The organism is Stenotrophomonas sp. 24(2023), from assembly GCF_030913365.1.
In the GTDB taxonomy this organism is placed as follows: domain Bacteria; phylum Pseudomonadota; class Gammaproteobacteria; order Xanthomonadales; family Xanthomonadaceae; genus Stenotrophomonas.
The window spans coordinates 113,835-169,665 of record NZ_CP133160.1 but is presented as its reverse complement, the minus strand read 5'-3'; the positions used below and the strand labels follow the sequence as shown (position 1 = coordinate 169,665).

Below are 55,831 nucleotides of genomic sequence, written 5' to 3'. Positions count from 1 at the left end.
CTTCAATGCCGCGCGTGCGCCCAGGCTTTCGCGGATGGCATAGCCGTCGGCGTTGATCGCCTTCTCCAGTGCATCGGTGGCAACACGCGAGGTGTCGCGCAGCCAGGCCTGCATCGTCGGGTCGGCGGCGGGACTGTCATCCAGCGCATAGGCGATCAGTCGTTCGGATAGCACCGCGTGGGGGAAATCCCGCGGTGCCGCTACCGCCATCGTGCTTTCCACCAGCGTGCTCGACCAGACATTGCGGGCGCTGCCGTTGGTCAGGTAGACAAACACCCAGTAGCCATCGGCAAGGCTGCCTTTGTACGCCAGCCGTACGCGCACGCGCGTGCCGCCGTCATGGCCGACCTGGGTGTAGCCGTCGGTGCGGGTGGTATCCCAGCCGGTTGAAAAAAAATTGCTGCCACCACCGCGCAGGGCCTGGGGTTGCCAGAGCTTCTCCAGCGTGGCCACGCGTACCAGCTTGCCGGTGGCCAGCGCCTGCAGGAAGCGGTTCATGTCGCCCACGGTGGTCTGCAGGTCGGCATGGCCCCAGCCATAGGCGGGCCACGGGTCTTCGTTGGCCGGCTGCAGTGTGCCGTCCTTGCCGATGTACGGCACCGCCGCGCGCTGCACCGGCACGCTGGCCAGTCCCCAGGACGTACTGTGCATCTTCAGCGGCCGCAGGATGCGCTCGCGTGCGATGGCGGGGTAGGGCGTGCCGTACTGCGCTTCCAGCAGCGCGGTCAGCACCAGGTAGTTGGCCTGCGTGTACTGCACGCGGCTGCCGGTGGTGAACTGCATCGGTGCTGCGCCGGCCACCTTCAGGGCGGCGGCAAGGGTGGGCGCCACGCCGGCGTAACCCTTGCTGACCCAGCGGTTGTCGATGCGCTCGTAGTACTCGCCGATGCCCGAGCTGTGGTTGAGGAAATCGCGCACGTGGATCGCCTGCCAGGCTGTCGGCAGGTCCGCCACATAGCGGCTGGCCGGTGCATCCAGATCGACCTTGCCTGCGTCCACCAGCTGCATCACCAGGGTGCTGGTCAGCAGCTTGGCCATCGACTGCGCGGCGAAAATGGTATCGACGCTCGCGCGTGCGTGCGTGGCCGGATCACGTTCGCCGCTGGCGCCCTGGTACAGCAGCGTGCCGTTGTGCGCGACCAGCACCGCCTGCCCGGCGATGCCGTAGCGATCACGGTTGGCCTGCAATTGAGCATCCAGTCGGGTGGTCAGGCCGGGCGCGGCGGCGAGTACGGTACCCGGCAGCAGGCAGAGCAGGGCGAAGGCAGGGCGGAGCAGGCGGTTCATGGCGCATCAACCCGGGGATGAGGCCGCACTATGGAAACCCCACCGTGGCCCGGTCAAGGGCCATCGGTGGGGCGGCGATGCCGGTCGCGGCGCCGGTGATGGCTCAGCGGCCGAAGGCCTTCTCCACGCCCAGCAGCACCGACTGGTCGTTGCCGCTGCTGTTGTCCAGGCGTACCTGGTACTCGGCCCGCAGCATCCAGTCGCTGGCCGTGCGCACGCCGATGCCCGCGCCGAGCAGGCCATGGCTGCGTGACTGCCCGTACAGCGTGGTGCGGTACAGCGGGCTGCCGGGCAGATCGGCGTACCCCAGCCGGGCGTCCTGTGCGCCCTGCAGGTCACGCCCGAACTCGGCGCGCAGCTGCGGCGACCACACCGCCTCGTCGTGCTTGATGGCCCAGCGTGCCAGCGCACCCACGGTGGCGGTGGACAGGGTCACGGTCTGTGCTTGGTAGGCCAGCGCGTATACCGCATCGCCCTGTTCGGTGAAGCCGTCCAGGCGCGCACGCGCCGCGTCCAGCCGCGCGTAGGGCGTGAATTCCAGCGTCTTGCCGATGAAACGGTAGCCGCTGGACAGCGAGCCGAACCACTGGGTGCCATCGCGGCTGCCGTGCACCTGCCCGCCGGTATCGGTCACATGGCGGCGCGAATCCAGCGACAGCCACTGGTAGCCCAGCAACGCATCGATGAACACGGCCTCCGACGGCCGGTAGCTGGCGTACAGCGCGGCGCTGTAGCTGTCCACCGTGCTGCGGCTGCCCTTGTTGCCGATGTCCGAGCTGTCGTGGCCGTAGCCGATGCCGCCGCCCAGCGACAAGCGGCTGCTGATCGCCCGGTCCGCGCCCAGGCTCAGCCCGGCGGTGGTGAAGTCGGTGCCGCTGTCACGCCCGCCGCTGCGTGCCGTGCCGAAGTTCAGCGCACCGCCGGTCCACAGTGACCATTCGCCGAGCAGGCCACCGGGCTGCTGCAGGCCAGCCGCTGACGGCGTGGCCGGTGATTGCGCATCGGCCTGCACCAAGTACCGCCGGCTGGCGTCCTGCAGGTCCTGCGCCATCGTGTTGCCGGGTGGCTGGCGTGCGGCATGGGCCGCGCCCAGGGTAATGCCGTTGCTGAAACCGCCGCTGCCCCCGCTGCGCAGCTGCTCCAGGCGGCGCTGGAAATTGCCGATCTGTCCCAGTGCCATGCGCCGGGCGGCATCGGCCTGCGCCGACAGGAGGCCGCGCACTTCCGCATCCTGGCTGGGATCGCTGCGCGGGGTCACCGTCACGGTGACCGTGCCGACAGCAGAGCTCGCGTAGGCATTGCTCAGCGTGTAGCCGATCAACGCCGCGCCGCCGAAGGTGGGCGCCGCCTCGAAGCTCAGCACATAGCCGTCCGGGGTGGACTGCACGCGCGCGGTGCCGGCGGCTGCGGGGGACACTGACAGCACGTTGGCCGCCGTGAACGGCCCACCGCGCGCGGCACGGCTCAGATTGACCTGTACGCTCTGGCCGGCCAGTGCGCTGGCGGCGACCGGGGCGACCACCGGGACCGGGTTGACGGTCAAGGTCACGCGGGCCGGCTGCGAGGCGCCGAACACGTTGCTCAGGGTGTAGTCGAAGCTGGCCGTCCCGCTGAAATCGGCCGCGGCGGTGTAGCGCAGCTCGGTGCCCTGCACCTGCACGCTGCCGGTGGCGGGCGGGCCGGTGATGGCCGCTGCGGTGAACGGGCCATTGCTGGCCCCGTCGGTGGCCTTGAGGGTGACCGTGGCACCGGCCAGCACGACGGCTGTCTGCGCGGTGGCCACCGGCACCGGGCCTGCGCTGACGGTCAGCGTCACCGTGGCTGGCGGTGAGGTACCGCCCGGGCCGGTCGCGGTGTACTGCAGCGTGTCGGTGCCGACGTAGTTCTGCGCTGGCGTGTAGGTGATCTGTGTCCCGGTGATCACCGCGCTGCCATGGGCGGGTGCCTGGGTGATCGCGAGCTGGGTGATCGGCCCGGTGTCATTGTGCGTCACATCGAGCGTGACACTGCCGTTGGCAGCGACGGCACCGGTATCGTCCACCGCGACCGGTACCGGCTGGGCGAGGCTGATCGTGTAGGCCTGCGAACTGGTCGCACCGAAACTGTCGGTTGCTGTCACGGTGAAGGTGGCCTGGCCTGTGGTGACCGGCGTACCGGACAGCACGCCGCTCGGCGACAGCACCAGGCCAGTGGGCAGGCTGCCGCTGGTGACGGCGTAGCTGTACGGCGCGATGCCGCCGGTCACGCCCAGGGTCGTGGTGGGGTAGGCTACACCTGCCTGGCCGGTGGGCAGGGTGGGTGGGGTGAACACGAACGGCGGAGCGATGACGGCGAGAACGTAATTCTGGGTGGCGGTCTGGCCGGCCAGATCCATCACCTCCACGGTGACCGGGTAGGTGCCGGACGCCGTGGGAAAACCGCTGATCTGCCCGGCAGGGCTCAACACCAGCCCGTTGGGCAACGCGCCGCTGCTGAGACGGAAGCTGTACGGCGGCGAGCCGTTCTGCGCGACCACGGTCTGCGAATAGGCGACCCCGCGCGTGGGGTTGGGGAGGGACGTGGTGATGATGGTTACCGCGCCGCCGGGGATGGTGATCTGGAAAGACTGCGATACCTCGGGGGCGGGGGTATAGGTGCCATCGCCCGTCTGGCGTGCGACGACCGTGCAGGTGCCGGGCGCCTTGGCACGCAGCTGGTTGGCAGAGGGGAAGTCGCAGACGTTCGTCGTCTGCGAGACCAGCAGCACCTGCAGGCCGGAGGTACTGCTGGCCGACAGCGTCGTGGTGGTGCCGAAGTTCAGTGAACCGGGATTGGTGAACGTGATGGTCTGCGTGATCTGTGGCGTGACGGCGGCCGAGGGCGCCGACGGCGGGCTGTCACCGTCGGCGTTGCGTGCGGTGACCGTGAACGTGTAGCGGGTGCCGCGGACCAGGCCGTTGACCGTGACCGGGCTGGCAGGACCGGTCGCCATCAAGCCCCCGGGGCTGGCGGTGACGGTGTAATCGAGGATCGGGTTTCCGCCCGTATTTCCCGGTGCGCTGAAGCTCACGTCCGCCGAAGCCGGCGTGGCCGCGCTGCCGGGTGCCGCGGCAGCGCTGACGCCGGTGGGTGCATCCGGCACGGCTGCCTGGCTGCTGGCCGGTGCCAAGCTGCACAGGATCAGGAACACCAGCACCAGCAACGGCGCCACGGTTGGCTGGCGGCCCAGCGCGCTCGCGCCGTTCCGTTCGAAGCATCCGAACATGTAACCCCCTGGTGCGGACCGCCGCCGCATCGGACAACGCGCCCCGTGCGTGCCGACAACATCCGCTGTGATCGATGTTTCCCCTGGCCTGCGCGGGGCAGGCCGAGTGCATCATACCCAACCCCCCGTCATATGCGAGGTTGGTCACATTATCGGGTGCGCCAGCACCGTACCGACCAACGGCAGGGCGGTGGCGCAGGGCGGTGCCGGCCAGGGCCGGCAGCGCCCGTCACCCGCTGCGGCCGGTCAGCCCAGGATGCCGGGCAGATCCAGCCCCTTTTCCTTCGCGCAGTCGATCGCGATCTGATAGCCCGCATCGGCATGGCGCATCACGCCGGTAGCCGGGTCGTTCCACAGCACACGGCCGATGCGCTTGGCGGCCGCTTCGGTGCCATCGCACACGATGACCATACCGGCATGCTGCGAGAAGCCCATGCCGACGCCGCCGCCGTGGTGCAGCGACACCCAGGTGGCGCCGCTGGCGGTGTTGAGCAGGGCATTGAGCAGCGGCCAGTCGGACACCGCATCGGAGCCGTCGGCCATCGCTTCGGTTTCGCGGTTCGGCGAGGCCACGCTGCCGCTGTCCAGATGGTCGCGGCCGATCACCACCGGCGCCTTCAGCTCGCCGTTGGCGACCATCTCGTTGAAGGCCAGGCCGAGGCGATCGCGGTCGCCCAGGCCGACCCAGCAGATGCGTGCGGGCAGGCCCTGGAACTTGATCTTCTCGGCCGCCATGTCCAGCCAGCGGTGCAGGTGCGGGTTGTCCGGAATCAGCTCCTTCACCTTGGCATCGGTCTTGGCGATGTCCTCGGGGTCGCCACTCAGCGCGGCCCAGCGGAACGGGCCGATGCCGCGGCAGAACAGCGGGCGGATGTAGGCCGGCACGAAGCCGGGGAAGTCGAAGGCGTTGTCGACGCCTTCTTCCAGCGCCATCTGCCGCAGGTTGTTGCCGTAATCCACGGTGGGCACGCCCAGTGCGTGGAAGCCGAGCATGGCGCGGATATGGTTGGCCATCGAGGCGCGCGCGGCTTTTTCCACGTCCTTCGGTGCCGAGACACGCTTGTCGTCCCACTGCTCGACGGTCCAGCCCTGCGGCAGGTAGCCATTGACCGGGTCGTGCGCCGAGGTCTGGTCGGTCAGCAGGTCCGGCTTGATGCCACGCTTGAGCAGTTCGGCCAGCACGTCGGCCACGTTGCCCAGCAGGCCCACCGACGTCGGTGTACCGGCCTTGCACGATTCATCGATCAGGCGCAGCGCTTCATCCAGGTTGTCGGTCCAGGTGTCCAGGTAGCCGGTGCGCAGGCGCATGTCGATGCTGCTCTTGCGGCATTCGACGGCCAGGCAGGAAGCGCCGGCCATCACCGCGGCCAGCGGCTGTGCGCCGCCCATGCCGCCCAGGCCACCGGTGAACAGCCACTTGCCGGTCAGGTCACCACCGAAATGCTGGCGGCCCATCTCCACGAAGGTTTCGTAGGTGCCCTGCACGATGCCCTGCGCGCCGATGTAGATCCAGCTGCCGGCGGTCATCTGGCCATACATGGCCAAGCCTTTCTTATCCAGCTCGTTGAAGTGGTCCCAGTTGGCCCAGCGCGGCACCAGGTTGGAATTGGCGATCAGCACGCGCGGTGCATCGGCATGGGTACGGAACACGCCCACCGGCTTGCCCGACTGCACCAGCAGGGTCTGGTCATCGTCCAACCGCTTCAGGGTCTCGACGATGGCATCGAAGCTTTCCCAGTCACGCGCGGCACGGCCGATGCCGCCGTACACCACCAGTTCCTGCGGCCGTTCGGCCACGTCCGGGTGCAGGTTGTTCATCAGCATGCGCAGCGGCGCTTCGGTCAGCCAGCTCTTGGCGTTGAGCGTGGTGCCGGTGGGCGCGAGGATCGTGCGGGACGGGTCGTTGCGGGTCATGCGGCACTCCGGTTCGTAGCGAATTCAAGGCAGGCGTTAAGCACCTGCGCCAGCGTGTGGCGCAGCGGTGCGGCGTGGTCGGGGTCCAGCGGGGTGGGCCAGCTGTGCTCGTCCACCTGGTCGGGCAGCGGCTCGTGCATGTAACCGCGGCAGGCCAGTTCCATCTGCAGGCTGTGCACGCCGCCGGGGATGTCACTGTAGTGGCGGGTGATCCAGCCGCCCTTGAAGCGGCCATTGCGCACCTGGCTCATGCCGCTGATCTTCAGCAGGTTTTCCACCACATCCCCCAGCGCGTTGTCGCAGGAGGTGTCCGGTGCACCGGAGGGACCGGCGGTGCCGAGGTTGAACTGCGGCAGCTCGCCGTCGAACAGGTGCGGGATATGCGAGCGGATCGAATGCGCGTCGTACACCACCACCGTGCCGTGGCGCGCCCGCAGGCGTGCGATCTGCGCGGCCAGCGCGGCGTGGTAGGGCGCGAAATAGGTGTCGCGGCGGCGTGCGATCTCCGCCGCATCCGGTTCGCGGCCCGCGTGGTACAGCGGCTGGTTGTCGAAGGTGGTCAGCGGGCACAGGCCGGTGGTGTTCTGGCCCGGGTACAGCGATGCGCCACTGGGATCGCGGTTGAGGTCGATCACCGAGCGCGAGATCGCCGAACGCACCGTGGTCGCGCCCATGCCGCGCACAAAGTCATACAGCTCGTGCACCCACCAGTCGGCGTCGCGGCGGGCCAGCCACGGCGAGTGGTAGTCGCCGATCAGGTCATGCGGCAGCTCGCTGCCGGTGTGCGGAAAGCTGACGATCAACGGGGCATCACCCTCGTGCACCGTCAGCCAGTCGGGATGGGCATTCATGCCTGCGGTTCCACGGTCGGCAACAGGTCAGTCAAGCCACGTGCCAGTGCACCGCTGCGCACCAGGTCGGTGGCCGCCACCATGTCCGGGTGGAAGTAGCGGTCTTCTTCCAGCGTCGGCACCTGTGCACGCAGGGTGGCGCGCACGGTTTCCAGCACATCGCTGGAGCGCAGCGGCGCATGGAAATCACAGCCCTGCGCGGCGGCCAGCAGTTCGATGCCGATCACGTTGGCCGCGTTCTCGGCCATCTGCAGCAGCCGGCGTGCGCCGTGCGCGGCCATCGATACGTGATCTTCCTGGTTGGCCGAGGTCGGGATCGAATCGACGCTGGCCGGGTAGGCGCGCTGCTTGTTTTCCGAGACCAGCGCCGCGGCGGTCACCTGCGGAATCATGAAGCCGGAATTCAGGCCCGGGCGCGGGGTCAGGAAGGCGGGCAGGCCGGACAGCGCCGGGTCCACCAGCATCGCCAGGCGGCGCTCGCTGATCGAACCGATCTCGCACACCGCCATTGCCAGCATGTCCGCGGCGAAGGCCACCGGCTCGGCGTGGAAGTTGCCACCGGACAGCGCTTCGCCGGTGTCGGTGAACACCAGCGGATTGTCGGACACGCCGTTGGCTTCGATTTCCAGCGTGGTCGCGGCCTGGCGCAGGATGTCCAGCGCCGCGCCCATCACCTGCGGCTGGCAGCGCAGGCAGTACGGGTCCTGCACGCGCACGTCGTTGTCGCGGTGCGATTCGCGGATCGCTGAGCCCTGCATCAGCGTGCGCAGCGTGGCGGCGGTGGCGATCTGCCCGCGCTGGCCACGGATGGCGTGGATGCGCGGGTCGAACGGGGTGTCCGAGCCCTTGGCCGCTTCCACCGACAGCGCGCCGGTCACCAGCGCGGCCTGGAACACGGTTTCGATCTCGAACAGGCCCGCCAGCGCATAGGCGGTGGAGAACTGGGTGCCATTGAGCAGGGCCAGGCCTTCTTTCGCATCCAGTTCCACCGGCTGCAGGCCGGCGCGCGCCAGCGCATCAGTGGCCGGCAGGCGTTCGTCACCGAGGAAGGCTTCGCCCACGCCCAGCATGACGCTGGCCAGGTGCGAAAGCGGGGCCAGATCGCCGGAGGCGCCGACCGAGCCCTGCGCTGGCACCACCGGCAGCACGCCCCTGACCAGCATCGCTTCCAGCAGCAGCAGCGTTTCCTCGCGCACGCCCGAGGCGCCCTGGGCCAGGCTGACCAGCTTCAGTGCCATCATCAGCCGCACTACGGCAGCGGGCATCGGCTCGCCCACGCCCGCCGCGTGCGACAGCACGATGTTCCGCTGCAGGGTGGCCAGGTCCTCGCGCTCGATGCGCACGCTGGCCAGCTTGCCGAAGCCGGTATTGATGCCGTACACCGGCGCGCCCTTGGCGACGATGGCGGCCACGGCGGCCGCGCTGGCACGCACCACCGGCAAGGCGGCCGGGTCCAGCGCAAGCGGCGCACCGCGGTAGACCTGTCGCCACTGGGCGAGGGTGACATGGCCGGGACGAAGAACCAGGGTGTTGCTCATGTGTTGCTCCAGGAAGCAGGCAGGTCGGGCTGCCCGCGCACCACGCGCGCGTGCAGCGGGTTGAATCCCATGCGATAGACCAGGTCGGCCGGCGCGTCGATGTCCCAGATCGCCAGGTCGCAGTCCAGGCCCACCGCCAGGCGGCCGATGCGGTCCGCGCGGCCGAGGGCGCGTGCGGCTTCACGGGTGAAGCCGGCGATGCACTCGTCCACGGTCAGGCGGAACAGGGTGGCGCCCATGTTCATCGCCAGCAGCGGGCTGGTCAGCGGTGAGGTACCGGGGTTGCTGTCGGTAGCCAGGGCCAGCGGCACGCCGGCCGCACGCAGCGCGGCGATCGGGGGCAGGGTGGTATCGCGGGTGAAGTAGAAGGCGCCGGGCAGCAGCACGGCCACGGTGCCGGCGGTGGCCATGGCGGCGATGCCGGCGTCATCCAGATGTTCGATGTGGTCGGCCGACAGCGCGCCGAAGCCGGCGGCCAGTTCGGCGCCGTGCTGGTTGCTCAGCTGTTCGGCGTGGATCTTCACCGCCAGCCCGTGCGCGCGTGCGGCCTCGAATACCTGCCGCGCCTGCGCCGGCGAAAACGCGATGTTCTCGCAGAACACATCCACCGCTTCGGCCAGGCCTTCGGCGGCGATGGCCGGAATCATCACCTCGCACACCTCATCGGTGTACTCCTGTGCCTGTCGGCCGGGTGGCACCGCGTGCGCACCGAGGAAGGTCGGTACCACGTTCACCTGGCACTGCCGGCCCAGCGTACGGGCGACCTGCAACTGCTTGCGCTCGTCGTCCAGGGTCAGGCCGTAGCCGGATTTGATCTCCACCGTGGTCACGCCCTCGGCGCGCATCGCCAGCAGGCGCGGGCGGCTTTCGCGTGCCAGCTGGTCCGGGCTGGCGGCACGGGTGGCGCGCACGGTGGAGACGATGCCGCCGCCGGCGCGGGCGATGTCGGCATAGCTGGCCCCCTGCAGGCGCTGCTCGAATTCGTTGGCGCGGTTGCCGGCGTAGACCAGGTGGGTGTGGCAGTCGATCAGGCCGGGCGAGATCCAGCGGCCTTCGCCGTCGATGCGGGTGGCCGGGCGCAGGTGGCCATCGCTGCCGGCCGGGCCGATGTGGACGATGCGGCCGTCGGCGGCGGCCAGCACTGCATCGCGCAGGATGCCCAGGCCATCCCCGTCCAGGGTCATCAGGTGGACGTTGGACCAGAGCGTATCGCAGTGCATGGCATCCCCATCGCGGCTGTGCTTATATGTCTATACAATAAAGCCGTCCTTTTCGGGTTGTCCAGCCATGATCGATCCGCGTTCCCCCGCCGCCTTCCACGCTGAACAGGCCCTGCTGCCGCAGGGCTGGGCGCGCGATGTGCGCCTGCAGGTCAGCCAGGGCCGGATCAGCGCCATCAGCAGTGGCCAGCCAGCGCAGGCCGGGGATGAGCGCCTGCCGATCCTGGTGCCGGGCCTGCCCAACCTGCACAGCCACGCTTTCCAGCGCGGCATGGCCGGCCTGACCGAGATCGGCGGCGGCGACGGCGACAGTTTCTGGAGCTGGCGCGAACTGATGTACCGTTTCCTGGCCCACCTGCACCCGGAAGCGGTCGAGGCCATCGCGGCCCAGGCCTACATGGAAATGCTGGAAAGCGGCTTCACCCGCGTCGGTGAATTCCACTACCTGCACCACCAGGCCGACGGCCAGCCCTACGCCGAACGGGCGGAGATGAGTGCGCGCATCGCCGCGGCGGCGGCACAGACCGGCATCGGCCTGACCCTGTTGCCGGTGTTCTACGCCCATGCCGATTTCGGTGGCGCGCCGCCCAATCCGGCACAGCGCCGGTTGATCCATGACGTGGACGGTTTCGCGCAGCTGCTCGACGGTGCGCGCCATGCACTGGCCACGCTGCCCGACGCCGTGCTGGGCTTCGCACCGCACAGCCTGCGCGCGGTGACCGGCGAAGAGCTGGCAGCGCTGCTGCCGTTGAACGCGGGCCCGGTGCACATCCATATCGCCGAGCAGGTGCGCGAGGTCGACGCCTGCGTGGCCTGGAGCGGCCAGCGCCCGGTGCAATGGCTGTACGCGCATGCGCCGGTGGATGCGCGCTGGTGCCTGGTGCATGCCACCCATATCACCGATGACGAACGTGCAAGCATCGTCGCCAGCCAGGCGGTGGCCGGGCTGTGCCCGATCACCGAAGCCAACCTCGGCGATGGCCTGTTCCCGATGCAGGCCTTCGCGCGTGAGGGCGGGCGTTTCGGCGTCGGTTCCGATTCCAACGTGCTGATCGATGCGGCCGAAGAACTGCGCCTGCTCGAGTACGGCCAGCGCTTGACCCTGCGCGGGCGCAACATGCTCGCCCCCGACGCCACCCGCAGCAGCGGGCGCTATCTCTACGAAGGGGCGGTCAACGGCGGTGCACAGGCGCTGGGCGTGGCCGCCGGCCTGCAGGTGGGCGCCAGTGCCGATCTGCTGGCGCTGGATCCGCTGCACCCGGCCCTGGTCGGCCGCAGCGGCGATGCGCTGCTTGACAGCTGGATCTTCGCTGCACGTAATGGCGCGCTGCGCGCCGTCTGGCGCCATGGCCGCCAGGTGGTGGCCGATGGCCGCCACCTGCAGCGCGATGCCATCACCGCCCGGTTCGCGCAGGCCCTGCGCGGCGTGCTGGGCTGAGTCCTTCCCTGCCGAGACCCCCGTGACCGTCCGCAAGTCCGCCACGCTCAACCAGCGCATCCGCAGCGACCTGGAAAGCCGCATCCTCAGCGGCGAATGGGCGCCGGGCTTCCGCATTCCGTTCGAGCACGAGCTGATGGAACAGTACGGCTGCTCGCGGATGACGGTGAACAAGGTGCTGACCGCGCTGGCCGAGAGCGGCATGATCGAGCGCCGTCGCCGCGCCGGTTCATTCGTGGCGCGCCAGCCACCGCACCTGGAGCAGGTGGCGCTGGAGATTCCCGACATCGCCATGGAAGTCGGTTCGCGGGGGCACCAGTACGGCTACCGCCTGCTGCGCCGCGAGCTGCGTGCTGCCGAAGCGGGCAACGCCGGTGAGGAGGAACTGGCCGGCGGCGACAGGCTGCTGGCGATGCGCTGCCTGCACCTGGCCGATGGTCGGCCGCTGGCACTGGAGCATCGCCTGATCAGCCCGGTCGGGGTGCCGGAGGTGCTGGCGGTCGATTTCGAGGTGACCGCGCCGGGCAGCTGGCTGCTGCAGAACGTGTCCTGGACCCGCGCCCAGCATCGCATCAGCGCCTGGGGCGCCGACGCCGCCAGCGCCAAGCTGCTGGCGGTGCCACAGGGCACCGCGTGCCTGGTGATCGAGCGCCTGACCTGGCGCGGCGACCAGCCGATCACCCGGGTGCGGCAGATGTTCCTGGGCGATGCGTGGGATCTGGTGGCGCGCTTCGCGCCGGGTGGACGCTGACACGGCGGAGTGTCGTGTTGCACTCTGTTGTGTCGTGTGTACGATGTGTATGGTCGTCGCATGAAAAGCGGCGACCTCATCCGGGAGCTGGAGGCAGCAGGTTGGACCTGCCGCCGGATTCGTGGCTCCCATCATGTATTCAGGCATCCGCACCTGCCCTACATCATCACGGTGCCACACCCCCGCAAGGATCTGGGTAAAGGGCTGGTGCAGGCGGTGCGGAAGCTGGCAGGACTGACGCAGGAGGTCCGATGCGATATCCAGCCTTGATTGAACCGGGCGATGAAAGCACGGCGTGGGGGGTGGTTGTGCCGGATCTGCCGGGCTGTTTTTCGGCCGGCGATACGCTCGATGAGGCCATCGAAGCGGCAGAGCAGGCCGTGCTTGGTTGGATGGATGCTGCGCTCGATGCCGGCCGGGCAATTCCACGCCCGTCATCCCCGCAACAGGTTGCAGCCGACGCCGGGCGTGAGGGGAACTGGATACTGGCGTACATCTACGTTGACCCGGCCGCGCTCGATGACACGCTGGAGCGTGTCAACATCAGCCTGCCGCGGCGGATCCTTGCCCGTCTGGATGCACAGGCCAAGGCGGCCGGTGAATCACGGTCCAGCTATATCGCGCACCTGGCCGCGCTGGGGTGAGCGGACGCGCGCGACAACACCGGCATCCGGCGGGTTCATGCCCTCACATCGTCGCGCACTGGCGCCAGCGCACGGGCTCTTCCACACCGGGGCGGGCATTGAGCTGGATGCGCACGGTACGCAGCGCGGGGTAGTGCAGCACCTGGTCGCAGATCAGCGGCCAGATGGCGTCGATGTCACCGGTGCGGTTGATGGCCAGGGTCTGCCGGGTCAGCCAGACGCCACTGGCCACGCCGGGTTGCCGGGCCAGGTCATGGGACAGCTGCCGCTGGTAGCGTTCCAGCGTGGCGGCATCGGGGTTCGGGTCGGAGCGGTCATCGCCTGCAGTGGCGGCCGGCGCGACGGCCGGTGCCGGGGCGGCCGTGAGCGGGGAGGGCGTTGCCACGGGCGCGGCCGGTGCGGTGGGCGCCACGGGGGCGGCGGCCGGCTCGGGCACCGGCGGTGCCTCCCGTTCCGCCACGGTGGTCTGGTAACCCAGGCCTGCCAGCAGGCCCAGCGTGCAGGCCCCCAGCAGGGCGATGGCGGTACGGCGCAGCGCTTCATTGCGCGCCGTGGCGCGCACGCGGCTTTCGATGTCGCCGGGCAGGTAGGGCTGCAGCAGCGGCCACAGGCGCGGACCGTCCAGCACATCCACGCCCTGCTTGAGCGCAGCAGCCAGGCCATCACGCTCCACCCGGCCTTCGGTGATCAGCAGCCCGCCCTTGGCGCCGGCCAGCCGAGCAGCGGCCCCCAGTTCGTTCACCGCTGCGGTGCCGATGCGGTAGGCCAGCCCGTGCTTGCACGACACCAGCCAGCGGTGGGGGCCATCGCTGAGCAGGAAATCACTGCTGGGCTCGCGGCTGTCGGCCTGGCCGTCGCCCACGTCGTGCAGGCCACGCTGTTCGTGCAGTGCGCGCTTGACCAGCGTGGAGAACTCGCGCCAGTGCATGCCGGCCAATGCCTGCAGGCCCAGTTGCATTTCCTTCCGGCGACGCTTGAACCACCACAGGTACACGGTGGCCAGGCCACCGGAGAGCACGGCCAGCAGCAGGGCCAGAATCCAGGAGAACATGCAGGAGGGGAGCGGGACAGCCGGAAAGGAAAGGACAGTGTAAAGGTCCCTTCCGACAATGGGATCAGGTCATTCCTGACAGGAATCGTGACGCGGCGCCCATTTCAATCGTTGCCCCGGGACGCAGGCATGAAAAACCCGCCAATCCGGAAGCCGTGAGGGGAGGGAACAAACGGCAGCAGGTGGATTGGCGGGTTCGTCCCGATTGTCACCAAAGCTTTGCTGCTTTGCAACAACCGGTGGCCGTCGGGTTCAGGGTGCAGCGCCGGGCGCCTGATGGCTGCCCGGGGTGGGCTCGCCGCTGGCAGGGCTGGCGGCGCGGTTTTCCAGGCGGGCGATGCGGCTGTTGAGCGCGTCCAGGCGCGCTTCCAGCGCGGCGAATTCGTCGGCGGTGGGCACATGCAGGCGCTTGAGCACCCCCTGGACCTGGTCGTCGAACGCCTTTTCCACTTTGGTCCAGGTGCCGCTGGCCTTTTCGCGTGCCTCGTCCAGCGACTGCTCGACGTTGTCGCGCCAGCCCGGGCCCTGGTCGGCATGGCGCTCGCGGCGGCGCTGTTCCCAGGCCTCGCCTTCCTTCACCAGCGAATCGAAGAAACGGCCCCCTTCGGCCTGTGCACGGCCCAGCGCGCCCAGCCCGGCCAGCCAGACCTGCTGCGCCGAATCGCTGAAGCGGCGCGAGAAGCGTTCGGCCTGTTCGCCGAAGGATGCCTTGTCTTCCTCATCGCGGTGGCGGTCGTCATGATCGTAGGTGTTCATGTGCTGTCCTCGGGCAGGGGAGACCTGCCTTGGAGACTACCGCGCCGCCGGTTGCAGGACCGTGATGGCCCCGCCGGGGTTCAGCCGAGCTTTTCCTTCAGCACCCGCTGGATCTCGCTTTCCACCATGCCCTTCATGGCCGACAGCAGGAAGCCCAGCTTGGCGCTCACGCGCACCGCACCGGGCAGCAGTTCGATGGCCCCATCGACGCCGCTGCCGTTGAAATCCAGCACATCGCCGCGCCAGCTGGACTTCAGGCCGAAGCGCTCGGCCAGCTTGGCGGCGACGTCCTCGATGGCCTGGCGGGCCTGCGGTTCGGGCAGGGAATGGGCGTGGCGGACATCAATGGTGGACATGCAGGTTCCTTGCGCGAGGCGGGAAATTCCAGGAGGGCGTGCATTGTGCGCATCGCGGCGGCCTGCGCCAAGCGGTGCGCGGGTTCTTCTGCACCTGCGAGCAACCTGCTAGGCTGCGCCGCGTGCAGAACCTGCTTGTCCACTTCAGCCAGCAACACCACCCCGACCAGCCCTTGAAGCCGGGGGTGCAGCGCATCGTGCGCCAGGCCAACGGCAGCGTGCGGCTGGGCGATGGCAGCCATGGCGCCCTGCTGCTGGCGCAGTTCTGCCTGGATGATCGCGGCCTGTGGCTGCAGGTGGCCAATGGCATCCGTGGCATCCACGTCAACGGCCGCCCGGTGCGGCGCATGGCCCTGCTGCGTGCCGGTGATGCGGTGTACGTGGATGGCGTGGAAATGGTGCTGCAGGGCGAGGTGGACATGCCGTCCCAGCCGCCGGCCCCGAAGGATGCCGGCGATGACCAGATGCTGCTGCGCGGCGTGGGCGGCCTGCACCATGGCCGCGGCTACACGCTGGCCCGGCCGCGGGTGATCGGGCAGGGCATCGATGCGGACATCGCCATCGACGAGCCCGGTTTCGCCAGCCAGCATGCCCGGGTGGAAGTACACGGCGAGCGCGTGCTGCTGCGTGATCTGGGCAGCAGCGAGGGCAGTCGGGTCAACGGCCTGCCGGTGCGCCACTGCTGGCTGCAGCCGGGCGACCAGCTGGTGCTGGAAGGGCAGCATCGCTTCGTGCTGGAGGTACCGCACGACCCGCGCCGGCGCCCGCTGCCGGTGGAAGAGGACGTGCAGCCACAAGCCGACGTCCCTCCGGCGCACCTGCCCCCGGCCAAGGTACGCCGCTGGCCGTGGCTGCTGGCCAGTGCCCTACTGCTGGCCGCCGTGCTGAGCCTGCTGCTGCTGTTCGGCGCGCGCTGAGGTTGGCGTAGCCGCCGACGGGCTGTGCAGCCACGCATGGCGTGGCACTGCCGGGAATGGGCGAGGTTGGGCAGCTCGGGTGCTCAGGTCCGGCAAGCGGTTGCGGATGCAACCAAATTCCCTTGCCGGACAAGGCCGCAAGGGTGGTGCGCTGCGGCATACTAGGGCTCTTGCCCCACAGGTGTGACATGACGCGCGCGTTCAACTTCAGTGCCGGCCCTGCGATGTTGCCGGAAGCGGTCCTGCGCCAGGCGCAGGAAGAAATGCTGGAATGGCACGGCGCAGGCGCCTCGATCATGGAGATGAGCCACCGTGGCCCGGAATTCATGGCCGTGGCCGCCGAGGCCGAAGCCGATCTGCGCCGCCTGCTCGATGTTCCCGATGACTATGCCGTGCTGTTCCTGCCCGGCGGGGCGACCACCCAGCAGGCCCTGTTGCCGCTGAACTTCGCCGCTCCCGGCCAGCGTGCCGACTACGTGCTCAGTGGGCACTGGGGCAAGACCGCGGTCAAGCAGGCCGGGCCTTATGTGGCTGCCCACATCGCCGCCAGCAGCGAAGCCGGCGGCTTCCGTGACATTCCTGCCCGTGCCGGCTGGCAGCTCTCGGCCGATGCCGCCTACGTGCACATCACCGCCAACGAGACCATCCACGGCGTCGAATTCCGCGATGTACCGGACGTGGGCGATGTGCCGCTGGTGGCCGATTTCAGCTCATCCATCGCCAGCGAGCCGCTGGATGTGCGCCGCTTCGGTGTCATCTATGCCGGTGCGCAGAAGAACCTCGGCCCGGTCGGCATCGGCGTGGTGATCGTCCGCCGCGACCTGCTCGAACGCAGCGGCCAGCCGCGTGCGGACATCTTCGATTACCGCTCGCATGCCGCACGCGATTCGATGCTCAACACGCCGCCCACCTGGAACTGGTACATGGCCGGGCTGGTGTTCAAGTGGATGCTGGCCGAGGGCGGGGTGGTCGAATTCGCCAAGCGCAATGCCGCCAAGGCGGCGCTGGTGTATGCGGCCATCGATGCCTCCGGTGGCTTCTACCGCAACGACGTCGCACCGTCGGTGCGCTCGCGCATGAACATTCCCTTCTTCCTGCCCTCGGCCGATCTGGATGCGCGCTTCGTCGCCGAATCCAAGGCGGCCGGGCTGCTGGCACTGAAGGGGCACAAGGCAGTCGGTGGCATCCGTGCCTCGCTGTACAACGCCATGCCGCTGGCCGGGGCCGAGGCGCTGGTCGCCTTCATGGCCGATTTCCAGCAGCGTCACGGCTGAGCATTGAACGGCGCGTCGCGTCGGGCGCGCGCCCCGCAACAAGGATTACCGATGGCAAGCAAACCCGCCAAGAAGGCGACAAAGAAGGCCGGACCGGTCAAGGCCAAGGCAACGCCGGTTCCCACCCAGGCGCCGCTGGCGCTGGCCGATGTGCGCGCCAAGATCGACCAGATCGACCGCGACATCCAGGGCCTGATCGCCGAGCGCGCGCAGTTCGCCCACCAGGTCGGCAAGGCCAAGGGCAAGCTGGCCGCCGCCGTCGACTACTACCGCCCCGAGCGCGAAGCGCAGGTGCTGCGCATGGTGGTGGACCGCAACGAGGGCCCGCTCAGCGATGAGCTGCTGGTGCATGTGTTCCGCGAGATCATGTCCGCCTGCCTGGCCCAGCAGGAACCGCTGAAGATCGGCTACCTCGGCCCGGAAGGCACCTTCAGCCAGCAGGCCGTGCTCAAGCACTTCGGCCGCTCGGCGCTGGGCCTGCCCATGGCCAGCATCGAAGAAGTGTTCCAGGAAGTGGAAGCGGGCAACGCCGATTTCGGCGTGGTGCCGGTGGAAAATTCGGGGCAGGGCACCATCCAGATCACCCTGGACATGTTCCTGACCTCCAACCTGAAGATCTGCGGTGAAGTGGAACTGCGCGTGCAGCAGTACCTGATGTCGCGCAGTGGCCGCATCGAGGACATCGAGCGCATCTACGCCCACCCGCAGTCGTTCATGCAGACCTCGGCGTGGCTGCGTGCCAACCTGCCCAAGGCCGAGAAGATTCCGGTATCCAGCAATGCCGAAGGCGCGCGCCGCGCCCGCAATGCCGACGATGCCGCCGCCATCGGTGGCGAAAGCGCCGGCCACGTGTACGGCCTGAAGAAGGTCGTCACCAAGCCGATCCAGAACGATGCCGACAACACCACCCGCTTCCTGGTGGTGGGCCGCAACATCTTCCCCACCTCCGGCCATGACCGCACCTCGGTGCTGGTGTTCATCCATGACAAGCCCGGCGCGCTGTTCGATGTGCTCAGTCCGTTTGCCCGCCATGGCATCAGCATGAACCGCATCGAGTCGCGCCCCTCGCACCACGGCAAGTGGGAATACGGCTTCTTCATCGACCTGGCCGGCCACATCGACGATGCGCCGATGCAGGCTGCGCTGGCCGAGCTGGAAGCGCATTCGGCGCAGATCAAGATTCTCGGTTCCTATCCGGTGGCCGTGCCCTGAGCCACCGCAGGCGGCGCCACGCGCGCCGCCGCCCCTGTCGTATTGCCGCCGCGTGCGGCCCCCACGGATTCCCACCATGAGCAACGCGCAGTACTGGATCGCCCGCAAGGGCCAGCCCCTGCAGGGCGCCCTGACCATTCCCGGCGACAAGTCGGTCTCGCACCGGGCGGTGATGTTCGCCGCACTGGCCGATGGCACCTCCACCATCGAAGGCTTCCTGGAAGGCGAAGACACCCGCGCCACCGCGCGCATCTTCAGCCAATTGGGCGTGCAGGTGGAAACCCCGTCGCCGTCGCGGCGCGTGGTGCACGGCGTCGGCATCGATGGCCTGCAGGCGCCGGCGGCGGAACTGGACTGTGGCAACGCCGGTACCGGCATGCGCCTGCTGGCCGGGCTGCTGGCCGGCCAGCGCTTCGACTGCACGCTGGTGGGTGATGAATCGCTGTCCAAGCGCCCGATGCGCCGCGTCACCGGCCCGCTGGCGCAGATGGGCGCGCGCATCGACACCCGTGACGACGGCACCCCGCCGCTGCACGTGCACGGCGGCCAGCCGCTGCAGGGCATCGATTTCGTGTCGCCGGTGGCCAGCGCGCAGGTGAAATCGGCCGTGCTGCTGGCCGGCCTGTACGCGCAGGGCGAAACCGCCGTCACCGAACCGCACCCGACCCGCGATTACACCGAGCGCATGCTCTCGGCCTTCGGCGTGGAGATCGACTTCTCGCCCGGCAAGGCCCGCCTGCGCGGCGGCCAGCGCCTGCGCGCCACCGATATCGTGGTGCCGGCCGACTTTTCCTCGGCGGCCTTCTTCCTCGTGGCCGCCAGCATCATTCCCGGCTCGCAGCTGCGCCTGAAGCAGGTGGGCCTGAACCCGCGCCGCACCGGCCTGCTGCAGGCACTGCGCCTGATGGGCGCGGACATCACCGAGGAAAACCCGGCGGTGCAGGGCGGTGAAGCGGTGGCCGATCTGGTGGTGCGTTACGCCCCGCTGAAGGGCGCGCAGATTCCCGAAGCGCTGGTGCCGGACATGATCGACGAGTTCCCCGCGCTGTTCGTCGCCGCTGCCGCGGCCGAGGGCAACACCGTGGTGACCGGCGCGGCCGAACTGCGGGTGAAGGAATCCGACCGCCTGGCAGCGATGGCCACCGGCCTGCGCACGCTGGGCGTGCAGGTGGATGAAACCGCCGACGGCGCCACCATCCACGGCGGTGCGGTGCTGGGCAGCGGCACCATCGAGAGCCATGGCGACCACCGCATCGCGATGGCCTTCGCCATTGCCGGCCAGCTCAGCCATGGCGAGGTGCGCATCAACGACATCGCCAATGTCGCCACCTCGTTCCCGGATTTCGACGGCCTGGCACGCGGCGCAGGCTTCAACCTGGGCTGAGGGCGCGCAGGCCCGGTGTGTTCACCGGGGCGGCAGCGCCAGGCCATGGCTGGCGACCTCGCGGCAGCCATAAAAAAGGACGGAGGCCGAAGCCTCCGTCCCGATCACGAACCCCTCGTCCGCGATCAACGCTCGGTACGGAAATCCACCGGCACGCGCACCACGCTGGCCACGCTGCGACCATCCTGCATGGCCGGCTGGAACTTCCAGTCGCGTACCGTGCTCAGTACGGCGCGGTCCAGATCGCGGCTGCGTTCGCCGGTACGCGACACGATCGCCGCCTCGGTGACATTGCCGCGCGTATCCACGTTCAGGCTGGCGACAACGCTGCCCTGCACGCCATTGCGCAGGGCAGCCGGCGGGTAGGTCGGCTTGGTGTTGCTGGCCAGCGGGCGGGCCTCGCGGCTGCGCACCGCCGGGAGGGCCTTGCGGGCGGTGCTGTTGGCCGGTGCCGCCTGGCGCGGGGTCGTACCCGATGCGGTGGTTGCCGGCGTTTCCGTTGCCGGCAGCATGCGGTCGCCGACGGGCGCCGGGGCCACGTCGTCATGGTTGGCTACGCGCAGCCAGACCAGCGCTGCGGCGAACATCGCCAGGATCAGCGCCATCCACAACCAGGGCGATGTCGACCGGCGGTTTTCCTGCGGATCGCCATCGCGCTGGTGATGGACAGTGCCGTTGATGTCATGGGCATGGGTGGCATTCATTGCGGACTCCTTGGCGTCTGTTTGACGACGCCCCGAGTCTTGCCCGTGCACGGTTGCCGGTGTGTCAGTTACGCGTCAACGCGGCGCGCGCATACCCGGCAGGGTTCAGTTTGCTGCCGGGCAGGGTTCAGCTTACTGACCGGCCTTGAAATCGAACGGCACTTCGATGCTGCCCGGCACCGGCTGGCCATTGCTGTGCGCCGGGGTGAAGCGCCACTGGCGCACCGCATCCAGCGCGGCGCGGTCCAGATCACGCGAGCCGCTGCGCTGGACCAGGGTGGTGCCGGTCGGCTGGCCGCCGGCATCCACATCCACGCGCACCACCACCGAACCGGTCTCGCCACGGCGCAGCGCAGCGGGCGGGTACTCCGGGGCCGGCGACTGGCCCGGCACCGGCATGGGACGGTCGGCGGCCACCGGCGTGCCTGGCACGGGCGCCGGGGCCGGCGCGGGTTCAGCGGCCGGCGGCGGGGCCGGCGCGGTTTCCACCAGTTTCGGTGCCTCTTCCGGCGGCGGCGCGGGCTTGGCATCGGGCATGTCACTGGAACCGGCGGCCGCCGGCAGCGGTTCGGGCAGCGGGGCCACCTCGGCCCCCTGCTGCGGGGTCTGTGCGGCCGGGTCGGCCTGCAGGAATTCGTTGTCGCGGCGCCCGGCCAGCCAGACCAGCACGAACAGCAGCACGCCCACGCCGAAGGCGATGCCGGCGATCTTCAGGCTGTTGCGCGGGATATGCAGGACGAAGGACTTGCCAGACGGAGAGCGGGACGCGGACATGGGCCAGACCAGGACGGAATGCCCCGATTCTGCCACGCCCGGAATGAACCCAGCGGCAGAAATCCGTATAACAGGCGATAATCCCCGTCCTGATCCCCAATCCACCGACACCTGCCATGCTCGATCCTGCCTTGCTCCGCCACCAGCCCGCCGACCTCGCCGAACGCCTGCGCAGCAGTCGTGGCTTCGAGCTCGACGTGTCTGCCCTGGAGTCCCTGGAGGCCGATCGCAAGCGCATCCAGGTGCGGACCCAGGAGCTGCAGAGCCTGCGCAACAGCCGCTCCAAGGCCATTGGCCAGGCCAAGGCCAAGGGCGAGGACGTCTCGGCCATCATGGCCGAAGTGGCCGCCTTCGCCGATGAACTGAAGGCCTCGGAAGTAACCCTGGACGAGCTGCGCGCGCAGATCGACGCCATCGCCATGGGCCTGCCGAACCTGCCGGCCGAGGACGTGCCGGCAGGCGCCGACGAGAACGACAATGTCGAACAGGCCCGCTGGGGCACCCCGCGTACGTTCGATTTCAAGGTGCTCGACCATGTCGAACTGGGCGCGCGCCACAAGTGGCTCGACGGCGAAACCGCCGCCAAGCTGTCCGGTTCGCGCTTCACCGTGCTGCGTGGCCCGATCGCCCGCCTGCACCGCGCGCTGGCCCAGTTCATGCTGGACCTGCACAGCGGCGAGCACGAGTACCAGGAAACCAACGTCCCGGTCATCGTCAACGCCGACAGCCTGTACGGCACCGGTCAGCTGCCCAAGTTCGAAGAGGACATGTTCATCACCCACCTGGGTGAGCAGAAGCGTTACCTGATTTCCACCTCGGAAATCTCGCTGACCAACATCGTGCGCGACGAGATCATCGACGCCGAGCGCCTGCCGCTGCGCATGACCGCCCATTCGCTGTGCTTCCGTTCCGAAGCCGGCAGCGGTGGCCGCGACGTGCGCGGCATGATCCGCCAGCACCAGTTCGAGAAGGTGGAACTGGTGTCGGTGTGCCGCCCGGAAGACAGCGACAGCGAACACCAGCGCATGACCCGCTGTGCCGAAGTGGTGCTGGAAAAGCTCGGCCTGCCGTACCGCAAGGTGCTGCTGTGCACCGGTGACATGGGCTTCTCGGCCGTGAAGACCTTTGACCTGGAAGTGTGGCTGCCCTCGCAGGACACTTACCGCGAAATCTCCTCGTGCTCCAACACCGGTGATTTCCAGGCCCGCCGCATGCAGGCCCGCTGGCGCAACCCCGCCACCGGCAAGCCGGAGCTGCTGCACACCTTGAACGGGTCGGGCGTGGCCGTGGGCCGCGCGATGATCGCGGTGATGGAGAACTACCAGAACGCCGATGGCAGCATCACCGTGCCGGACGTGCTGCGCCCGTACATGGGCGGTGTTGAAACCATCGGCTGATCGGGCCATGTAGCGCCACGCCATGCGTGGCTGCTGCAGGGTGGGTTTCATCCACGCAGGGCGTGGATCCACAACAGCACCAGGGTCCCGGTAGAGCCACGCCATGCGTGGCTGTTCCAGGATTGGTCGTGCGGTGTGGGTTTCATCCACGCACGGCGTGGATCTACAACAGCACCAGGTTCCATGTAGAGCCACGCCATGCGTGGCTGTTCCAGGATTGGTCGTGCGGTGTGGGTTTCATCCACGCAGGGCGTGGATCCACAACAGCACCCGGTTCCATGTAGAGCCACGCCATGCGTGGCTGTTCCAGGATTGGTCGTGCGGTGTGGGTTTCATCCACGCACGGCGTGGATCTACAACAGCACCAGGTTCCATGTAGAGCCACGCCATGCGTGGCTGTTCCAGGGGCGCACGCGCGATCAGGGTTTCATCCACGCACGGCGTGGATCTACAGCGCCCGCACTTTCTCCAGCGGCACCCAGCCGGCGGTGCCGCCTTCGACCGGCACGCACCATGCCCAGCCATTGAGCGTGCGTTCGCCGCGCAGCCGTTGCCCGACATCCACATCCAGTTCGCGTGCGCAGTAGTCCTCCGCGGCGAAAGCGTCACCCTGCGCCGTGCGTCCGATCACCGGTGCCGGCACGAAGCCCGGCTGCTGGCCCTCGGCCTCGCACAGGAACCAGTCCTCCCAGCCTTCCGGCCCTTCATAACGTTCGCCCACCACCAGCGCCTGCCCACGCACCAGCGTGATCGGCTGCGGGAACTCGCTGCGGTGTTCTGCGATGACTTCATAGTCCATGCGTAGTGCTCCATTTTCGGGGCTCTACTGTAGAGCCACCTCGCGCCGAACTGTAGGTCCGCGTCATGCGTGGATGAACGGTGGCACCGCGCAACAGAAAACGGCCCCGCACATGGCAGGGCCGTTGGGGTGGGCTGGCCCCGGGGGAGGGGAAAGGGCCAGCCCGGGCGGGGCGCCCGACGAGGACAGCGCCCGCCGTTGAACTCAGGCCGCCACGGCCAGCGCAGCGCTCGGCAGCGACGCCAATGCGCCGGTGATCGCGTCTTCGCGGTGCTTGGGCGAATAGGCCAGGCCTTCAGCGCGCACGAATTCGACGTTGTTGATGCCCATGAAGCCGAACACCTGGCGCAGGAAGGGTTCCTGGAAGTCCGCCGGCGAATCGGTGTAGATGCCACCACGCGAGCTGGCGATGATCACGCGCTTGCCGCCGGCCAGGCCCACCGGGCCGTTCTCGGTGTACTTGAAGGTGCGGCCGGCCACGGCGACGCGGTCGATCCAGGCCTTGAGCGTGGAGGGAATGCTGAAGTTGTACATCGGCGCGCCGATGACCACGACATCCGCCGCCAGGAACTGCTGCATCACGGCTTCAGCGTCGGTGGCTTCGGCCGCGTCGGCCTGGGCCAGCGAGGTGCTGCGCAGGTGCGGAATCGGGTTGTGGTCCAGGTCGCGGTAGCTGACATCGACGTTCTGGCCGGTCTCAACCAGATTTGCGACGATGGCCGCCGACAGCTGGCGGGAAACCGAATTTTCGCCAAGAACGCTGGCGTCGAGGTGCAGGAGCTTCATGGCAGGGGGTCCTATGTTCTGGGGGAGGCGGGTGGCCCGCCGACGGAGAGAACGATAGGTTGTTGCCAATTTGGAATAAAGGTGATTGAATGCCACGTATTGTTCTAGTTATGGAACTAGGGTATGCATGACCTCAATGACCTGTACTACTTCGCCATGGTTGTCGACCACGGCGGTTTCGCCGCCGCCGAACGCGCGCTGGGCATTCCCAAGTCGCGCCTGAGCCGGCGCATCAGCCAGCTGGAAACCGATCTCGGTGTGCGCCTGCTGCAGCGCTCCACGCGCCGCTTCGCGGTGACCAACGTGGGTACCAGCGTACACCGCCACGCGCAGACGATGCTGGCCGAAGCACAGGCCGCGCGCGAAGTGGTGGACCGCCTCAGCGCCGAACCGCGCGGCGTGGTACGCGCCAGCGTGCCGGTATCGCTGGCGCAGATGCAGTTGCCCAAGCTGCTGCCGCTGTTCCTCAACCAGTACCCGAAAGTGCGGCTGCAGCTGAACATCAGCAACCGCCGCGTGGACATCATCAATGAAGGCTACGACGTCGCCCTGCGCGTGCGCTCGCGGCTGGATGACGATGGCAGCCTGGTGATGCGCAGCTTCGGCCAGGTGCAGGAACTGCTGGTGGCCAGCCCGAAGTACCTGGACCGTGCCGGCCGCCCGAAGGACCCGGATGAACTGGCCAACCATGTCACCCTGAGCATCAGCGAAGACGAAGCGCGCCAGCGCTGGGAACTGCATGGCCCGGAAGGCGCGGTGCGCCGCGTGGACCTGCAGCCGCGTGTGGCCGGCTTCGATTTCCCGCTGCTGCAGAGCATGGTCAAGGATGGATTCGGCATCACCATGCTGCCGGAAACCGTCTGCGCCGAAGCCGTGCGCAATGGCGAACTGGAAGTGGTGCTGCCGGACTGGTCGCTGCCGCAGGGCGTGTGCCACGCCGTGTTTGCCTCGCGCCGCGGCCTGCTGCCGGCCGTGCGTGTGTTCATCGACTTCCTGGCCGAGCACCTGCCGCCGCAGCTGGAGGCCTCGCGCCTGGATTGCGGTGGTGCCTGCGAAAAAGCCAAGGAAAAGATCCGCGCAACGGCGCTGGGTGCCCTGGCGGTGGATGCGGGCTGAGGCCCGCATCCCTCATCTGCACGCACGTGTCAGCGCCGGGCCATGTCCGGCGTTGATGCCTCGAAGGCAGTGATCAACTGCGCCCGAACAACCGGCGCCAGAACCCACGCGGCTTCTCCAGCACCACCGGTTGTGCGGCAACCGGCGGCGCTTCCAGCAGCGCCATCAGCGCTGCACTGCGCGGCTTCTTCAACCGCTGTGCATACTCCAGATAGGTCGTCACGCCGCGCATGTGCAGGCGTTCGGGCAGTGGTGGCAATGGCCCGCCGCGCAGCAGGGCTTCCAGTGCCTGCGGCTTGTCCAGGCGCACCGCCTCGAACAGCGCCGTGCCCCCGCATCCCGGCTCGATATGGTTCGCGCGCAGCGGGTTTTCGTCCAGCAGCCCACGCAGCACCGGCAGGTTGTCCTCGGCCACGGCCGCCACCAACCGCGCCAGCGCATCAGCCTCGACCATCGGCAAGCTGTCCCGGTACGCCTGATCGGCGATCTCGCGGGCGTCGCGGCCATCACCGCCTTCTATGCACAGGAAATCGGTGACCAGCGCCACCGGTGCGCCGCTGGTGTCCAACGCCCAGTAGCTCGGATAGACCCCATCACCCCAGCCGCTGGTGAACACCACCAGCCCATGCGGCGATGCCTCGCCCCAGGGGCGGTAATCGATGCCGTCATCCAGCCCATCGTGGCCGATCAGGGCGTCGGACCATTCGCCTTCCTCGCTGTCCTGCTGCTGCGCGATCAGCGCCAGCAGCGCCTGCTGGGTATCGGTATCCATGAAGCAGCCGATGCCTGCATCGACGGGGTAGCCGATGAAACTGTCCTCATCCAGGCTGGTCAGGTCCTGCGTGGTCCAGCGCGCCATCTGCCAGTGCAGCGAGGTCGCGCTGAGCGACGCCCGCGGGCGCAGCCACAGCACGGCCAGGGCAGGGCGGCCGCCGTGGGCAATGATCTCCACCGGGTAGTAGCCTGGGGCCACGGTGTAGTCGGCCAGTGCCGGGGCCTCCGGCTGCACCAGCGGATCGCACACCACCAGGCGCCCGCTGCTGACCGGCAACATACCGGCCGCCACGCGGCGCAGGGCGACGGTGGCCAGCCGTGCATCGTCCAGGAAACACGCGCGCAGGTTGGCCAGATCGAGGTGGGCCATGGGGGCTCCGGTTGCGGGGATACCCCCACCGTGCCGGATGGGGACCGCAGGGGCAAGCCTGCGGGTAGGGTGGGCTTGGGGAAATGGCCTTCACATGCGAGAATGGACCGCTTACCGGGCAATCCGGGACCCGATTGGAGAGATGGCCGAGCGGTTTAAGGCACCGGTCTTGAAAACCGGCGAAGGGTCAAACCTTCCGTGGGTTCGAATCCCACTCTCTCCGCCAGACAGCGCTCAAAGCGACGGGCACCTCATCGATGCCCGTCAGACTTGGACACGCGCCTCTTGCGCAGGCGTCATTTCGGCATCAGCACCGTATCGATCACATGGATCACGCCATTGGACTGGGCAACATCGGCAATGCTGATCGCCGCTTTCCCACTCTTGGCATCCACAACCCACAGCTTGCCCTGGTGCAGTGCGACGGTGAGCGATTCACCTTGCACCGTCTTCAGCGTGGCCTTGCCGCCGTGCTTCTTCGCATCGGCCATCAGCTGGCTTGAGGTGTAGGTACCCGGCACAACGTGGTAGGTCAGGATCTTGGTCAGTTGTGCCTTGTTTTCAGGCTTGACCAGCGTATCCACGGTGCCGGCTGGCAGCTTGTTGAAGGCCGCATCGGTGGGTGCGAATACGGTGAAGGGGCCCTTGCCGTTGAGCGTATCGACCAGGCCGGCAGCCTTCACTGCTGCTACCAGGGTGGTGTGGTCCTTCGAGTTCATCGCGTTTTCCACGATGGTCTTGGTCGGGTACATCGCTGCGCCACCTACCATGACAGGGTCGGCAGCCTGTGCGATCGATGCGGTAGCGCAGAGAACAGCGAAGCTTGCGGCCATTGCCGCCCGCTGGAGGAGAACGTTCATCTTGCAGCTCCTGGGAAAGTGGCCCTCACGGTGAGGGCTATTCCGATACGCTGCCAGCGTCGAATTGGATGCAGCGCCGCTGGGCATTAGCCCAGCGGCAGGTAAACAGGCCGGCGGCCAATCAGGCCGCCGAGCCTGACAATCACGGAAGCCTCACTTTCCCCTCATCCCACCGGATGCGTAGACCGCCGCCGGAACTTCCGCGACAGCCATTCCCCCACGTCATCCACCACCGTAAACGCGGCCGGAATCACGATCAGGCTCAACAGCGTGGAGGTAATCAGGCCACCGATCACGGCAATGGCCATCGGCGCGCGGAAGCTGGAATCACCGGCAAAGCCCAGGGCAATCGGCATCATGCCCGCGCCCATCGCCAGGGTGGTCATGATGATCGGCTGGGCGCGCTTGCGGCAGGCGTCGATCAGTGCGTCGTGCTGGGTCATGCCGTGCTCGTCTTCGGCCATCACCGCGTAGTCCACCAGCAAGATGGAGTTCTTGGTGGCGATGCCGATCAGCATCAGCAGGCCGATCAGGGCCGGCAGTGACAGCATGTTCTGCGTGATCAGCAGTGCACCGAACGCACCGCCGGCACACAGCGGCACGGCGGCGAGGATGGTCACCGGCATCAGCGCATGGTTGAACAGCAGCAACAGCACCATGTAGATGCAGATCAAGCCGGCGGCCATCGCCAGCAGGAAGCCGATGAACAGTTCCACGAACACTTCGGCATCGCCGGTGTTGAGGAAGGTCACGCCGGGCGGCAGCTGCTTCACGCTGGGCAGGGCCTGCACTTCGGTCATCACATCGCCCAGCGGGCGGCCGTTGAGTTCGGCGGTCAGGGTGACGTTGCGCTGGCGCTGGTAGCGCGAGATCTGCGAGGGGCCGCTGCCTTGCTGGATGTCGGCCACGGCGGCCAGCGGCACCGGTCCGTTGCGGCCCGGTACGCGCAGCTGGCTGATCAGCGCCGGGTCGGCCAGCGTGGCTTCGGCAAAGCCCACGCGGATCGGCACCTGGCGGTCGGGCAGGTTGAGCTTGGCCAGGCGCTGTTCGTAGTCGCCGGCGGTGGCGATGCGTGCGGCTTCGGCAATGTCGGCCGTGGCCACGCCCAGATCGGCGGCGCGCGCGGCATTGGGCACGATCTGGATTTCCGGCCGCAGCAGCGAAGCGGTGGAGGTGACGCTGCCCAGCCCCTGGATGCCACGCAGGTCGCGCTCCAGCGCGGTGGAGGCTTCCTGCAGGCGCTGCGGGTCATCACCGGACAGCACCAGCTGCAGCAGGTTGCCCGGCTCGGAGCTGACATAGCTCACGCGCACGCCGGGCAGGTCGGCCAGACGCTGGCGGGCGTCGCGCTCCAGCACGCGCTGGTCGCGCTCGCGGGTGCTGGCGGTGCCCCAGTCGAGCACCAGCGTGGCCTTGCGCGGCTCGCCCACGCCGGTGGCGTTGGGGTCGCCCAGGTCCAGCACGCTGCCGACGGCGGTGTAGACCTGCTTCAGCTCGGGAATGTCCTTCAGCAGCGCACGGGCATGCTCGGCCACGGCCACGGTGTCCTGCAGGCGCGTGCCTGGCGGCAGTTCCAGGTTGAGGTTGCTGCGGCCCAGGTCCGACTGCGGGATGAAGGTGGCCGGGATCAGCGGCACCAGTGCCAGCGAAGCCACGAACAGGCCGGTGGCCAGCCACAGCGTGCGGCCACGGTGGCGCAGGGCGGCATCCACCCAGCCCAGGTACCAGCCCATCAGGCGCGATTCGGGCTTTTCCTCGCCGTGCGGCTTGAGCAGGTAGGCGGCCATCATCGGCGTCAGCAGGCGTGCCACCAGCAGCGAGAACAGCACGGCCGTGGCGGCGGTCCAGCCGAACTCGCGGAAGAATTTGCCGGCGATGCCGGGCATGAAGGCCACCGGCACGAACACCGCGGCCAGTGTCAGCGAGGTGGCGATGACCGCGTTGCCAATCTCGCCGGCCGCTTCGCGCGCCGCTTCCAGCGGCGGCTTGCCCATGCGCAGGTGGCGCACGATGTTCTCGATCTCCACGATCGCATCGTCCACCAGGATGCCCACCACCACCGACAAGGCCAGCAGGGTGATCATGTTCAGGGTGAAGCCGAACCAGTACATCACCGCGAAGGTGGGGATGATCGACAGCGGCAGCGCCAGCGCGGAAACCCAGGTCGCCCGCCAGTCACGCAGGAACAGCCACACCACCAGCAGCGCCAGGAACGCGCCCTCGTAGAGCATGGTCATCGAGGAGTCGTAGGAGCGGTGCGTTTCGTCGATGGCGGTGGTGACCAGGCGGAAATCGATGCCCGGATGGTCGGCCTTGATCTTGTCCAGCGCGGCATGCACGCCGGCTTCCACCTTCACTTCGCTGGAACCGCGGGTGCGCGACATCGAGAACGCCACCACGCCCTTGCCATCCAGCAGCGCCGCTTCGGTGGGGTCGGCGGCGGCGTCGGTCACCGTGGCCAGCGTGGACAGGCGCACCGCGCGGCCGTCGGGCAGCGCGATGGAATAGTCACGCAACGCCTGTGCGTCGGCCACCGTGCCCAGCGTGCGGATGGTCTGCTGCGCGCCTTCCACTTCGGTCTTGCCACCGGCACGCTCGACCTGGATGCGCGCCAGCTGCTGCGATACATCGCCGGCGGTGATGCCCAGGGTCAGCAGGGCATTGGGGTCCAGGTCCACCCGCACCTGGCGCTTGACGCCGCCGATGCGCGTCACCCGCGCCACGCCGGGCACGCCGTACATCGCACGCGAGACGTCACGGTCGACGAACCAGCTGGCTTCGTCGGTGGTCATGTGCGGGGCCACCAGCGCATAGGTCATCAGCGAGCCGCCGATGTCCACCTTGGAGACCACCGGTTCCTGGATGTCCTGCGGCAGATCGGTGCGGATGCGGGTGACCGCGTTGCGCGTGTCGTCCAGCGCGGTGGCCAGGTCGGCTTCCAGCTGGAACTCGATGGTGGTGGTGCTGACGCCCTCGGTGACCGAGGAAATCACCCGCTTCACGTTGTTGACCGTGGCCACCGAGTCTTCGATCTTGCGGGTCACTTCGGCTTCCAGCTGGCTGGGCGACGCGCCCGGCTGGGTGACCGTGATCGTGGTCATCGGGAAGGCGATGTCGGGGAAGCGCGCCACCGGCAGCTGGTGGAAGCCCCACAGCCCGGCCACGCACAGCACGAAGAAGATCAGCAGCGCAGGCAGGGGGCGCTTGATCGCCCAGGCGGAGAAGTTCATCGTGCGGCCGCCTTGGTCGCGGCCACCACACGCACGCGGTCACCCTCGCCGAGGAAGCCGGCGCCATCGACCACCACCTGGTCACCGGCCTTCAGGCCCTGCACGATGGCCGTGCGGCCCTGCACGGCCTGGCCGGTGCTGACGCGGTGGCGCACTGCCTGCTGCTTGTCGTTGACGGTGTACACATAGCTGTGGCCGTCGCGCTGCACGATGGCGGCGGTGGGGATGGTCAGCATCGGGCCCTCGCCGGTCACGATGCGGCCATCGACGAAGATGCCGGGCTTGAGCGGGCCCGGTTCGGGCAGGTCGGCATACAGGGTGCCGGTGCGGGTCTGCCCGTCCACGCCCGGGGTGACGGCGCGGATGCGGCCGCTGACGGTCTGGCCGCCGTAGGACAGTTCCACCGTATTGCCGACGGCCACGTCGGCCAGCTGGTTTTCCGGCAGTTCGGCACGCCATTCCAGGCGCCCATCGCGGATCAGTCGCAGCAGTTCGTTGCCGGCCGATACCACCTGGCCGGGCTGCACCAGGCGCTTGGACACCAGGCCATCGGCCGGTGCGCGCAGGTCGGCGAAATCCCGGCGCAGCTGGGCGGCATCACGCGCGGCGCGCGCGGTGGCGGTCTGTGCTTCGGCATTGATGCGGTTGGCACGCAGCTCATCCAGGCTGCTGGCGCTGATCAGCTGCTGGGCGGCCAGCTTGGCGCTGCGCTCGTAGTTCATGCGTGCCAGTTCCTGCGATGCCTGGGCCTGGCGCAGTGACGCCTCGGCCTGGGCCAGTTCGCTGTCCAGGGTGCGGTGGTCCAGCTGCAGCAGCACCTGCCCACGCTTCACCCACTGGCCCACTTCCACCGGCAGGGCAGTCACGCGCTGGCCGCTGATTTCCACGCCCAGCTGCATTTCCTCGTAGGCGCTGACCGGGCCGGACACCAGCACCGTGCGTGCCATCGTCTGCGACTGTGCCGGTGCCAGCGAGACCGGCAGGGCCGAGCTGGTTGCCGCCGCATCGGCCGGTGCCTTGTCATCCTTGCTGCCACAGGCGGCCAGCAGGGCCGTGGCCAGGATCAGGGAAAAAGTGCGGAAGAAGGGTGCACGCATGAAGGGCTTTCCGGGTCGGAACAGCAGGAAGAAAAAGGGAAACAGCGGCGAATCAGCGGTTGCGCGAGAGGTGCAGTTCGATGCCGTCGAGCATCAGGCCCAGCCCCTGCTCGAAGCGCCCGTCGAAGTCGGTTTCGCTCCAGGTATCGCGGGCCGCCCAGCACTGCGGGAAGCGGGCTTCGGCCAGCGCCATGAAGGCCTCGCCCAGCGCCTCCATGCTGCCATCACCCGGCCAGGCCTGCTCTTCGATCACAAAGCCCATCGCGTAATACACCAGGTCCATCGAGGTGGTGGCGGCAAAGCGTATCGACGCCCCAGCGCCGACCAGCGCGGTGATGCTGGCTTCGCCCACCCGCAGCACGTTTTCGGTGGCCAGGAAGGTGCCGGCATAGACCCGCGCACCATCGCGATGGGCCTTGAACGCCTGGCGGAACTCACGGGCGATCTGCAGCAGGGTCTGCCGCCACGGTTGCCCGGCCGGAATGGCCACGGCCACCTCGCTGACCATGGCGTCGGCCATGGCATCGATCAGCGCCTGCTTGCTCTTGAAGTGCCAGTACAGCGAGGGCGCGCGGATGCACAGCGAGCACGCCACCTTGCGCAGGGTCAGGCCGTCCAGGCCGTCCTCGTCGAGGATCTTGAAGGCGGCGGCCACGATGTTGTCCCGCCCGATGGATCGGCGCATTGGCAGTCTATCTAACGTTGTTAGGCGCGAAATCTAACAGTGTTAGATTGGTGGCTGCAAGGGGGAGGGGCCTTCAGTCGCATCACTTTGTGAGACAGGTGCATATCGGCGTTGTGTCCGCGGCCCCGGGGCGCGTGGAACTGTCTCTTCCCGCAGTGGCGAGCTGACCCCTCACACCACATTTGCACTTCCTGCCCCCGGCATTGCTACGGTCCCCGGGTACCCCTGAAAGGAACCTGCCCATGACCCGGATGTCCCATCTTGCCGTGTTGCCACTGTGCCTGTTGCCCGCATTGGCGCTGGCACAATCCGATCGCGAGGTGGCGGAGAACATGGTCACCCGTGCCGCCAATGTCTGCCCCGGCCACAGCACCGAACGCACCACGCCGACGGTGAAGAAGGTCCCGGTGGGCGCGCTGCGGGTGATGCTCGAGCGTGGACTGGTGATGTGCCCGGACCGTCGCCTGGATGCAGCCGCGCCGGCCGCGTTCTACGGCCGGTTGGGTGTGTTCACCTGGAATCCCGATGTGCCGGCGGCCAGTGCGGTCATCGTCGGCAGGATCGATGAGATGACCCGCAAGGATGAGTATCCGGTCCAGACCCTGGTGTGGGATGCCAAGGGCACGGCGCTCGTCCAGCAGACGGTGCCGGCCTTCGAGCCGCGACCCGGCGCGGCCGTGCTGTACAACGTGCGCTAGAACACCTCGGGCGGTGCCAATGCTGCGCAGTCCGTAACAAAAGCGGCACGGCCGCCACCGCACGCTGCGAACCAGTGGCTATCACTTCATGCCCACGCCTTCTGGTGCGGGCCATGCCGCCGCGCTTGGCATGAATGAAATCAGTACCTTATGCCGATGGCTCCGTGGGCCGTTGTGGCAGCGGCGCTGCATTGCCCGCCACACCGATTGACGCGTCGCAGCAGGGCGGCACGATGGGGTAGTCCCTTGGGGAAGCAATGGGACACCAACCTGTCGTTCTCCCAACCGCCACGCGCACCCGTGCGCGTACCTTGCTGGAGTGTCCATGCAGCTTCGCGCCATCGCACCGCGACGCGGTCGCTTGTCCTTCGCCGTTGCCAGCAGTCTGCTGGCCGGCCTCTCGCTGGCGCCCGCCGCACAGGCCCAGTCGGGCGGTACTGCGGCTGCCGTCACCCAGCTCGATCAGGTCAGCGTGCTGGGCAACCGCACCCAGGCGCGTACCGTGCTGGAATCACCGGTGCCCATCGATGTGCTCGGTGCCGAGGAGATCCGCCGCAGCGGCTATACCGATATCAGCCAGATCCTGCAGGCGCTGCTGCCTTCCTTCAATTTCCCGCACCCGACCACGCCGGATGGCAACACACACATTCGTTCGGCCACGCTGCGCGGGTTGTCGCCAGACCAGACACTGGTGCTGGTCAATGGCAAGCGCCGCCATGCCAGCGCCTGGGTCAATACCGGCGGCACGGTCGGCAAGGGGGCGGTGTCCACCGATCTCAACGCCATTCCGGTCAGTGCGATCCAGCGCGTGGAAGTACTGCGCGATGGTGCGTCGGCGCAGTACGGGTCCGATGCCATTGCCGGTGTCATCAACATCGTGCTGCGTGAGGACGATGGCTTCGAGGGGCGTATCAGCCATGGCCGTACCCGTGATGGTGGCGGTGATACCACCAGCGTGGCGCTGGATACCGGCGTGGCGTTTGCCGGGGGCGGTGGCCTGCACCTGACCTGGGACTATCGCGACCGCAAGGCCGCTGACCGCGCGCTGGCGGATACGCGCCAGCAGTATTTCGGCATTGGCCGCAACGGCGCGCCGGTTGCACCTTCGGGCACGTATGGTTCCGGTACCGGGCTGGCGCCGATTGGCGGGGCCGCCGGCGGTGCGGTGGCCGATCCGCGCGAGGCGACCATCGATCGCGATGCGCTGTGGCGCTTCGCCGATTCGGCCGACACCGTGGAAAAGACCGTGTTCGGCAATCTGCGCAAGCCGCTGCCGTGGGCCGAAGGTCTGGAGGCGTATGCCTTCGGGGGCTACGGGGTCAGCGAGGGCAGTTCCAATGCCTCGCTGCGCCGTGCCGGCCAGCCGGAAAACGTGCGCGCCATCTACCCGGATGGCTTCCTGCCCTGGGTCGATACGCGCAGCACCAATGCGTCCTTCGGCGCGGGCATCAAGGGCCTGGCCGGTGACTGGCACTGGGACCTGAGCAGCGTCTATGGCCGCAACAAGCTGGTCTACCGCACGCGCAACACGCTCAACGCCACGCTGGGCGCCGACAGCCCCACCGCGTTCTACAACGGTGCGCTGCTGGCCTCGCAGTGGACCACCAACCTGGATGCGAACAACAGCTTCGATATCGGGTGGCATGCACCGCTGCGGCTGGCGGTGGGCGCCGAGTTCCGCCGTGATACCTACGGCATCCGTGCCGGTGAACTGGCCTCGTATGTATGGGGGCCGTACCGGGTGCTTGATGGCCCGTCGGCCGGCAGCGTGCCGACCATCGGCTCGCAGGGGTTTGCCGGCATCCAGCCGGTGGACGCCGGCAACTACCACCGGCACAACGTATCGGCCTATGCCGAGGCGGAAACCGAGCTGACCGACCGCCTGCTGGTGTCGCTGGCCGGGCGCTGGGAGGACTACAGCGATTTCGGCAGCACCACCAACGGCAAGCTGGCGCTGCGTTACCAGCTGGAGGGCGGGCTGGCCCTGCGTGCCTCGGCCAGTACCGGCTTCCATGCACCGGCACTGGCCCAGCAGTACTTCAGCTCCACCAGCAGCCGCACGTTGAACAATGCAGTCACCGGCCTGCCGGAGTACGTGCTGGTGCGCACCGCGCCGGTCGGCTCGGTGGAGGCGCGTGCGCTGGGCGCGCGGCCGCTGGACCCGGAAAAGGCCACCAACCTGACTGCCGGGCTGACCTGGGGCCTGGGCGGGCTGAGTGCCTCGCTGGATGTGTACCGCATCGATATCGATGACCGCATCTTCCTGTCCAGCAACTTCGTCGATGCGGCCGGCTCCAACGCCATCCGCAATTACCTGGCGTCGCTCGGTTCGCCGGGCGTCACCAGCGTGCGCTACTTCAGCAACGCCGCCGATACCCGCACCACCGGCATCGATGTATCGGCCCGCTACCGCTGGGAACTGGCCGAGCATGGCCGCCTGACCGCAACGCTGGGCTACAACCGCAACAAGACCGAGCTGACCCGAGTGGCCAGCACGCCTGCGCAGCTGGCCGCGCTGGGGGTGCGCACGCCGCTGTTCGACATCACCGAGCGCACGCGGGTGGAAAAGGGCCAGCCCCGCGACAACCTCACTCTGGCGCTGGCCTGGGAGATCGGCCGTTGGGGCATCAACCTGGGCACGCACCGCTATGGCGAGATTGAAGGCGTGGCGGCCACCAACCAGAGTGCGGCCAACGTCGCGCTGTTCGCGCAGGGCAGCACGCGGTTCCGCACGCTGCCGACCGAGGCGGGCACGGCCGGCAATCTGGATGTGATCCAGAAGCTGCAGGCCAGCTGGGTGACCGATCTGGACATCGCGTTCCGCGCCAGCGAGGCGGTCACCGTGGTGATCGGCGCCAACAACCTGTTCAACACCTATCCCACCCGCAACATCGCCACCACGCCACAGGTGTCCGGTGCGGATACCTTCGGGGTGTTTCCGTACAGCGAACTGTCGCCCTATGGCTGGAGCGGCACCTACTACTACGCGCGTGTGGAGACCCGTTTCTGATGAAGACCTTGCCGATGACCACCGCACCTGCCACCGACACCGCGCCGCTGGACCCCGGCCGTCGCCGCTGGTTGCGTACCGGCGTGGCCGGGGCGGCCACCGTGGCGCTGGCTGCCGTCGCCGGGCGAACGTCCGCCGCCGCCCCGATTGCGCCCACTGCACCGGCCGGGCTGCTGCGGTTGGACCTCAATGAAAGCAGCTACGGCCCCTCGCCAACGGTGGCCCCGGCCGTGCAACGGGCGCTGGCCGAAGCACCACGCTATGTGGGCAATGACCAGCTGCTGGCGCTGCAACGGCAGATCGCCACACTGGAAGGCGTGGCACCGGAACAGGTGATCGTGGGCGAGGTGCTTGAAGCGCTGGGCCAGCACCTGGCGCTGCGCCAGGGCGCCGGTGGCTTCATCTATTCGGTGCCGGGCTACGGTGCGCTGGTCGATGCCGCCGCACCGTTCGGCGGCCGTGCCGTGGAAGTGCCGCTCAACGCGGCGCTGGAGAACGACCTGCCGGCGCTGCTGGCCGCGATCAGCGCCGACACGCGCGCGCTGTTCGTGGTCAATCCGCACAACCCGTCGGGCACGCTCAGTCCCGGCGCCGCGTTCGATGCATTCGTCACCGCCGCACAGGCGAAGACGCTGGTGATCGTGGACGAGGCGTATCTGGATTATCGCGACGATGCCGCCGCGCTCACGGCGGTGCGCCTGCTGCGCCAGGGCCAGAACGTGGTGGTGTTCCGCACCCTCGGCAAGATCCACGCGCTGGCGGGCCTGCAGGTGGGCTATGCGCTGGCGCCGCGTGCGCTGGCCGATGCCTTGCGTGCGCGGGGTGTGGGTGGCGCCCATGCGCAGAACCAGCTGTCGCTGGCCGCGGCCAGTGCCACGCTGGCTGACCGTACGCATGTTGCCCGCGTGCGTGCGCAGGTGGCCACCGAGCGCGAGCGCTGGCAGGCGGTGCTGGCATCACTGCAGCTGCGCTCGACCCGTGCGGCCGGCAATTTCGTGTTCTTCGACAGTGGCCACGCCCATGCGGAGGTGGCCGCCGCGCTGCTGCAGCACGGCGTGCGGGTGGCGCGCGTGTTCGCGCCCTATGCCACCTGGGTACGCATCAGCATCGGCACACCGGCCGAGAACCGGCGCGCGCAGCAAGCACTGCGCACGGTGCTGGCGGCGTTGGGGCAGGGCAGGACAGCGGGATGATGAGGCGCGCCAGCTGTCGCATTCGGGCGTGACCGCGACAGCTGGCTGGGTTGGCTAGGGGAGCAACCAGCGCAGGGTCACAGGCGGACGTTGAGCGCGTCCGCATTGGCGCCGTGCGTTGGATCACGCAACACGATGCCAAGGCGAAAAGCGCCGCAGTTCAGCACGTAATGCGGGGTTTTCCGATTGCTCACAGGCGTGGCAGGCCGGGAGCATGGCCGCGCCAGGGCACCTGTCCTGGCCGGGATTGGCGTCCTGAACTTACATACCGCACCGGGTCGGGCTTGCAGCGTCTGCTGCTGTCCCGACAATGCATCGTCTGCCCGTTCATGGCGGACGGTGTGTGGGGATCTGTGATCCGCCGGCTTCAGCGGTATGTATCCGGCACGCCAACCCGCACCGTCCGCCACCTTGCAGCTGCAGGTGGCCACAGACCTGCGAGGTTGCCGCCATGTCCGTTCTACTTCCCTGTTACCCTCGTCTGCATGCGTTGATCGGCGATGCAGTGCGCGAACTTCCCACTGCCCTGGCCGAAAAGATGGAAGACGCACTCTGCGATGCCGCCGAGAACGCGCCCACGCCTGCGTTCTTCACCGTGCTGGACGACCATGGCCGCGGCCACTGTGCCGATGGCGAGCCCTGGTCGGAACTGCGGCTGACGCCTGGCCGCGCGCTCGATCTGGCGCGTGCCACGCGCAGCCTGTCCGGTGTATCGGCGGTGCTGGCCGTGCTGCACGCCGCGCATGTGGCGCGCGAGGACGATGGCCCAGCCCTGCAGCCCAAAGCCCATGTGGTCGATGGGTTGTTCCGTGCCTGTGCGGCGCTGTCCGAACAGGCCGAGCGCTGCCTGCGCCCGTGAATCAGCCGGTCCCCAGCGCCGCGACGATGATGTCCGCCGCCTGCTGGGGGCCGTGCAGTTCGGTATCCACTCTCACAACGGGCGTTGGCAACGGGGGAAACGAGAAGCCGCCGGATTGTTCGATGGAAAGGTACAGCGCTGGATCGGCCAGTTTCTTGAACGCCTTGCGGCTTGGTTCCCCCAGTCGCGCCAGCGTGGCGTCAACCGAACAGGCCAGTTCGACAAACGCGACGGTGCCGCCATGGGCCTCCACGCGGGCAACAAGATGCTGCACAAGGCCGGGGTCAACACTGGCCTCGGGATGGAAGGTAAAGACAAACGACTGTCCGGCTGCAGCCGCTTCGTCGAAGCACAGCTGCCACAGGCCGGCACGGATGCGCTGGAAACCCGCCGTACCAAACGCGAACAGGGACAGCGCGACATCGACGGCAAGATGGTTGTGGAACAGCGGGATGCCGAGCTGGCGCGCTACCAAGGTGCCGATGGTGTGCTTGCCGGACGCGGCCGGGCCATGCAGGAACACAACGCGCATTGCCGTTCACCCGATGCGGTAATGGGCTGATACTGGGTTGTCCTGCCGTGTACTGGCAAGGGGCAGCCGCTGCCGGGCCGGTGAACCGGGGAACGCCCCCTGCGGGGCGTTCCGGGCTCTTTTGTGCAGGTAGCGTGCGTCAGGCGAACTGCAGCAGTTCGGCGACCGGCCGGCGCGGCTTCTGCGGCCAGTTCTCCGGCAGGGCCACGCCGATGGCCAGCAGCATCACCGGCACATCCTGTGTACCCAGCCCGAATTCGCGCGCCACCGCGTCGGCATCGAAGCCGATCATCGGTGCGGCGCCCAGGCCGAGGGTGCGTGCAGCGTGGATCAGCGTGGTGGCCGCGAAAGTGGCGCTGCGCACGGCCTCATCGCGCTGGCGCTGCGGCTGGTCGGCATACAGGCTGCGCGCTGCGCCTTCCCAGCCCGGCACCATCTCGGCCGGCATGAAACCGGCATCCACCGCGCCCTGCAGACGGGCGGGCAGGGTACGGTGGTCGGCCAGTTCGCCCACCATGATGAAGGTGGCGGCAGCATCGGTGATCTTCGCCTGGTCCCAGGCCACGGCACGCAGGCGTTGTTTGGCCTCCTCGCTGCGCACCGCGATGAAGCGCCAGTTCTGCAGGTTGAAGGCGCTGGGCGCGGTGCTGGCAATGCGCACCAGATCGCGCAGCTGCGCATCGTCCAGGCGCTGGTCCGGATCGAACAGGTTGGTGGTGCGGCGGCTGGCCAGGAAATCGGCAATGTTGGCAATCATGGAAATAGTCCTTGAAAGAGGCGATCAGGCGATGGTGTCGACCACGCCGCCATCCACGCGCAGCGCAGCGCCGGTGGTGGCCGAAGCCTGCGACGAGCTGGTGTAGAGGATCATGTTGGCCACTTCCTCCACCGTGGAGGCGCGGCGCAGGATGGAGGAGCCCCGGTGCTCGGCGATGAAGGCGGTGGCCACCTCTTCCAGCGACCGGCCGCTGCGCGTGACTTCCTCCTGCAGCATGTCGGCCACGCCATCGGACAGGGTCGGGCCGGGCAGCACCGCGTTGACGGTCACGCCGCTGCCGGCCAGGCGCTTGGCCAGGCCGCGCGACACCGCCAGCTGCGCGGTCTTGGTGAAGCCGTAGTGGATCATGTCCGCCGGGGTGTTCAATGCCGATTCGGATGACACGAACACGATGCGGCCGAAGCCGCGCTCGGCCATGCCCGGTGCATACGCGCGGGCCAGACGCACCCCGGACATCACATTGGTCTGGAAGAAGGTGTCCCAGGTGGCATCATCGGTGGCGAAGAAATCCTGCGGGCCGAAGATGCCCAGGTTGTTGACCAGGATGTCCACCTGCGGGAAGCGCTGGACCAGCTGCGCGCAGCCCTCGGCGCTGCCCAGGTCACCGGCATGCCCGACAGCCTGCGGGGCCGGTGCGCCCAGCCTGTCCAGCGCGGCGTCCACGCGGGCCTGGCTGCGGCCATTGAGGATGACCTGCGCCCCGGCGGCAAGGAAACCGCGTGCGGCGGCGAAGCCGATGCCGCTGGTGGAGCCGGTGATCAGTACCCGGCGCCCGGAAAAATCGATCTGCATGGTGAACCTGTGTGGGGGAAGACCCGGTCACGATCCGTCATTGCAGTCGCATTGATAATCCACCCGGATTCGCCAATACTTTTCGAGAATCTCGAAAAATAATTTCCGCTGCAGGCCAAGGCCCATGGACACCTTCGAAGCGCTTCGCCTGTTCGTCGGCATTGCCGAAGCCGGCAGCTTTTCCGCCGCGGCACGCCAGCACGCGGTGGCCCCGTCCACGGTGACCCTGGCCCTGCAGCAGCTGGAAACCCAGGCCGGCGCGCGGCTGATCACCCGCTCCACGCGCAATCTCGCCTTCACCCAGGAAGGCGAGCGCTTCCTGGCCGATGCACGGCGGTTGCTGGCGCAATGGCAGACCACGCTGGATGAGCTGGCGCAGGGGGGGGCGCTGTCGGGCCGCATCCGCATCACCGCTACCCGTGATTTCGGCCGGCGCATGCTGGCGCCGTTGCTCGACCGGTTCCTGGCGCTGCACCCCGGCGTCAGCGTGGAACTGCACCTGGGCGACGGGGTGGTCGATCTGGTCGGGCAGAACATCGATCTGGCCATCCGCAACGGGCCGCTGGAGGATTCATCGCTGCGCTCGCGGTTGCTGCTGCGCAGCCAGCGCGTGGTCTGTGCCGCGCCGGCCTATTGGGCGCAACGCGGCCTGCCCACGCATCCGGTACAGCTGGCCACGCACAACTGCCTGATCCTGCACCGGCCCGGCGTGCCGTTCGCCACCTGGCCGTTCCTGATCGACGGGGTGACCACGGCGGTGCGGGTAAGCGGTGACCGCGCCGCCAACGATGGCGGGGTGCTGCGTGCCTGGGCCGAGCAGGGCGTGGGCGTGATGATCAAGAACCGCTGGGAGATCGCCCAGGAACTGCGCGAGGGCAGGCTGCAGGTGGCACTGGACGCCTTCGCGCTGCCCTCGGTGGATCTGTTTGCGGTGTTCGCCGGCACCACGCCGTCGCGGCGGGTGTCGGCGCTGATCGATCATCTGGCCGCGCACATGGCGGTGGCCTAGGCCGCAGGTTACATCCGCACGGTCACGCCCAGCTGGAACCCACGCCCCGGCAGCGGGGCGATGTATTTCAGCGGCGAGTTGTGCGGGCGGGCGTCCTGGTCGAGCAGGTTGGAGCCGCTGAGGAACACTTCCAGCCCGCTCACATAGGCCGTGCGCAGCGGGATTTCACGGCTGATCTGTGCGTCCACCAGCGTGAACGCATCCAGCGGGATCTCCTCGCTCACGTTCCTGCCCAGGTACTTCTGTGTGGCGTAGTAGGTGCCCGACAGGCGTGCTTTCCAGGGGCCGCGTTCCCAGGCCACATTGGCACCGTAGCGGTTGGTCGGCATGTTGGGCAGGTAGAGGCCATCGTTGTGCGCGCGCAGCGCGTCGGGCGCGTCGGCGCGGTTGCGTACCAGGTCGGCAAAGGCGGAAAGCTGCAGCGTGCCGCCTCGGCCCAGCTCCAGCGCCTGGCGGGCGTCGATCTCCAGGCCCTTCACCGTGGTGTCGGTCTGCTTCCAGTATTTCAGTGGCAGGCGGTTGCCGGTCTGCAGGCCCGAGTAGCCCAGGTACAGGTAGTTTTCGTAGCGCATGCGGTAGCCGGTGGCGCTCAGCTCGAAGCCTCCCACATGGAACAGGCCGGTCAGTTCCAGGGTCCTGGCGCGCTCGGGCTTGAGGTTCTGGTTGCCTTCTTCCTGGGTCATGATGGAGTAGTGCGGGTTGCTGGCGTACAGCTCGTTGATTTCCGGTGCACGCTGCGAGGAGGAATAGCGCAGCTTGGCCCCGAACAACCGGCCCAGTTCCACCAGGCCACCGAGCGAATAGCTGTTCAGGCGGAAAGCACGGTCTTCCAGGGCGGTGTTGGCCGAATTGCGCGCGCGCTTGAAGCCGCTGTCCTGCACGTCATGGTCGATGCGTTCGTGGCGGAAGCCTGCATCGAAAGAAGCCCAGTCAACGTCCAGTGTTTCCTTCACGAACACGGCGGTACTGCCGGTGGTGACATCGGGCAGGTAGCGCTGTGGGCCGGTGCCGGTCACCTCGCGTTCCTGCCGGCTCAGGCCCAGCACGCCCGACAGCGGCCCCACCCGGCGATGCGCCAGCAGCAGCTCGGCCTGGGTGGTGTCGAACTGGAAGTCATTTGCCGTGCTGGCCCCCAGCCGCTCACCGGAGGTGTTGTGCAGCCGGGAAACGCGCAGCTCCGCGCGGTCCAGGTACGGCAGCGGATCGCGCAGCTGCGCTTCCAGTGCGTACTTTTCCTGCTTGATGACCACGCCCACCGGCAGGTCCTTGGCATAGTTGGAGCCGAAGGACAGGTTCTGCATCGAGAACCCCGGCACGCCGTAGTCGCTGTCCTTGGCATCCACGCTGATGCCCACATGGCCGCGGTCGAAGAAGTAGGTCGAGCCCAGCGCGACCTGCGCGTTCCTGAAGTAGCTGTTGCCCAGGGTGTGGTGGTAGTCAGGCGTGACATCGTTGTTGATCTTCTGCTGCACGTACGAGGGCGTGCCCGACACATACAGCGGGTTGGCCGGGTTGGTGTAGGTGCGGCGCTGCCAGACCGAGGTCGGGCTGCTGGTGTAGAACGAGAACTCGCCATCGGCCCAGTCCGGATTCTCGGTCATGAACTGGTCGATATAGGGCTGGGACGCCTTGTTGTACACCTGCTGCACGCGCGCTTCCTTCTGGCAGGCATCGGCCAGGGCGGTGTTCACCCCGCCGGCGGCCGGGAACAGCGCGCTGTTGCAGGCGCTGGCCTTGCTGTTGCCGGGGATGTCGTAGTGCGAAATGCGCTGGGTGGACACCTGCAGGTTGGTGGATACGTTGCGCTGGTTGTTGAAGTTCATGCGGAAGCCCTGCGCGTCGGCGGCGTTGAAGCCCTTGCGCAGCACCAGCTCCATCGTCTGGTCCTTGTCCTCCATCTGCCGGGACAGGATGCCCGTATCGATGGTGACGCTGCCGCCGATGGCGTTGCCGCCATAGCGCACGGTATCGGAGGACTTGTTGACGGTGACGCTGCGTACGAACAGCGGATCGAACGGCACGTTGATGTCGCCGCTCAGCGCGTTCATGCCCAGGATCGACTGCCCGTCTTCCAGGATCTGCACCCGGCTGCCGCTGAGGCTGCGGATGACCGGCGCCCCGGCATTCGGCCCGAAGGCCGTGCTCTGCACGCCGGAGACCTGTTGCAGCACATCGCCCAGCGTACGGCTCTGCACGCGGTCGTTCGGCACGGTGACGACGGTATCCACGCGCGAGGGCGCATCGGCCTGCACGCGCAGGGTGGGCAGGGTGACATCGTCGGCGGCATGGACGCTCTGGACGCTCAGCGCGATGGCCGCGGCAAGCAGGTGGTAACGCATGGGGGACCCCCTCTGAATAAACGGGGGCGAATGTTATATAGTAACAATTGGCGCGACAAGCGCCGGAAGCGGGGTGGACCGATGGCACCACCCCGCCGTGGCCTACTTGTTGCCGGTGAGGAAATCGACCACCAGCGGATTGAGCTGGGCGGCGCATTCTTCCGGCAGCCAGTGCCCGCAGCCCGGCAGCACATGGCCCTGCACGTTGCTGGCGTAGCGCTGCATCTGCTGCACCTGGAACTGTCCCATGCCACCGTGGCCGCCGCCACCGATGGCCAGGGCCGGCATCGTCAGCGGCTGCACGCGCAGGCGGATGTTCTGCTGCACCGAGGTGTTGAGGGCGCGGTAGTACTCGAACGATGCGTTCAAGGTATGCGGCTTGGCATAGGAGGCGACGTAACGGTCGAGCAGGGCATCATCGAAGACCGCCTTGTTGGTGGCGTGCTCGCGGATGAAATGGCTCAGGAACAGTTTTTCCCGGCCTTCGATCAGTCGCTCGGCCAGTTGTGGCTGCGCGGCGAAGAAACTGAAGTGCCAGACCAGTGATTCGCCTTGCGGGGTGAACGCGGGGAAGTCATATACCGTTTCATCGGGAATCGGTGCCTCCATGTACACCAGCCGGCGGATGTCGCGCGGGTGTTTCACCGCCATCGGGTAGGTGTTCCAGATGCCGATGTCATGCGCCACCAGATCGAAGGGCTGGCCCTTGCTCTGCGACAGCGCGAAACGGTGCAGGGTGGCGGCGATCTCTTCGCCGGCGTAGCCGCTGGCCGGCGGCGATGACAGGCCCAGGCCCGGCAGGTCCACCGCCACCACGCGGTGAGTGCGCGCCAGCTCGGGCATCAACTGGTGCCACTCGTACCAGGCCTGGCCGAAGCCGTGCACCAGCAGGACCAGGGGGCCGTTGCCGCCGGCCACGTAGTGCAGGCGGGTGCCGTCGATCTGCTGGTACTGCGAGGCGAAGCCGGCCGGTAGCGGGAATTCATCGGCTGCGGGTGCCGTGGCGGCGGTTGCTGTGGCAGTGGCCGCCAGCAGGGCGGCCGCGAGGAACAGGGAGGGGCGTTTCATGGTGGGTCTCGCGTTGGGGGAAAGGGACGTGGGATCAGTGCGCGGTGATCGCAGGGCCATGGCGCATGCCCGGTCGGAAGCCATGGCGGGCCCAGGCGGCCAGCAGCAGCGCCAGCACGGACAGCGCGGCCATCGCCCACGGCGCGGCATTGCCGCCGAAGCGCGCCAGCAGCACGCCGCCGGACAGGCCGCCCAGGGCGATGGCGAGGTTCCAGGAGGTGGTCACCATGGCCTGCACGACATCCACGTGGTGGCCGGCACAATCGGCGGCGGCGGTCTGCAGCAGCGTGGCGGCGCCACCAAAGCTCAGGCCCCACAGGGCAACACCGGCATAGACCAGCCAAGGCACGGTGGCGGCAGTAGCCAGCAGCAGGGAGGCCATGCCGAAACCTGCCAGGCACAGCAGCACCAGTGGTCGCAGCCAGCGGTCCACCGTGGCACCGATGATCCAGATGCCGGCCAGCGAGGTGATGCCAAAGGTCAGCAGCACGGTGTCCACGCGGGCCTGCAGCCCATGGGCGGCCAGATAGGGCGCCACGTAGGTGTAGAGCACGTTGTGGCCCAGCATCCAGACCATGATCACGGCCAGCACGGGGACAACGCCGCGCAGGCGCAGTACGGCACGCAGCGGCGCGCGTGCTTCGGCACGCTGGCCGGGCAGGTCGGGCACTGCCTTGAGGATCCACACCACCAGCAGCACCGCCAGCGCGGACATCACCGCGAATGCGGCGCGCCAGCCCAGTGCGGCGCCCATCCAGGTACCCGCCGGTGTCCCCAGTGACAGGGCCAGTGGCGTGCCGACCATGGCGATGGCCAGCGCCTTGCCCTGCAGGTGGGGGGGAACCAGCCGTCGTGCGTAGCCGGCCAGGATGCCCCACGACAGCCCTGCGGCCACACCGGCCATGAAACGTGACACCAGCGCCACGCCGTAGCTCGGCGCAACGGTGGTCAGCGTGTTGAACAGCAGGAAGCCGACCACGGCGGTCAGCAGCGTGCGCCGGCGTGGCCAGTGCTGGGTGGCCAGGGTCAGCGGCATGGCGGCCAGCAGCGAACCCAGCGCGTAAAGCGTGACGAACTGTCCGGCCATTGCCTCGGAGATCTGCAGGCCGTGGCCGATCTGTGGCAGCAGCCCGGCGGGCAGGGTTTCGGTGAGGATGGCGATGAAGCCGGTCATGGCGAAGGCCAGCAGGGCGGCGACAGGCAAGGCGTTGCCGTTCCCCTGTCGTGGGACCGGGGCAGAGGAGGGAGCAGTCATGGCAGGAGGTGTTAGTTCTATATCGAACGGTACATAAGTAAGCCATGCTTGGACAGCAGGCGCCAGCGATTTATGTACCGATCAGTAGTAAACTCTGTTCCATCGCCATACACCGCCCCCAGGTGACTGCCATGACCCGTACCGGACGCCCCCGCAGCTTCGATCGCGATACCGCGCTTGAACAGGCCATGCAGGTGTTCTGGGCGCGTGGCTACGAGGCCGCCTCGCTGGCACTGCTGAAGGACGCCATGGGCGGCATTTCATCGCCCAGCTTCTATGCGGCCTTCGGCTCGAAGGAGGCGTTGTTTGAAGAAGTGCTGCAGTGCTACCTGGCCACCCATGGGCAGGTGATGGCGCCGCTGTACCAGCCCGGGCTGGACCCGCGCGCGGCCGTGGAGCGTGCATTGCATGCCACCGCGCGCATGCAGACCGATAGTGGTCATCCGCTGGGGTGCCTGTTGAATGTAGCCGCCACCACGACCCCGGATGAGGTTGAAACCGCGCAGGCACTGTTGGCAGGTGACCGTGCCGCCACGCGCGCGGGCTTCATCGAATGCGCGCGGCGCGCGGTGTCCAACGGGCAGCTGCCTGCCACCAGCGATGCACAGGCGATCGGGGTGATGCTCGATACCTTCATGCGTGGGTTGACCGCCCAGGCCCGCGATGGGGTGCCACGGGCACAGATGGACGCCGCCATCGACGCGCTGCTTGCGCCGTGGAAAAAGACCACGCCACGGCGCGGGTCACCCGGGCCGTCGTAGTGGCGGGTGTACGGACGCAGTGGCACTGTGGTGGCGGACAGCAGACGGCAGGAGCCCATGAACAACGCCCCCCATCCCCGACGCCAGCAGCAGTTCGCGCCATACCATGCGCCCCTGCTGATGGCAAAGGCCAGAGCCCATGCAGCCACCGGCGAGGGCCTGGTGGCCTTGGTGCTGTCGGTGGCCGCCTCAGAAGCGTTCCTGCAGGACATCTACGGTTTCTACCAGCTCTGCCATGAGCACGAAGCGGCGTGCCCGAACCGGCAGCGCAGGGGAATCCTGCAGCGGCCTGCCGGGAACTGCTTCAGCCCCCTTCATGCCTATGGCGAACGCGAAAAGCGGATACGCGATTCCATCGGGGAAAACGAGCGTGGGGAGCATCTGGACAAGTACGTGGTGCTGCATGAATGCCTGGGGAGCGTCGCTGACAAGGGGCGTGCGCCTTTCCAGTCGATGAACACGGTCATCACGATCCGCAATGCGCTCGTCCATCCCAAGGGCGAACTGCTGGTACGTGACCAGCAGCACCCCGGCCTGCGTGGCTATCCCAGGTTCATTGCACAGGTGAAACAGCTCAAGCTGATCGGGCCGGATGATGAAGACAGCGGGATCAGCTGGATGCAGCGCATTGACAATGAACGCTTCGGCCGTTGGTGCGTGAAAAGCGTGGCGGCAATGCTGGCGTTGACGCTGGACTTGCTGCCGCGTGAGGGGGTGTCGCCATTGCTGGTCGAGGCGATGGGAGATCCCACGTCCTGGTCATGAGCAGGACGGTTTTCCCTGTAACGGCCCCTGCATGCGGTCGCTCAGGCCAGCGCACATCCCAGGCCGACCGCGACCAGTGCGGTGAACAGGAAGACCGGCCGGCTCAGGGCAAGGCAGGCGATGCAGGCGGCCAGCAGCCATGCCGCCAGCAATGCACAGCCGAGTACCCACAGCACCAGGCCCAGCGGCGAGGCCGCGGCAACACTGGACAGGCTCAGTACCTTCAGCAGGGCATAGGCAAGCCCGCCCCCCAGCAGGGCCGCCTGGCAGGCGAGGGGATCGAAGCGGTCGGTGGCGGGGTGCATGGGGCCGGGGCGTGCGCGGGCAGGGGATGACCGGCCTACTGTCCACATTCGGGCATGCACGCCGTGTGTTCACCGGGATCGATCCTGCCGCAGCGGCCCTTGCAGGCCCGCCGGATACAGCAAAGCCCCTGCGGACAGGGGCTTTGCCGGTACAACCCTGCATGGGGCGGCCGTCCTGGCGTCAGGCGATGGCCGCCGGCCGCGCGCGCTTTTCCACCAGCAGGGCCACGCCCCACAGCAGCAGGCCACCCAGTGCGGTGGCTGCGCCCACATAGCCGGTCACTGCCGGGCTGAAGCCGGCGCTGATGGCCATGCCGCCCAGCCACGGGCCCAGTGCATTGGCCGTGTTGAATGCCGCGTGGTTGGAGGCGGCGGCCAGGGTCTGCGCTTCGCCGGCCACGTCCATCAGGCGGGTCTGCAGCACCGCTGCCAGCGCGCCCATGGTGCCGACGGTGATGATCATCGGGCCGATGCTCCACACCGACTGTGCTGCCAGCGGGTACAGCAGCAGCATGAGGATCGACCACACCAGCACCACACCGGCGGCGCGGAAATGGAACTTGTCCACCAGCCAGCCACCGGCGATGTTGCCGATGATCGCGCCGATGCCGAACACACCCACCGCCAGCGGCATCCACGATTCGGCCACGCCGGTCACCTGCACCAGCGTGGGGGCAAGGTAGGTGAACACACAGAACATGCCGGCAAAACCGATCGCGCCGATGGCCAGCGCCAGCCACACCTGCGGGGTGTTGAAGGCACGCAGCTCGCGCATCGGCGAGGTGCGCACCTCGTCCGGGTCCGGCAGCAGGAAGCGGGCAATCATCACCACGGTGGCGATGGCCAGCAGGCTGACCAGGGCAAAGGCCGTGCGCCAGCTCAGCTGCTGGCCGAGCCAGGTGGTGAGGGGATTGCCGACCAGGATCGCCACCGACAGGCCCAGCAGCACCTTGGACATGGCCTGGCCACGCTGTCCGGCCGGGCTGATGGCCGCGGCCACCAGCATCGCCACGCCGAAGTACGCGCCGTGCGGCAGGCCCGCGACGAAGCGCGCCAGCAGCATGGTGCCGTAATTGGGTGCCAGCGCACTGGCCAGGTTGCCCACGGCATAGAAGCCCATCAGCGCCAGCAGCAGCTTGCGGCGGGCGATGCCGGCCCCCACGAAGGCCAGGATGGGCGCGCCGACCACCACGCCGATGGCGTAGGCACTGATCAGGTGGCCGACCTGCGTTTCGCTGATGGCCAGGCCGCGGCTGATTTCCAGCATCAGGCCCATGCTGGCGAATTCGCTGGTGCCGATGGCGAAACCGCCCAGTGACAGGGCAAGGATGATCCAGGTGCGCTGACGCGGCGTCAGCCGCGCGGCCAGGGGAGAATTGGGGCTCATGCGGGGGGCGCGATGGGGCGGGAAGCCGGCTATTGTACTGCTGCACCGCAGCAGCGGTCAGCGCCCGCGGCCAAGAATCAGCGTTCGGCCAGTGGTATCGACTATGCCCCGGACCTGCTCAGGCCAGCACGTACATGTCGCTCCAGACGATGAACGCCTCCGCTGTCATCTGCGCTTCCAGTTCGGCCAGCGCGGTGTCGCGTGCCTTGATGAGCGCCTTCTGATGCGGGCCCGGCGCGTCGTCACCGGTGTTGACGCTGGCGCCCGCCTGCTCGGCCTGCTGCACCCGCAGGCGGGCCGTCGCCATCAACTGCAGCACGCGCGTGGACGCCGGATCGGGCATGACCGCCGACACGTCGGCGCTGCCGAGGGCGGCCAGCGCGGCGGCGTATTTGCCACGCAGGCGTTCGGCCACCGCCGGCGGCAGCTGTAGCAGCCGGCGTGGGTGGGCGTTGTCGGCGATATCGGCCAGCTTCACTTTCAGCGCCTGCGGATGCTGGCGGATGCGGGCGTAGTACTGCTGGGCATCGGCTGCGCTGTGCCGGTTGAGCAGGGTGACGATCTCGCGGACCGGTGCCGGGAACACCTGCAGCCGCGCCGTGTACTGCGGGTAATCTTCCACGACGTCGTGCAGCCAGGCGGCTGCCTTGGCGGTGTCATCGTCATGGATCGCAGCGGCTACGCGCGCCACGTGCTCGATGTAGGGCAGCCCGGCCTTGTCCTGCTGCCCGGCATGGGCTTCGCACGCCAACGTGCGTGCCTCAACAACCCAGTCCATCATCACCTCCTGTAGGTGGAACATGCAGTATCGCCCATGCTGCTGAACTGAACGAGGTGCCTTGTGAATTTCATCATCCGTCCTGAAACCCCGGCCGACATCGCCGGCATCCATGCGCTGACGGCGGCGGCCTTTGCCAACGCCGAGCACAGCAGCCATACCGAGCAGTACATCGTTGATGCACTGCGCGCACGCGGTGAACTGACGCTGTCCCTGCTGGCCGAGCGTGATGGCCTTGTGGCGGGGCATGTGGCGGTATCGCCGGTCACGCTGAGCAACGACCACCCGGGCTGGTATGGGCTGGGCCCGATTTCCGTCGCGCCGGCACTACAGGGGCAGGGCATCGGCAGCGCCTTGATGCAGGCGGCATTGGCCGCACTGCAGTCACGTGGTGCACGCGGCTGCGTGCTGCTGGGCGACCCTGACTATTACCGGCGGTTCGGCTTCCGGGCCGAGGCCGGGCTGGTGCTGCCCGGCGTACCGGCGGCGTACTTCCAGGCACTGTGCTGGCAACCGCCAGTGCCGGAAGCAGAGGTGGCCTACTCGCCCGCGTTCGACGCGCAGGGATGAGGTCGTGCGTCCCGGCCCGCTGCGCTGCACAGGCATCGTCAGCGGGCAGGTGCAGCACGGCGCAATGATCGGCTGTGCCGTACTCAGCCGCCGTAGCGCAGGTGGATCAGCGGATACGGGCGTCCCTGGCCATCGAGCGCCGAGCGGCCGGTTTCCACGAAGCCCATGCGCAGGTAGAAGCCGACCGCCTGTTCGTTCTGCGCGTTGACGTCGGTGGTCAGCTGCGGGTGCTCGGCCAGCGCGTGCTGCAGCAGCAGGCGGCCGACGCCGGTACCGCGCACGGCCGGGTCGATGAACAAGGCTTCCATGTGGCTGCCATCGACCAGCATGAAGCCCTGCGGGGTGTCCTGTGCATCCACGGCGACCACCAGCGGTGCCTGCGGCAGGAAGCCGGCCACTTCGGCATCGATCGCCTGGCGGTCGGCCGCGCTGAGGAAATCGTGGGTGGCGTCGACCGAACGGCGCCAGAGATCAACCACGGCGTTGCCATCGGTGGGACGGGAAGCGCGCAGGGTGGGCATGAGCATGTCCAAGGTGCTTGGGAAGGCCGTGAAGTATGCCCGCGCCGTGATGATCGTGCAGGGGGTGTGCATGGGGGGCGCTGGCAGGTGAAGTAAACTTGCGCCGGGCCGCACAGGCAATCTTCTGAACCATTCCCGGATGCGGGAGGACACTCATGGTCGACAATCCGCTGGGCGTGCCGGTGCACGATGCCGATGAACACTGGATGCGCCACGCGCTGGCGCTGGCCGAGCGCGCGCAGCGTGAGTTCGATGAGATTCCCGTGGGCGCGGTGCTGGTGGGGGCCGACGGCCAGCTGCTGGGCGAGGGCTGGAACCTCAACATTGCCGAGCATGACCCGAGCGCGCATGCGGAGATCGTGGCGATGCGCCGTGGCGGCAAGGCGCTGGCCAACCACCGATTGGTGGGCAGCACGCTGTACGTGACGCTGGAGCCGTGTGCGATGTGCGCCATGGCCATCGTCCATGCCCGCGTGGCGCGCGTGGTGTACGCGGCCAGCGACCCCAAGACCGGCGCCTGCGGTGGCGTCTTCGACCTGCTGGGCGACCCGCGCCACAACCACCGCGTGGAGATCCATGGCGGCGTGCTGGCCAAGGAGGCCAGTCTGCGCCTGACCAATTATTTCCGTGCCAAGCGCGGCAAGCCCCTGTTGCTGCTGGAAGACCACCCCGACGGGACCTGAACAACGAAAGGGTATGATGGGCGCCCCTTTCTTTCCGGCGGGCTTCCTGCCTGCCCCGCAACGAGGCAACACGATGGCCGACAACGGCGCCGCTGGTGAACGACTGATCTGGATCGACCTGGAAATGACCGGGTTGGACACCGACAACGATTCGATCATCGAGATCGCCACGGTGGTCACCGATGCCCAGCTCAACGTGCTGGCCGAAGGCCCCGAGTTCGCCATCCACCACCCGCTGGAAACGCTGGAAGCGATGGATGAGTGGAACCGCAACCAGCATCGCCGCTCCGGGCTGTGGCAGCGCGTGCTGGACAGCCAGGTGACCCTGGGCCAGGCCGAGGCGCAGACCGTGAACTTCCTGGCGCAGTGGATTCCGGCCGGGGTTTCGCCGATGGCCGGCAACTCGATCTGCCAGGATCGCCGCTTCCTGCACCGGCAGATGCCGCGGCTGGAAAAGTACTTCCATTACCGCAACCTGGACGTGTCCACGGTGAAGGAACTGGCCAAGCGCTGGGCCCCGACCGTGGCCGCCGGGGTGGGCAAGAACAGCAACCACACCGCGTTGAGCGATGTGCACGATTCGATCGCCGAACTGCGCCACTACCGCCAGTTCATGGGCGTGCTGTCGGGACTGCCGGTTGCCTGAACGCTGCCGCCGGGCCCGGCCCGGCGCTACCGGCTGACCGGACCACCACGGTCCGTTCAACTGCTTGGCGCTAAGATCGGCGCCATGAACGTACCGACCCTGCTGCCCCGCGATATCGCCCACGATGCCCGTGACTGGCAGGACCTGCAGCGGGCCGTGGCCCTGCTGGAGGCCCCGACCATCACCGCGCGCATGGCCAACCTGGTCGGTGCGCCGCTGGAGTTCGCGGTGAAGAAGCTGCCCGCGTCGGTCTCCCGGCGCATGCATGGCGCGGTGCAGGCGGCCTTGTCCAAGGCTGTCGGGGCCGCGCTGTGGAGCATGGACAACACGCCCGGGCGTTCTGCCTCGACGCGCTGGCACAAGCTGGCCGCAGCGACCTCCGGCGCCGTCGGTGGTGCATTCGGCTTCACTGCGCTGTTCATCGAACTGCCGGTGTCGACCACCATCATGATGCGCGCGGTGGCCGACGTGGCCCGCAGCGAAGGCTTCGACCTTGCTGAGTTCAGCACCCGCCAGGCGTGCCTGGAAGTGTTCGCGCTGGGCGGCAACTCGCCGCGTGATGATGCCAGCGAAACCGGCTATTACCTGGCGCGGGGGTTCACGACCGATGTGATGCGCCACCTGTCGGCCGAACTGGCCGGGCGCATCGTGACCGGCCGCGACCTGACCCTGGGCGTGGCGCCGAAGGAAGCCGGCAAGCTGCTGGCCAAGCTGGTGGAGAAGGTGGCCGCGCGTTTTGGCGTGGTGGTGACCGAGAAGTTTGCCGCGCAGGCGGTGCCGATCATCGGTGCCGCCGCCGGTGCCTCGTTGAACACCATGTTCACGGATTACTACCAGGACATGGCGCGTGGCCATTTCATCGTGCGCCGGCTGGAACGCAAGTACGGCGAGGATGTGGTGCGCACCTGCTACGACCGTATCGCCCACGGCGGCGAGCTGATCGAACCGACGTTGTAACGCCGCCAGGGAGCGACGGTGGCGGCGTGGCGCACCGGGCATGCTGCGTTGTGGCGAGACGGCACGAGCGTCGGCGGCTGTCCGTCGTCGTCATCCTTGCCTTGAATGCACAACTGTTTTGCCCCGGCATGCCTGTTGCCTGGCTGCTGCGGTCCCCATCCTTGCCGGCATCCCCCCGCAAGGTTGTCCGCCATGAAACTGTTCACCCCCTATCGCCTGGGTGCGCTGCAGCTGCCGAACCGCATCGTGATGCCGCCGATGACGCGCTCGCGTGCGGCCGAAGGCAATGTCGCCACCGCGCAGGCCGCAACGTACTACGCCCAGCGCGCCTCGGCCGGCCTGATCGTCAGCGAGGGCACCCAGATCAGCCCGCAGGGGCAGGGCTATGCCTGGACCCCGGGCATCCACAGCCCCGAACAGGTGGCGGGCTGGCGCCAGGTGACCGATGCGGTGCATGCCGCCGGTGGCCGCATCTACGCACAGCTGTGGCATGTGGGCCGGGTCTCGCACGTCGCGCTGCAGCCGGGCAATGCCGCGCCGGTGTCCTCGTCGGCGCTGGTGGCCGAGGGCGTGAAGGTCTTCGTCGATCCCACCGGGGCCGGCCCGACCGCCGGGGTGGGCGAGATGCTCCAGCACTCCGCCCCGCGCGCGCTGCGCGAAGATGAGATTCCGGGCATCGTCGCCGACTACGCGCAGGCCACGCGCAACGCGCTGGCGGCCGGCTTCGATGGCGTGGAACTGCACGGCGCCAATGGCTACCTGATCAACCAGTTCATCGATTCGCAGGCCAACCAGCGCACCGATGGCTACGGCGGCCCGCTGCAGAACCGCCTGCGCTTCCTGCGCGAGGTGGTGCAGGCGGTGGTGGCGGTGGCCGGTGCCGAGCGCGTGGGCGTGCGCCTGGCGCCGCTGACCACGCTGCAGGGGGCCGTGGACGATACCCCGCAGGCGACTTACCTGGCCGCTGCCCACCTGCTCGGCCAGCTGGGCGTGGGCTACCTGCACATCGCCGAGGCCGACTGGGAAGATGCGCCGGTGATGCCGGTGGCGTTCAAGGAGGCGCTGCGGCTGGTCTACCCGGGCACGCTGATCTACGCCGGCAAGTACAGCGTCGAGCGTGCCGAGGAAGCGCTGGCCAAGGGCTGGGCCGACCTGATCGGTTTCGGCCGGCCGTTCATCGCCAACCCGGACCTGCCCGAGCGCCTGCGCAGCGGTGCGGCGTTGAATGCGCCGGACCGTGCGACCTATTTCGGCGGCGGGGCGGCGGGTTACACCGACTACCCGGCGCTGGAAGCGGCCGCACTGGCCTGATGCCACCTGCGCCGGGGATGGGATGGCCCGGCGCTACCTCGATGGTCAGGGCCTGTCGCGCACCAGCGCGTCGGCCTCGATCACGCCGCCATCCTTGCCGTGCAGGTACAGGTGCATGTCCTGCTGCGGGTAAGGGATGTTGATGCCGGCCTTGTCGTAGCCCAGCTTCAGCTGTTCCAGCAGCGTGACCTTGGTGCCGAACCAGTCGGCCGACTTCACGTAGCAGCGGATGCCGAGGTTGATGGCATGCGCGCCCAGTTCGTACACGACCACGTCCGGGGCCGGGGTCTGCAGCACGCGCGGGTCGGCCTTCATCAGCGCCAGCGCGGTGTCGCGGGCCAGCTGGATGTTGTCTTCATAGCCGATGCCCACCACCAGTTCGACACGGCGGGTGGGTTCGGCGGTGAGGTTGATGATCGGTGCGGCGGTGATCAGCGTGTTGGGAATGGTGGTGTGCTGATTGTCCGCGCCGGTGATGACGGTCTGGAAGATGCGCACTTCGCGCACGGTGCCGGTCTGTCCGGCCACGGTCACCACATCGCCCACGCGGAACGGGCGCAGCGTCACCAGCATCACGCCGGAGGCGATGTTGGACAGCGAATCCTTCAGGGCCAGGCCCACGGCCAGGCCGGCGGTGCCAAGCACGGCCAGCAGCGGGGTGATCTGCACCCCGAGCGTGCCGATGGCCAGCACGACGACGATCACCAGCGAGGCGGCATACACCACGTTGCGCAGGAAGCTGCCCAGCATCGGGTCCACGCCCATGCGCGCGGTGGCACGTGGCATCGCATTGGACAGGCGGCGCGCCACCCACAGGCCGATGAGCAGCACGACGATGGCGGCCAGCAGGGGCACGCCATAGGTTTCAAACAGGCGCTGCCAATCCAGCGAGCGGAACCAGGAAGTGGCGGGGGCGGTGACAGCGATCATGCAGGCTCCTCTACGGCGGTTCGTGTGGCGCGGTGCACGCCAGAAAACACGAAGCCCCGCAGAGCGGGGCTTGCGTGCTGCCGCAGTGTAGGGACGCGGTGATGAACACCGCGTCAGCCTGCCACGTGTTACTGGCCGCTCTTGTGCTTGGCCAGGCGCAGCCAGGTATCGACCACGGTGTCCGGGTTCAGCGACAGCGATTCGATGCCTTCCTGCATCAGCCATTCGGCCAGATCCGGGTGATCGGACGGGCCC

The 55,831-nt window shown here is 68.0% G+C and carries 52 protein-coding genes and 1 tRNA gene (2 of these 53 only partly in view); 23 read left to right on the top strand and 30 right to left on the bottom strand.

Translation table 11 applies throughout. From position 1 onward, the window contains the following. The 6 genes from Q9R17_RS00785 to hutI form a co-directional block, all read right to left on the bottom strand. Positions 1-1,287, bottom strand: partial view of a serine hydrolase domain-containing protein gene (locus Q9R17_RS00785; RefSeq protein ID WP_308156572.1) — the 5' portion only. Its footprint begins 144 nt before the window's first position; only the first 1,287 of its 1,431 coding nucleotides appear in the window; its start codon is at positions 1,285-1,287; the stop codon falls past the left edge of the window. Between the two features lie 103 nt (positions 1,288-1,390). Then, complete coding sequence (locus Q9R17_RS00780; protein ID WP_308156571.1) at positions 1,391-4,531, bottom strand: autotransporter domain-containing protein; 3,141 nt, start codon at positions 4,529-4,531, stop codon at positions 1,391-1,393. A 246-nt stretch (positions 4,532-4,777) separates the two neighbouring features. Beyond that, on the bottom strand, positions 4,778-6,445 hold the full coding sequence (hutU, locus tag Q9R17_RS00775) for a urocanate hydratase (protein ID WP_308156570.1): 1,668 nt from the start codon (positions 6,443-6,445) through the stop codon (positions 4,778-4,780). Continuing rightward, positions 6,442-7,296 carry an N-formylglutamate deformylase gene (gene hutG / locus Q9R17_RS00770; protein ID WP_308156569.1) on the bottom strand — a complete coding sequence of 285 codons (855 nt, stop codon included), beginning with the start codon at positions 7,294-7,296 and terminating at the stop codon, positions 6,442-6,444. Before hutG ends, hutU begins: the two co-directional genes overlap by 4 nt. Beyond that, on the bottom strand, positions 7,293-8,834 hold the full coding sequence (gene hutH, locus Q9R17_RS00765; RefSeq protein ID WP_308156568.1) for a histidine ammonia-lyase: 1,542 nt from the start codon (positions 8,832-8,834) through the stop codon (positions 7,293-7,295). The genes hutG and hutH overlap by 4 nt, the downstream gene beginning before the upstream one ends. Further along, the gene (hutI, locus tag Q9R17_RS00760; protein WP_308156567.1) at positions 8,831-10,054 is read right to left on the bottom strand and encodes an imidazolonepropionase; all 1,224 of its coding nucleotides are present in this window, start codon (positions 10,052-10,054) and stop codon (positions 8,831-8,833) included. The genes hutH and hutI overlap by 4 nt, the downstream gene beginning before the upstream one ends. Positions 10,055-10,121: 67 nt before the next feature. Here hutI and Q9R17_RS00755 point away from each other — a divergent pair, with 67 nt between their 5' ends. Genes Q9R17_RS00755 through Q9R17_RS00740 form a run of 4 tightly spaced genes read left to right on the top strand, consistent with a single transcriptional unit; the run spans position 10,122 to position 12,887 of the window. Then, positions 10,122-11,492: a formimidoylglutamate deiminase gene (locus tag Q9R17_RS00755; RefSeq protein WP_308156566.1), complete on the top strand. Its 1,371-nt coding sequence runs from the start codon at positions 10,122-10,124 to the stop codon at positions 11,490-11,492. A 22-nt stretch (positions 11,493-11,514) separates the two neighbouring features. After that, the gene (gene hutC / locus Q9R17_RS00750; protein WP_308156565.1) at positions 11,515-12,243 is read left to right on the top strand and encodes a histidine utilization repressor; all 729 of its coding nucleotides are present in this window, start codon (positions 11,515-11,517) and stop codon (positions 12,241-12,243) included. Positions 12,244-12,303: 60 nt separating this feature from the next. Next, entirely contained in the window at positions 12,304-12,513 is a 210-nt protein-coding gene (locus Q9R17_RS00745; RefSeq protein ID WP_308156564.1) for a type II toxin-antitoxin system HicA family toxin, read from the top strand. After that, entirely contained in the window at positions 12,495-12,887 is a 393-nt protein-coding gene (locus Q9R17_RS00740) for a type II toxin-antitoxin system HicB family antitoxin (protein ID WP_308156563.1), read from the top strand. Before Q9R17_RS00745 ends, Q9R17_RS00740 begins: the two co-directional genes overlap by 19 nt. 43 nt (positions 12,888-12,930) lie before the next feature. Here Q9R17_RS00740 and Q9R17_RS00735 read toward each other — a convergent pair whose 3' ends face one another. The 3 genes from Q9R17_RS00735 to Q9R17_RS00725 all read right to left on the bottom strand — a co-directional run bounded on the left by Q9R17_RS00735 (position 12,931) and on the right by Q9R17_RS00725 (position 15,050). Next, the gene (locus tag Q9R17_RS00735; RefSeq protein ID WP_308156562.1) at positions 12,931-13,938 is read right to left on the bottom strand and encodes a restriction endonuclease; all 1,008 of its coding nucleotides are present in this window, start codon (positions 13,936-13,938) and stop codon (positions 12,931-12,933) included. A 252-nt stretch (positions 13,939-14,190) separates the two neighbouring features. Beyond that, positions 14,191-14,694, bottom strand: a complete 504-nt coding sequence (locus Q9R17_RS00730) for a phasin family protein (protein WP_308156561.1) — start codon at positions 14,692-14,694, stop codon at positions 14,191-14,193. Positions 14,695-14,774: 80 nt separating this feature from the next. Next, on the bottom strand, positions 14,775-15,050 hold the full coding sequence (locus Q9R17_RS00725; RefSeq protein ID WP_308156560.1) for a polyhydroxyalkanoic acid system family protein: 276 nt from the start codon (positions 15,048-15,050) through the stop codon (positions 14,775-14,777). 122 nt (positions 15,051-15,172) lie between these two features. On the opposite strand from Q9R17_RS00725, the gene Q9R17_RS00720 reads away from it, so the two are divergent. From Q9R17_RS00720 to aroA, 4 genes are all read left to right on the top strand, one after another. Further along, positions 15,173-15,967: an FHA domain-containing protein gene (locus tag Q9R17_RS00720; RefSeq protein ID WP_308156559.1), complete on the top strand. Its 795-nt coding sequence runs from the start codon at positions 15,173-15,175 to the stop codon at positions 15,965-15,967. A 188-nt stretch (positions 15,968-16,155) separates the two neighbouring features. After that, positions 16,156-17,241 (top strand): 3-phosphoserine/phosphohydroxythreonine transaminase, encoded by a 1,086-nt coding sequence (gene serC, locus Q9R17_RS00715; protein WP_308156558.1) that lies wholly within the window; start codon positions 16,156-16,158, stop codon positions 17,239-17,241. Positions 17,242-17,292: 51 nt separating this feature from the next. After that, complete coding sequence (pheA, locus tag Q9R17_RS00710; RefSeq protein ID WP_308156557.1) at positions 17,293-18,453, top strand: prephenate dehydratase; 1,161 nt, start codon at positions 17,293-17,295, stop codon at positions 18,451-18,453. Between the two features lie 76 nt (positions 18,454-18,529). Further along, on the top strand, positions 18,530-19,837 hold the full coding sequence (aroA, locus tag Q9R17_RS00705) for a 3-phosphoshikimate 1-carboxyvinyltransferase (protein WP_308156556.1): 1,308 nt from the start codon (positions 18,530-18,532) through the stop codon (positions 19,835-19,837). 125 nt (positions 19,838-19,962) lie between these two features. On the opposite strand, the gene Q9R17_RS00700 is transcribed toward aroA, so the two are convergent. Next, positions 19,963-20,541, bottom strand: a complete 579-nt coding sequence (locus tag Q9R17_RS00700) for an energy transducer TonB (protein ID WP_308156555.1) — start codon at positions 20,539-20,541, stop codon at positions 19,963-19,965. A 132-nt stretch (positions 20,542-20,673) separates the two neighbouring features. Next, on the bottom strand, positions 20,674-21,315 hold the full coding sequence (locus tag Q9R17_RS00695) for an energy transducer TonB (RefSeq protein WP_308156554.1): 642 nt from the start codon (positions 21,313-21,315) through the stop codon (positions 20,674-20,676). A 116-nt stretch (positions 21,316-21,431) separates the two neighbouring features. Here Q9R17_RS00695 and serS point away from each other — a divergent pair, with 116 nt between their 5' ends. Next, on the top strand, positions 21,432-22,712 hold the full coding sequence (serS, locus tag Q9R17_RS00690) for a serine--tRNA ligase (protein ID WP_308156553.1): 1,281 nt from the start codon (positions 21,432-21,434) through the stop codon (positions 22,710-22,712). Between the two features lie 448 nt (positions 22,713-23,160). Here serS and Q9R17_RS00685 read toward each other — a convergent pair whose 3' ends face one another. After that, positions 23,161-23,511, bottom strand: a complete 351-nt coding sequence (locus Q9R17_RS00685) for a ligand-binding protein SH3 (protein WP_308156552.1) — start codon at positions 23,509-23,511, stop codon at positions 23,161-23,163. 204 nt (positions 23,512-23,715) lie between these two features. Continuing rightward, on the bottom strand, positions 23,716-24,297 hold the full coding sequence (locus Q9R17_RS00680; RefSeq protein ID WP_308156551.1) for an NAD(P)H-dependent oxidoreductase: 582 nt from the start codon (positions 24,295-24,297) through the stop codon (positions 23,716-23,718). A 123-nt stretch (positions 24,298-24,420) separates the two neighbouring features. Between Q9R17_RS00680 and Q9R17_RS00675 the strand changes: the two genes are divergently transcribed. Next, positions 24,421-25,413 carry a LysR family transcriptional regulator gene (locus Q9R17_RS00675; protein ID WP_308156550.1) on the top strand — a complete coding sequence of 331 codons (993 nt, stop codon included), beginning with the start codon at positions 24,421-24,423 and terminating at the stop codon, positions 25,411-25,413. A gap of 73 nt (positions 25,414-25,486) precedes the next feature. Here Q9R17_RS00675 and Q9R17_RS00670 read toward each other — a convergent pair whose 3' ends face one another. Beyond that, on the bottom strand, positions 25,487-26,557 hold the full coding sequence (locus Q9R17_RS00670; RefSeq protein ID WP_308156549.1) for a DUF4241 domain-containing protein: 1,071 nt from the start codon (positions 26,555-26,557) through the stop codon (positions 25,487-25,489). A 136-nt stretch (positions 26,558-26,693) separates the two neighbouring features. Between Q9R17_RS00670 and Q9R17_RS00665 the strand changes: the two genes are divergently transcribed. Further along, positions 26,694-26,783 (top strand) — tRNA-Ser (locus Q9R17_RS00665). Between the two features lie 70 nt (positions 26,784-26,853). Here Q9R17_RS00665 and Q9R17_RS00660 read toward each other — a convergent pair. The 4 genes from Q9R17_RS00660 to Q9R17_RS00645 all read right to left on the bottom strand — a co-directional run bounded on the left by Q9R17_RS00660 (position 26,854) and on the right by Q9R17_RS00645 (position 32,429). Next, positions 26,854-27,390 carry a fasciclin domain-containing protein gene (locus Q9R17_RS00660; RefSeq protein ID WP_308158393.1) on the bottom strand — a complete coding sequence of 179 codons (537 nt, stop codon included), beginning with the start codon at positions 27,388-27,390 and terminating at the stop codon, positions 26,854-26,856. A 191-nt stretch (positions 27,391-27,581) separates the two neighbouring features. Then, positions 27,582-30,647, bottom strand: a complete 3,066-nt coding sequence (locus Q9R17_RS00655; protein ID WP_308156548.1) for an efflux RND transporter permease subunit — start codon at positions 30,645-30,647, stop codon at positions 27,582-27,584. Next, positions 30,644-31,744, bottom strand: a complete 1,101-nt coding sequence (locus Q9R17_RS00650) for an efflux RND transporter periplasmic adaptor subunit (protein ID WP_308156547.1) — start codon at positions 31,742-31,744, stop codon at positions 30,644-30,646. The genes Q9R17_RS00655 and Q9R17_RS00650 overlap by 4 nt, the downstream gene beginning before the upstream one ends. A gap of 52 nt (positions 31,745-31,796) precedes the next feature. Beyond that, complete coding sequence (locus Q9R17_RS00645) at positions 31,797-32,429, bottom strand: TetR/AcrR family transcriptional regulator C-terminal domain-containing protein (protein WP_308156546.1); 633 nt, start codon at positions 32,427-32,429, stop codon at positions 31,797-31,799. A gap of 242 nt (positions 32,430-32,671) precedes the next feature. Between Q9R17_RS00645 and Q9R17_RS00640 the strand changes: the two genes are divergently transcribed. The 4 genes from Q9R17_RS00640 to Q9R17_RS00625 all read left to right on the top strand — a co-directional run bounded on the left by Q9R17_RS00640 (position 32,672) and on the right by Q9R17_RS00625 (position 38,189). Further along, entirely contained in the window at positions 32,672-33,127 is a 456-nt protein-coding gene (locus Q9R17_RS00640; RefSeq protein WP_308156545.1) for a hypothetical protein, read from the top strand. 325 nt (positions 33,128-33,452) lie between these two features. Beyond that, positions 33,453-36,137 carry a TonB-dependent receptor gene (locus tag Q9R17_RS00635; RefSeq protein WP_308156544.1) on the top strand — a complete coding sequence of 895 codons (2,685 nt, stop codon included), beginning with the start codon at positions 33,453-33,455 and terminating at the stop codon, positions 36,135-36,137. After that, the gene (locus Q9R17_RS00630) at positions 36,137-37,330 is read left to right on the top strand and encodes a histidinol-phosphate transaminase (RefSeq protein ID WP_308156543.1); all 1,194 of its coding nucleotides are present in this window, start codon (positions 36,137-36,139) and stop codon (positions 37,328-37,330) included. Before Q9R17_RS00635 ends, Q9R17_RS00630 begins: the two co-directional genes overlap by 1 nt. 451 nt (positions 37,331-37,781) lie before the next feature. Then, positions 37,782-38,189 (top strand): hypothetical protein, encoded by a 408-nt coding sequence (locus tag Q9R17_RS00625; RefSeq protein WP_308156542.1) that lies wholly within the window; start codon positions 37,782-37,784, stop codon positions 38,187-38,189. A 1-nt stretch (position 38,190) separates the two neighbouring features. Here the strand turns inward: Q9R17_RS00625 and Q9R17_RS00620 are convergent, their stop codons facing one another. From Q9R17_RS00620 to Q9R17_RS00610, 3 genes are all read right to left on the bottom strand, one after another. Further along, on the bottom strand, positions 38,191-38,721 hold the full coding sequence (locus Q9R17_RS00620) for a hypothetical protein (RefSeq protein WP_308156541.1): 531 nt from the start codon (positions 38,719-38,721) through the stop codon (positions 38,191-38,193). Between the two features lie 139 nt (positions 38,722-38,860). Further along, positions 38,861-39,478 carry a nitroreductase family protein gene (locus Q9R17_RS00615; RefSeq protein ID WP_308156540.1) on the bottom strand — a complete coding sequence of 206 codons (618 nt, stop codon included), beginning with the start codon at positions 39,476-39,478 and terminating at the stop codon, positions 38,861-38,863. A gap of 24 nt (positions 39,479-39,502) precedes the next feature. Next, entirely contained in the window at positions 39,503-40,291 is a 789-nt protein-coding gene (locus Q9R17_RS00610) for an SDR family oxidoreductase (protein ID WP_308156539.1), read from the bottom strand. Positions 40,292-40,415: 124 nt separating this feature from the next. On the opposite strand from Q9R17_RS00610, the gene Q9R17_RS00605 reads away from it, so the two are divergent. Continuing rightward, positions 40,416-41,300: a LysR family transcriptional regulator gene (locus Q9R17_RS00605; RefSeq protein WP_308156538.1), complete on the top strand. Its 885-nt coding sequence runs from the start codon at positions 40,416-40,418 to the stop codon at positions 41,298-41,300. A gap of 8 nt (positions 41,301-41,308) precedes the next feature. Here Q9R17_RS00605 and Q9R17_RS00600 read toward each other — a convergent pair whose 3' ends face one another. The 3 genes from Q9R17_RS00600 to Q9R17_RS00590 form a co-directional block, all read right to left on the bottom strand. Next, positions 41,309-43,639: a TonB-dependent receptor gene (locus tag Q9R17_RS00600; RefSeq protein ID WP_308156537.1), complete on the bottom strand. Its 2,331-nt coding sequence runs from the start codon at positions 43,637-43,639 to the stop codon at positions 41,309-41,311. A 102-nt stretch (positions 43,640-43,741) separates the two neighbouring features. Beyond that, positions 43,742-44,707 carry an alpha/beta hydrolase gene (locus tag Q9R17_RS00595; protein WP_308156536.1) on the bottom strand — a complete coding sequence of 322 codons (966 nt, stop codon included), beginning with the start codon at positions 44,705-44,707 and terminating at the stop codon, positions 43,742-43,744. 34 nt (positions 44,708-44,741) lie between these two features. Next, positions 44,742-45,911 (bottom strand): MFS transporter, encoded by a 1,170-nt coding sequence (locus Q9R17_RS00590; protein WP_308156535.1) that lies wholly within the window; start codon positions 45,909-45,911, stop codon positions 44,742-44,744. A 182-nt stretch (positions 45,912-46,093) separates the two neighbouring features. Between Q9R17_RS00590 and Q9R17_RS00585 the strand changes: the two genes are divergently transcribed. Both Q9R17_RS00585 and Q9R17_RS00580 read left to right on the top strand, forming a co-directional pair. Further along, positions 46,094-46,723, top strand: coding sequence for a TetR/AcrR family transcriptional regulator (locus Q9R17_RS00585; RefSeq protein WP_308156534.1), 630 nt, complete (start codon positions 46,094-46,096; stop codon positions 46,721-46,723). Positions 46,724-46,780: 57 nt separating this feature from the next. Continuing rightward, positions 46,781-47,488, top strand: a complete 708-nt coding sequence (locus Q9R17_RS00580; RefSeq protein ID WP_308156533.1) for a hypothetical protein — start codon at positions 46,781-46,783, stop codon at positions 47,486-47,488. A gap of 41 nt (positions 47,489-47,529) precedes the next feature. On the opposite strand, the gene Q9R17_RS00575 is transcribed toward Q9R17_RS00580, so the two are convergent. The 3 genes from Q9R17_RS00575 to Q9R17_RS00565 form a co-directional block, all read right to left on the bottom strand. Beyond that, on the bottom strand, positions 47,530-47,793 hold the full coding sequence (locus tag Q9R17_RS00575; RefSeq protein ID WP_308156532.1) for a hypothetical protein: 264 nt from the start codon (positions 47,791-47,793) through the stop codon (positions 47,530-47,532). A 181-nt stretch (positions 47,794-47,974) separates the two neighbouring features. Next, positions 47,975-49,180: an MFS transporter gene (locus tag Q9R17_RS00570; RefSeq protein ID WP_308156531.1), complete on the bottom strand. Its 1,206-nt coding sequence runs from the start codon at positions 49,178-49,180 to the stop codon at positions 47,975-47,977. 118 nt (positions 49,181-49,298) lie between these two features. Continuing rightward, the gene (locus Q9R17_RS00565) at positions 49,299-49,958 is read right to left on the bottom strand and encodes an HD domain-containing protein (protein WP_308156530.1); all 660 of its coding nucleotides are present in this window, start codon (positions 49,956-49,958) and stop codon (positions 49,299-49,301) included. 63 nt (positions 49,959-50,021) lie between these two features. Here Q9R17_RS00565 and Q9R17_RS00560 point away from each other — a divergent pair, with 63 nt between their 5' ends. Then, positions 50,022-50,528 carry an N-acetyltransferase gene (locus Q9R17_RS00560; protein WP_308156529.1) on the top strand — a complete coding sequence of 169 codons (507 nt, stop codon included), beginning with the start codon at positions 50,022-50,024 and terminating at the stop codon, positions 50,526-50,528. Between the two features lie 83 nt (positions 50,529-50,611). Here Q9R17_RS00560 and Q9R17_RS00555 read toward each other — a convergent pair whose 3' ends face one another. Then, positions 50,612-51,049 carry an acetyltransferase gene (locus tag Q9R17_RS00555; protein WP_308158392.1) on the bottom strand — a complete coding sequence of 146 codons (438 nt, stop codon included), beginning with the start codon at positions 51,047-51,049 and terminating at the stop codon, positions 50,612-50,614. A gap of 155 nt (positions 51,050-51,204) precedes the next feature. Between Q9R17_RS00555 and tadA the strand changes: the two genes are divergently transcribed. The 4 genes from tadA to Q9R17_RS00535 all read left to right on the top strand — a co-directional run bounded on the left by tadA (position 51,205) and on the right by Q9R17_RS00535 (position 54,646). Beyond that, positions 51,205-51,732: a tRNA adenosine(34) deaminase TadA gene (gene tadA, locus Q9R17_RS00550; RefSeq protein WP_308156528.1), complete on the top strand. Its 528-nt coding sequence runs from the start codon at positions 51,205-51,207 to the stop codon at positions 51,730-51,732. A 73-nt stretch (positions 51,733-51,805) separates the two neighbouring features. Then, a complete protein-coding gene (gene orn, locus Q9R17_RS00545) occupies positions 51,806-52,378 on the top strand; it encodes an oligoribonuclease (protein ID WP_308156527.1) in 573 nt (190 codons plus the stop codon). Positions 52,379-52,462: 84 nt separating this feature from the next. Further along, positions 52,463-53,335: an EcsC family protein gene (locus tag Q9R17_RS00540; RefSeq protein ID WP_308156526.1), complete on the top strand. Its 873-nt coding sequence runs from the start codon at positions 52,463-52,465 to the stop codon at positions 53,333-53,335. Between the two features lie 192 nt (positions 53,336-53,527). Beyond that, positions 53,528-54,646: an alkene reductase gene (locus Q9R17_RS00535; protein ID WP_308156525.1), complete on the top strand. Its 1,119-nt coding sequence runs from the start codon at positions 53,528-53,530 to the stop codon at positions 54,644-54,646. A 45-nt stretch (positions 54,647-54,691) separates the two neighbouring features. Here Q9R17_RS00535 and Q9R17_RS00530 read toward each other — a convergent pair whose 3' ends face one another. Together Q9R17_RS00530 and ppsA are read right to left on the bottom strand one after the other, a co-directional pair. After that, positions 54,692-55,576 carry a mechanosensitive ion channel domain-containing protein gene (locus Q9R17_RS00530; protein WP_308156524.1) on the bottom strand — a complete coding sequence of 295 codons (885 nt, stop codon included), beginning with the start codon at positions 55,574-55,576 and terminating at the stop codon, positions 54,692-54,694. 128 nt (positions 55,577-55,704) lie between these two features. After that, positions 55,705-55,831 carry the 3' end of a phosphoenolpyruvate synthase gene (gene ppsA / locus Q9R17_RS00525; protein WP_308156523.1) on the bottom strand. It continues 2,252 nt past the right edge of the window, so the window shows 127 of its 2,379 coding nt (coding positions 2,253-2,379); the start codon falls outside the window, past its right edge; it ends in the stop codon at positions 55,705-55,707.

Coding starts and splice junctions, on each gene's coding strand:
- Q9R17_RS00575 (WP_308156532.1), bottom strand. CDS start 47,793: ATGCACCCCGCCACCGACCGCTTCGATCCCCTCGCCTGCCAGGCGGCC.
- hutI (WP_308156567.1), bottom strand. CDS start 10,054: ATGCACTGCGATACGCTCTGGTCCAACGTCCACCTGATGACCCTGGAC.
- tadA (WP_308156528.1), top strand. CDS start 51,205: ATGGTCGACAATCCGCTGGGCGTGCCGGTGCACGATGCCGATGAACAC.
- Q9R17_RS00630 (WP_308156543.1), top strand. CDS start 36,137: ATGAAGACCTTGCCGATGACCACCGCACCTGCCACCGACACCGCGCCG.
- Q9R17_RS00730 (WP_308156561.1), bottom strand. CDS start 14,694: ATGAACACCTACGATCATGACGACCGCCACCGCGATGAGGAAGACAAG.
- Q9R17_RS00695 (WP_308156554.1), bottom strand. CDS start 21,315: ATGTCCGCGTCCCGCTCTCCGTCTGGCAAGTCCTTCGTCCTGCATATC.
- Q9R17_RS00755 (WP_308156566.1), top strand. CDS start 10,122: ATGATCGATCCGCGTTCCCCCGCCGCCTTCCACGCTGAACAGGCCCTG.
- Q9R17_RS00580 (WP_308156533.1), top strand. CDS start 46,781: ATGAACAACGCCCCCCATCCCCGACGCCAGCAGCAGTTCGCGCCATAC.
- pheA (WP_308156557.1), top strand. CDS start 17,293: ATGGCAAGCAAACCCGCCAAGAAGGCGACAAAGAAGGCCGGACCGGTC.
- Q9R17_RS00585 (WP_308156534.1), top strand. CDS start 46,094: ATGACCCGTACCGGACGCCCCCGCAGCTTCGATCGCGATACCGCGCTT.
- Q9R17_RS00640 (WP_308156545.1), top strand. CDS start 32,672: ATGACCCGGATGTCCCATCTTGCCGTGTTGCCACTGTGCCTGTTGCCC.
- Q9R17_RS00625 (WP_308156542.1), top strand. CDS start 37,782: ATGTCCGTTCTACTTCCCTGTTACCCTCGTCTGCATGCGTTGATCGGC.
- serC (WP_308156558.1), top strand. CDS start 16,156: ATGACGCGCGCGTTCAACTTCAGTGCCGGCCCTGCGATGTTGCCGGAA.
- Q9R17_RS00685 (WP_308156552.1), bottom strand. CDS start 23,511: ATGGACTATGAAGTCATCGCAGAACACCGCAGCGAGTTCCCGCAGCCG.
- hutH (WP_308156568.1), bottom strand. CDS start 8,834: ATGAGCAACACCCTGGTTCTTCGTCCCGGCCATGTCACCCTCGCCCAG.
- Q9R17_RS00555 (WP_308158392.1), bottom strand. CDS start 51,049: ATGCCCACCCTGCGCGCTTCCCGTCCCACCGATGGCAACGCCGTGGTT.
- Q9R17_RS00780 (WP_308156571.1), bottom strand. CDS start 4,531: ATGTTCGGATGCTTCGAACGGAACGGCGCGAGCGCGCTGGGCCGCCAG.
- orn (WP_308156527.1), top strand. CDS start 51,806: ATGGCCGACAACGGCGCCGCTGGTGAACGACTGATCTGGATCGACCTG.
- Q9R17_RS00645 (WP_308156546.1), bottom strand. CDS start 32,429: ATGCGCCGATCCATCGGGCGGGACAACATCGTGGCCGCCGCCTTCAAG.
- Q9R17_RS00530 (WP_308156524.1), bottom strand. CDS start 55,576: ATGATCGCTGTCACCGCCCCCGCCACTTCCTGGTTCCGCTCGCTGGAT.
- Q9R17_RS00540 (WP_308156526.1), top strand. CDS start 52,463: ATGAACGTACCGACCCTGCTGCCCCGCGATATCGCCCACGATGCCCGT.
- Q9R17_RS00655 (WP_308156548.1), bottom strand. CDS start 30,647: ATGAACTTCTCCGCCTGGGCGATCAAGCGCCCCCTGCCTGCGCTGCTG.
- Q9R17_RS00620 (WP_308156541.1), bottom strand. CDS start 38,721: ATGCGCGTTGTGTTCCTGCATGGCCCGGCCGCGTCCGGCAAGCACACC.
- Q9R17_RS00535 (WP_308156525.1), top strand. CDS start 53,528: ATGAAACTGTTCACCCCCTATCGCCTGGGTGCGCTGCAGCTGCCGAAC.
- Q9R17_RS00740 (WP_308156563.1), top strand. CDS start 12,495: ATGCGATATCCAGCCTTGATTGAACCGGGCGATGAAAGCACGGCGTGG.
- Q9R17_RS00675 (WP_308156550.1), top strand. CDS start 24,421: ATGCATGACCTCAATGACCTGTACTACTTCGCCATGGTTGTCGACCAC.
- Q9R17_RS00600 (WP_308156537.1), bottom strand. CDS start 43,639: ATGCGTTACCACCTGCTTGCCGCGGCCATCGCGCTGAGCGTCCAGAGC.
- Q9R17_RS00680 (WP_308156551.1), bottom strand. CDS start 24,297: ATGAAGCTCCTGCACCTCGACGCCAGCGTTCTTGGCGAAAATTCGGTT.
- Q9R17_RS00635 (WP_308156544.1), top strand. CDS start 33,453: ATGCAGCTTCGCGCCATCGCACCGCGACGCGGTCGCTTGTCCTTCGCC.
- Q9R17_RS00670 (WP_308156549.1), bottom strand. CDS start 26,557: ATGGCCCACCTCGATCTGGCCAACCTGCGCGCGTGTTTCCTGGACGAT.
- Q9R17_RS00700 (WP_308156555.1), bottom strand. CDS start 20,541: ATGAATGCCACCCATGCCCATGACATCAACGGCACTGTCCATCACCAG.
- Q9R17_RS00615 (WP_308156540.1), bottom strand. CDS start 39,478: ATGATTGCCAACATTGCCGATTTCCTGGCCAGCCGCCGCACCACCAAC.
- Q9R17_RS00565 (WP_308156530.1), bottom strand. CDS start 49,958: ATGGACTGGGTTGTTGAGGCACGCACGTTGGCGTGCGAAGCCCATGCC.
- Q9R17_RS00595 (WP_308156536.1), bottom strand. CDS start 44,707: ATGAAACGCCCCTCCCTGTTCCTCGCGGCCGCCCTGCTGGCGGCCACT.
- hutG (WP_308156569.1), bottom strand. CDS start 7,296: ATGAATGCCCATCCCGACTGGCTGACGGTGCACGAGGGTGATGCCCCG.
- aroA (WP_308156556.1), top strand. CDS start 18,530: ATGAGCAACGCGCAGTACTGGATCGCCCGCAAGGGCCAGCCCCTGCAG.
- Q9R17_RS00610 (WP_308156539.1), bottom strand. CDS start 40,291: ATGCAGATCGATTTTTCCGGGCGCCGGGTACTGATCACCGGCTCCACC.
- Q9R17_RS00605 (WP_308156538.1), top strand. CDS start 40,416: ATGGACACCTTCGAAGCGCTTCGCCTGTTCGTCGGCATTGCCGAAGCC.
- Q9R17_RS00725 (WP_308156560.1), bottom strand. CDS start 15,050: ATGTCCACCATTGATGTCCGCCACGCCCATTCCCTGCCCGAACCGCAG.
- Q9R17_RS00650 (WP_308156547.1), bottom strand. CDS start 31,744: ATGCGTGCACCCTTCTTCCGCACTTTTTCCCTGATCCTGGCCACGGCC.
- hutU (WP_308156570.1), bottom strand. CDS start 6,445: ATGACCCGCAACGACCCGTCCCGCACGATCCTCGCGCCCACCGGCACC.
- serS (WP_308156553.1), top strand. CDS start 21,432: ATGCTCGATCCTGCCTTGCTCCGCCACCAGCCCGCCGACCTCGCCGAA.
- Q9R17_RS00745 (WP_308156564.1), top strand. CDS start 12,304: ATGAAAAGCGGCGACCTCATCCGGGAGCTGGAGGCAGCAGGTTGGACC.
- Q9R17_RS00735 (WP_308156562.1), bottom strand. CDS start 13,938: ATGTTCTCCTGGATTCTGGCCCTGCTGCTGGCCGTGCTCTCCGGTGGC.
- Q9R17_RS00660 (WP_308158393.1), bottom strand. CDS start 27,390: ATGGCCGCAAGCTTCGCTGTTCTCTGCGCTACCGCATCGATCGCACAG.
- Q9R17_RS00570 (WP_308156531.1), bottom strand. CDS start 49,180: ATGAGCCCCAATTCTCCCCTGGCCGCGCGGCTGACGCCGCGTCAGCGC.